The sequence below is a fragment of the Aeromonas sp. SE22 genome (assembly GCF_038739755.1).
Lineage (GTDB): Bacteria > Pseudomonadota > Gammaproteobacteria > Enterobacterales > Aeromonadaceae > Aeromonas > Aeromonas jandaei.
The window spans coordinates 1-55,623 of the sequence record NZ_JBCGFD010000014.1 but is presented as its reverse complement, the minus strand read 5'-3'; the positions used below and the strand labels follow the sequence as shown (position 1 = coordinate 55,623).

51 protein-coding genes, 4 tRNA genes and 1 riboswitch (1 of these 56 only partly in view) are annotated in these 55,623 nt (G+C 59.9%); of the genes, 22 read left to right on the top strand and 33 right to left on the bottom strand.

What is annotated here, in order from left to right:
- The 3 genes from AAHA39_RS17635 to AAHA39_RS17625 form a co-directional block, all read right to left on the bottom strand.
- Positions 1 to 474, bottom strand: the 5' portion of a protein-coding gene (locus AAHA39_RS17635; RefSeq protein WP_320656741.1) for a helix-turn-helix transcriptional regulator. 231 nt of this gene lie to the left of the window's left edge; the window shows 474 of its 705 coding nt (coding positions 1–474); it begins with the start codon at positions 472 to 474; its stop codon lies off the left edge, out of view.
- A gap of 65 nt (positions 475 to 539) precedes the next feature.
- On the bottom strand, positions 540 to 1,451 hold the full coding sequence (locus AAHA39_RS17630; RefSeq protein ID WP_320656742.1) for a helix-turn-helix domain-containing protein: 912 nt from the start codon (positions 1,449 to 1,451) through the stop codon (positions 540 to 542).
- A gap of 91 nt (positions 1,452 to 1,542) precedes the next feature.
- On the bottom strand, positions 1,543 to 2,313 hold the full coding sequence (locus AAHA39_RS17625) for an MBL fold metallo-hydrolase (RefSeq protein ID WP_320656743.1): 771 nt from the start codon (positions 2,311 to 2,313) through the stop codon (positions 1,543 to 1,545).
- Between the two features lie 280 nt (positions 2,314 to 2,593).
- On the opposite strand from AAHA39_RS17625, the gene AAHA39_RS17620 reads away from it, so the two are divergent.
- On the top strand, positions 2,594 to 3,007 hold the full coding sequence (locus AAHA39_RS17620) for an Hsp20 family protein (protein WP_320656744.1): 414 nt from the start codon (positions 2,594 to 2,596) through the stop codon (positions 3,005 to 3,007).
- Between the two features lie 92 nt (positions 3,008 to 3,099).
- The gene (locus tag AAHA39_RS17615; protein ID WP_005339297.1) at positions 3,100 to 3,540 is read left to right on the top strand and encodes an Hsp20 family protein; all 441 of its coding nucleotides are present in this window, start codon (positions 3,100 to 3,102) and stop codon (positions 3,538 to 3,540) included.
- 72 nt (positions 3,541 to 3,612) lie between these two features.
- Here the strand turns inward: AAHA39_RS17615 and AAHA39_RS17610 are convergent, their stop codons facing one another.
- Complete coding sequence (locus tag AAHA39_RS17610; protein WP_320656745.1) at positions 3,613 to 4,863, bottom strand: valine--pyruvate transaminase; 1,251 nt, start codon at positions 4,861 to 4,863, stop codon at positions 3,613 to 3,615.
- Between the two features lie 189 nt (positions 4,864 to 5,052).
- Positions 5,053 to 5,841 carry an AraC family transcriptional regulator gene (locus tag AAHA39_RS17605; protein ID WP_320656746.1) on the bottom strand — a complete coding sequence of 263 codons (789 nt, stop codon included), beginning with the start codon at positions 5,839 to 5,841 and terminating at the stop codon, positions 5,053 to 5,055.
- Between the two features lie 92 nt (positions 5,842 to 5,933).
- Between AAHA39_RS17605 and AAHA39_RS17600 the strand changes: the two genes are divergently transcribed.
- Entirely contained in the window at positions 5,934 to 7,061 is a 1,128-nt protein-coding gene (locus tag AAHA39_RS17600; RefSeq protein ID WP_320656747.1) for a multidrug effflux MFS transporter, read from the top strand.
- A 4-nt stretch (positions 7,062 to 7,065) separates the two neighbouring features.
- Here the strand turns inward: AAHA39_RS17600 and AAHA39_RS17595 are convergent, their stop codons facing one another.
- From AAHA39_RS17595 to AAHA39_RS17550, 10 genes are all read right to left on the bottom strand, one after another.
- A complete protein-coding gene (locus AAHA39_RS17595) occupies positions 7,066 to 7,749 on the bottom strand; it encodes a response regulator (protein WP_005355774.1) in 684 nt (227 codons plus the stop codon).
- The gene (locus tag AAHA39_RS17590; protein ID WP_033115266.1) at positions 7,749 to 10,337 is read right to left on the bottom strand and encodes a sensor histidine kinase; all 2,589 of its coding nucleotides are present in this window, start codon (positions 10,335 to 10,337) and stop codon (positions 7,749 to 7,751) included. The genes AAHA39_RS17595 and AAHA39_RS17590 overlap by 1 nt, the downstream gene beginning before the upstream one ends.
- Positions 10,338 to 10,406: 69 nt before the next feature.
- On the bottom strand, positions 10,407 to 10,934 hold the full coding sequence (locus AAHA39_RS17585) for a potassium-transporting ATPase subunit C (protein WP_108570986.1): 528 nt from the start codon (positions 10,932 to 10,934) through the stop codon (positions 10,407 to 10,409).
- A 60-nt stretch (positions 10,935 to 10,994) separates the two neighbouring features.
- A complete protein-coding gene (gene kdpB / locus AAHA39_RS17580) occupies positions 10,995 to 13,052 on the bottom strand; it encodes a potassium-transporting ATPase subunit KdpB (RefSeq protein ID WP_320656748.1) in 2,058 nt (685 codons plus the stop codon).
- On the bottom strand, positions 13,053 to 14,729 hold the full coding sequence (gene kdpA / locus AAHA39_RS17575) for a potassium-transporting ATPase subunit KdpA (protein ID WP_041210495.1): 1,677 nt from the start codon (positions 14,727 to 14,729) through the stop codon (positions 13,053 to 13,055).
- Positions 14,730 to 15,079: 350 nt separating this feature from the next.
- Positions 15,080 to 16,429 carry a glutathione-disulfide reductase gene (gene gorA, locus AAHA39_RS17570; protein ID WP_043851689.1) on the bottom strand — a complete coding sequence of 450 codons (1,350 nt, stop codon included), beginning with the start codon at positions 16,427 to 16,429 and terminating at the stop codon, positions 15,080 to 15,082.
- A gap of 76 nt (positions 16,430 to 16,505) precedes the next feature.
- A complete protein-coding gene (locus AAHA39_RS17565) occupies positions 16,506 to 18,473 on the bottom strand; it encodes an ATP-binding protein (RefSeq protein ID WP_320656749.1) in 1,968 nt (655 codons plus the stop codon).
- A gap of 119 nt (positions 18,474 to 18,592) precedes the next feature.
- Positions 18,593 to 21,673 carry a multidrug efflux RND transporter permease subunit gene (locus tag AAHA39_RS17560; RefSeq protein ID WP_198505553.1) on the bottom strand — a complete coding sequence of 1,027 codons (3,081 nt, stop codon included), beginning with the start codon at positions 21,671 to 21,673 and terminating at the stop codon, positions 18,593 to 18,595.
- 15 nt (positions 21,674 to 21,688) lie between these two features.
- Positions 21,689 to 22,822, bottom strand: a complete 1,134-nt coding sequence (locus tag AAHA39_RS17555) for an efflux RND transporter periplasmic adaptor subunit (RefSeq protein WP_320656750.1) — start codon at positions 22,820 to 22,822, stop codon at positions 21,689 to 21,691.
- The gene (locus AAHA39_RS17550) at positions 22,819 to 23,415 is read right to left on the bottom strand and encodes a TetR/AcrR family transcriptional regulator (protein WP_071914565.1); all 597 of its coding nucleotides are present in this window, start codon (positions 23,413 to 23,415) and stop codon (positions 22,819 to 22,821) included. The genes AAHA39_RS17555 and AAHA39_RS17550 overlap by 4 nt, the downstream gene beginning before the upstream one ends.
- Positions 23,416 to 23,667: 252 nt before the next feature.
- Here AAHA39_RS17550 and AAHA39_RS17545 point away from each other — a divergent pair.
- The 6 genes from AAHA39_RS17545 (at position 23,668) to AAHA39_RS17520 (ending at position 25,319) form a co-directional block, all read left to right on the top strand.
- Positions 23,668 to 23,744: transfer RNA gene (locus AAHA39_RS17545), tRNA-Arg, on the top strand.
- A 51-nt stretch (positions 23,745 to 23,795) separates the two neighbouring features.
- Positions 23,796 to 23,871, top strand: a tRNA-His gene (locus AAHA39_RS17540).
- Between the two features lie 20 nt (positions 23,872 to 23,891).
- Positions 23,892 to 23,977: transfer RNA gene (locus AAHA39_RS17535), tRNA-Leu, on the top strand.
- Between the two features lie 63 nt (positions 23,978 to 24,040).
- Positions 24,041 to 24,117 (top strand) — tRNA-Pro (locus AAHA39_RS17530).
- A 222-nt stretch (positions 24,118 to 24,339) separates the two neighbouring features.
- Positions 24,340 to 24,780, top strand: coding sequence for an RICIN domain-containing protein (locus tag AAHA39_RS17525; RefSeq protein ID WP_320656764.1), 441 nt, complete (start codon positions 24,340 to 24,342; stop codon positions 24,778 to 24,780).
- The gene (locus AAHA39_RS17520; protein ID WP_236764077.1) at positions 24,777 to 25,319 is read left to right on the top strand and encodes an RICIN domain-containing protein; all 543 of its coding nucleotides are present in this window, start codon (positions 24,777 to 24,779) and stop codon (positions 25,317 to 25,319) included. Before AAHA39_RS17525 ends, AAHA39_RS17520 begins: the two co-directional genes overlap by 4 nt.
- A 33-nt stretch (positions 25,320 to 25,352) precedes the next feature.
- On the opposite strand, the gene AAHA39_RS17515 is transcribed toward AAHA39_RS17520, so the two are convergent.
- The 8 genes from AAHA39_RS17515 to AAHA39_RS17480 all read right to left on the bottom strand — a co-directional run bounded on the left by AAHA39_RS17515 (position 25,353) and on the right by AAHA39_RS17480 (position 33,325).
- Positions 25,353 to 26,165, bottom strand: coding sequence for a Cof-type HAD-IIB family hydrolase (locus AAHA39_RS17515; protein WP_320656751.1), 813 nt, complete (start codon positions 26,163 to 26,165; stop codon positions 25,353 to 25,355).
- 89 nt (positions 26,166 to 26,254) lie between these two features.
- Complete coding sequence (locus tag AAHA39_RS17510; protein ID WP_320656752.1) at positions 26,255 to 27,295, bottom strand: alpha/beta fold hydrolase; 1,041 nt, start codon at positions 27,293 to 27,295, stop codon at positions 26,255 to 26,257.
- Positions 27,295 to 27,957, bottom strand: a complete 663-nt coding sequence (locus tag AAHA39_RS17505; protein ID WP_320656753.1) for a CatB-related O-acetyltransferase — start codon at positions 27,955 to 27,957, stop codon at positions 27,295 to 27,297. Before AAHA39_RS17505 ends, AAHA39_RS17510 begins: the two co-directional genes overlap by 1 nt.
- Entirely contained in the window at positions 27,957 to 28,688 is a 732-nt protein-coding gene (gene trmH / locus AAHA39_RS17500; RefSeq protein WP_320656754.1) for a tRNA (guanosine(18)-2'-O)-methyltransferase TrmH, read from the bottom strand. The genes AAHA39_RS17505 and trmH overlap by 1 nt, the downstream gene beginning before the upstream one ends.
- A 45-nt stretch (positions 28,689 to 28,733) precedes the next feature.
- Positions 28,734 to 30,851, bottom strand: coding sequence for a bifunctional GTP diphosphokinase/guanosine-3',5'-bis pyrophosphate 3'-pyrophosphohydrolase (gene spoT / locus AAHA39_RS17495; RefSeq protein ID WP_208737468.1), 2,118 nt, complete (start codon positions 30,849 to 30,851; stop codon positions 28,734 to 28,736).
- Positions 30,852 to 30,987: 136 nt separating this feature from the next.
- Positions 30,988 to 31,263 carry a DNA-directed RNA polymerase subunit omega gene (gene rpoZ, locus AAHA39_RS17490; RefSeq protein WP_026456240.1) on the bottom strand — a complete coding sequence of 92 codons (276 nt, stop codon included), beginning with the start codon at positions 31,261 to 31,263 and terminating at the stop codon, positions 30,988 to 30,990.
- Between the two features lie 80 nt (positions 31,264 to 31,343).
- A complete protein-coding gene (gmk, locus tag AAHA39_RS17485) occupies positions 31,344 to 31,970 on the bottom strand; it encodes a guanylate kinase (protein ID WP_033115281.1) in 627 nt (208 codons plus the stop codon).
- Between the two features lie 299 nt (positions 31,971 to 32,269).
- Positions 32,270 to 33,325 carry a glycosyltransferase family 9 protein gene (locus tag AAHA39_RS17480; RefSeq protein ID WP_320656755.1) on the bottom strand — a complete coding sequence of 352 codons (1,056 nt, stop codon included), beginning with the start codon at positions 33,323 to 33,325 and terminating at the stop codon, positions 32,270 to 32,272.
- Positions 33,326 to 33,525: 200 nt separating this feature from the next.
- On the opposite strand from AAHA39_RS17480, the gene AAHA39_RS17475 reads away from it, so the two are divergent.
- Complete coding sequence (locus tag AAHA39_RS17475) at positions 33,526 to 34,239, top strand: 3-deoxy-D-manno-octulosonic acid kinase (RefSeq protein WP_201931660.1); 714 nt, start codon at positions 33,526 to 33,528, stop codon at positions 34,237 to 34,239.
- 70 nt (positions 34,240 to 34,309) lie between these two features.
- Positions 34,310 to 35,173 carry a GGDEF domain-containing protein gene (locus tag AAHA39_RS17470; protein ID WP_043851699.1) on the top strand — a complete coding sequence of 288 codons (864 nt, stop codon included), beginning with the start codon at positions 34,310 to 34,312 and terminating at the stop codon, positions 35,171 to 35,173.
- 7 nt (positions 35,174 to 35,180) lie between these two features.
- Here AAHA39_RS17470 and AAHA39_RS17465 read toward each other — a convergent pair whose 3' ends face one another.
- Positions 35,181 to 36,035: a carboxylate/amino acid/amine transporter gene (locus AAHA39_RS17465; protein WP_043851700.1), complete on the bottom strand. Its 855-nt coding sequence runs from the start codon at positions 36,033 to 36,035 to the stop codon at positions 35,181 to 35,183.
- Positions 36,036 to 36,075: 40 nt separating this feature from the next.
- On the opposite strand from AAHA39_RS17465, the gene AAHA39_RS17460 reads away from it, so the two are divergent.
- The gene (locus tag AAHA39_RS17460) at positions 36,076 to 36,537 is read left to right on the top strand and encodes a DUF6314 family protein (RefSeq protein ID WP_320656756.1); all 462 of its coding nucleotides are present in this window, start codon (positions 36,076 to 36,078) and stop codon (positions 36,535 to 36,537) included.
- Positions 36,538 to 36,663: 126 nt separating this feature from the next.
- On the opposite strand, the gene AAHA39_RS17455 is transcribed toward AAHA39_RS17460, so the two are convergent.
- Entirely contained in the window at positions 36,664 to 36,825 is a 162-nt protein-coding gene (locus AAHA39_RS17455; protein ID WP_104016764.1) for a hypothetical protein, read from the bottom strand.
- Positions 36,810 to 37,709, bottom strand: a complete 900-nt coding sequence (locus AAHA39_RS17450) for a DMT family transporter (RefSeq protein WP_041210832.1) — start codon at positions 37,707 to 37,709, stop codon at positions 36,810 to 36,812. The genes AAHA39_RS17455 and AAHA39_RS17450 overlap by 16 nt, the downstream gene beginning before the upstream one ends.
- A gap of 91 nt (positions 37,710 to 37,800) precedes the next feature.
- Here AAHA39_RS17450 and AAHA39_RS17445 point away from each other — a divergent pair, with 91 nt between their 5' ends.
- A complete protein-coding gene (locus tag AAHA39_RS17445; RefSeq protein ID WP_033115285.1) occupies positions 37,801 to 38,760 on the top strand; it encodes a LysR family transcriptional regulator in 960 nt (319 codons plus the stop codon).
- Here AAHA39_RS17445 and trpS read toward each other — a convergent pair.
- Together trpS and AAHA39_RS17435 are read right to left on the bottom strand one after the other, a co-directional pair.
- Positions 38,739 to 39,752, bottom strand: coding sequence for a tryptophan--tRNA ligase (gene trpS / locus AAHA39_RS17440; protein ID WP_320656757.1), 1,014 nt, complete (start codon positions 39,750 to 39,752; stop codon positions 38,739 to 38,741). The two genes, AAHA39_RS17445 and trpS, sit on opposite strands and share 22 nt — an antisense overlap.
- Before the next feature lie 192 nt (positions 39,753 to 39,944).
- Positions 39,945 to 40,382 (bottom strand): universal stress protein, encoded by a 438-nt coding sequence (locus AAHA39_RS17435; RefSeq protein ID WP_005339229.1) that lies wholly within the window; start codon positions 40,380 to 40,382, stop codon positions 39,945 to 39,947.
- Between the two features lie 411 nt (positions 40,383 to 40,793).
- Between AAHA39_RS17435 and fabV the strand changes: the two genes are divergently transcribed.
- The 6 genes from fabV (at position 40,794) to AAHA39_RS17405 (ending at position 47,769) form a co-directional block, all read left to right on the top strand.
- Positions 40,794 to 41,981, top strand: coding sequence for an enoyl-ACP reductase FabV (gene fabV, locus AAHA39_RS17430; protein WP_320656758.1), 1,188 nt, complete (start codon positions 40,794 to 40,796; stop codon positions 41,979 to 41,981).
- A 92-nt stretch (positions 41,982 to 42,073) separates the two neighbouring features.
- Positions 42,074 to 42,598 (top strand): non-heme ferritin, encoded by a 525-nt coding sequence (gene ftnA / locus AAHA39_RS17425; protein ID WP_041210835.1) that lies wholly within the window; start codon positions 42,074 to 42,076, stop codon positions 42,596 to 42,598.
- Positions 42,599 to 42,748: 150 nt separating this feature from the next.
- Positions 42,749 to 43,933 (top strand): NAD(P)/FAD-dependent oxidoreductase, encoded by a 1,185-nt coding sequence (locus AAHA39_RS17420; RefSeq protein WP_198038038.1) that lies wholly within the window; start codon positions 42,749 to 42,751, stop codon positions 43,931 to 43,933.
- 78 nt (positions 43,934 to 44,011) lie between these two features.
- Entirely contained in the window at positions 44,012 to 45,685 is a 1,674-nt protein-coding gene (locus AAHA39_RS17415) for a sensor histidine kinase (RefSeq protein ID WP_033115291.1), read from the top strand.
- Between the two features lie 46 nt (positions 45,686 to 45,731).
- Positions 45,732 to 46,463 (top strand): LytR/AlgR family response regulator transcription factor, encoded by a 732-nt coding sequence (locus AAHA39_RS17410; RefSeq protein ID WP_033115292.1) that lies wholly within the window; start codon positions 45,732 to 45,734, stop codon positions 46,461 to 46,463.
- A 109-nt stretch (positions 46,464 to 46,572) separates the two neighbouring features.
- Positions 46,573 to 47,769 carry an L-lactate MFS transporter gene (locus AAHA39_RS17405; RefSeq protein ID WP_019446255.1) on the top strand — a complete coding sequence of 399 codons (1,197 nt, stop codon included), beginning with the start codon at positions 46,573 to 46,575 and terminating at the stop codon, positions 47,767 to 47,769.
- 73 nt (positions 47,770 to 47,842) lie between these two features.
- On the opposite strand, the gene AAHA39_RS17400 is transcribed toward AAHA39_RS17405, so the two are convergent.
- From AAHA39_RS17400 to AAHA39_RS17385, 4 genes are all read right to left on the bottom strand, one after another.
- Positions 47,843 to 48,967, bottom strand: a complete 1,125-nt coding sequence (locus tag AAHA39_RS17400) for a 5-(carboxyamino)imidazole ribonucleotide synthase (RefSeq protein WP_320656759.1) — start codon at positions 48,965 to 48,967, stop codon at positions 47,843 to 47,845.
- The gene (gene purE, locus AAHA39_RS17395; RefSeq protein ID WP_139394789.1) at positions 48,964 to 49,473 is read right to left on the bottom strand and encodes a 5-(carboxyamino)imidazole ribonucleotide mutase; all 510 of its coding nucleotides are present in this window, start codon (positions 49,471 to 49,473) and stop codon (positions 48,964 to 48,966) included. The genes AAHA39_RS17400 and purE overlap by 4 nt, the downstream gene beginning before the upstream one ends.
- Before the next feature lie 63 nt (positions 49,474 to 49,536).
- Positions 49,537 to 49,839, bottom strand: a complete 303-nt coding sequence (locus tag AAHA39_RS17390) for a P-II family nitrogen regulator (RefSeq protein WP_033138869.1) — start codon at positions 49,837 to 49,839, stop codon at positions 49,537 to 49,539.
- Between the two features lie 4 nt (positions 49,840 to 49,843).
- Positions 49,844 to 50,770, bottom strand: a complete 927-nt coding sequence (locus AAHA39_RS17385) for a sodium-dependent bicarbonate transport family permease (protein ID WP_005342109.1) — start codon at positions 50,768 to 50,770, stop codon at positions 49,844 to 49,846.
- A gap of 109 nt (positions 50,771 to 50,879) precedes the next feature.
- Here AAHA39_RS17385 and nhaR point away from each other — a divergent pair, with 109 nt between their 5' ends.
- From nhaR to murI, 3 genes are all read left to right on the top strand, one after another.
- A complete protein-coding gene (nhaR, locus tag AAHA39_RS17380) occupies positions 50,880 to 51,782 on the top strand; it encodes a transcriptional activator NhaR (protein ID WP_320656760.1) in 903 nt (300 codons plus the stop codon).
- 35 nt (positions 51,783 to 51,817) lie between these two features.
- A riboswitch (cobalamin riboswitch) is annotated at positions 51,818 to 51,995 on the top strand.
- Positions 51,996 to 52,047: 52 nt separating this feature from the next.
- Complete coding sequence (locus AAHA39_RS17375; protein WP_320656761.1) at positions 52,048 to 53,871, top strand: TonB-dependent receptor domain-containing protein; 1,824 nt, start codon at positions 52,048 to 52,050, stop codon at positions 53,869 to 53,871.
- A 111-nt stretch (positions 53,872 to 53,982) separates the two neighbouring features.
- Positions 53,983 to 54,786, top strand: coding sequence for a glutamate racemase (murI, locus tag AAHA39_RS17370; protein ID WP_320656762.1), 804 nt, complete (start codon positions 53,983 to 53,985; stop codon positions 54,784 to 54,786).
- A 7-nt stretch (positions 54,787 to 54,793) separates the two neighbouring features.
- Here the strand turns inward: murI and AAHA39_RS17365 are convergent, their stop codons facing one another.
- Positions 54,794 to 55,285, bottom strand: a complete 492-nt coding sequence (locus AAHA39_RS17365; protein WP_320656763.1) for an RNA recognition motif domain-containing protein — start codon at positions 55,283 to 55,285, stop codon at positions 54,794 to 54,796.
- Positions 55,286 to 55,623: the final 338 nt, after the last annotated feature.

Below are 55,623 nucleotides of genomic sequence, written 5' to 3'. Positions count from 1 at the left end.
ATCCTTGAGATCGCGATAGATCAGGGTCACCTTGCGTTGCTGGCGGATGGCACTGCGCAGTGGGGCTTCATCGGTGAGGCTCTCGCTGCGGGAGGTACCGATCAGCAGGGCATTGCTCTGGAGCTGCTGGCGATAGTCTGCGGGCAGCACGGCTTCTATCTTGGCCAGCGCACTGCTGGCCGATGCACTCAAGGATCCGTCACCGTGGGCGACGACCCAACGTGACCCCAGCACCAGCGCATCCAGCTCCTCTTCGCTGAACATCAATGGCGGCAGCATGAAGCCAGGACGCAACACATAGCCGATCCCCGGTTCACCCTCAATATGGGCACCTTGTGCCTGCAGGGTGGCGATATCCCGATAGAGGGTGCGCAGGCTGATGCCAAGCTGGCTGGCCAGCTCAGAGCCAGTGATGGCGTAGCGGTGGCCACGCAGCAGCTGGAGCAGGGCCAGCAGGCGTTCGGAACGGGACATGGAATGACTCCTCGGGATCTCTGGTTAGCCTGCCATAGCGAGGTGAGCTGGTACAGCGGGCATCATCAGGAGTTCTGGCCACGAAAAGATCGTCGCCACTCGCTGGGAGAGATGGCAAAGTGGGCGCGGAAGTGATTGCGCAGGGAGGTGGCACTCTTGAAGCCGACCAGCTCGGCAATGCGATCGATGGAATGGCCGCTTACCTCCAGCAGCTCCTGACTGCGCCTGAGCCGTTCCGCTAGCAGCCATTCACCCACCGAGAGGCCGGTTGCCTGATGAAAACGGCGGGTAAAGGTGCGCCGACTCATCAGGGTATGGGCCGCCAGAGAGTCCAAGGTGTGAGGCTCGGCCAGATGGGCACGCAGGTGGTCGAGCAACTGGTTCATCCGGACATCGCGGGTGGAGGCGGGTACTGGCTGCTCGATAAACTGGGCCTGCCCCCCTTCCCGGTGAGGCGGGATCACCAGCCGCCGCGCCACCTTGTTGGCGATGGCCGAGCCGTGGTACTGGCGTACCAGATAGAGGCAGCAGTCCAGCCCGGCGGCAGTGCCTGCCGAGGTGACCAGCCCCTCGTCATCCACATAGAGGGCGTTGGTATCGAGTTGCACGCAGGGAAAGCGGTGGCAGAAATCCTGTTCGTACTCCCAGTGGGTCGATGCCTTGCGACCATTGAGCAGCCCGGCGTAGGCGAGCACATAGGTGCCGAGACAGAGCCCGACCAGTCGGGCACCTCTGGCTCTGGCGGCAATCAGGGCATCGAGCAGCGCTGCGGGTGGCCGTGCTGCCGGGTCGTGCCAGAAGGGGATGACGATGATCTCCGCCTCGGCCAGCACCTCCAGCCCATGGGGAGCCTGAATGGTGAAGCCTTGCGCCGAGTGTGAATGAGGGTTGCCATCGCCGCAGATGAGACAGGGGACGGCGCAGTGAAAAGGGCTGAAGTTATCGAAGGTCACCACGGCAACGATCGGGGTGAGCATTATGTTGGCTCCTCTCTGCGCGCAGACCCCTCATCATAAACGTTAGGCTGTGAAAGCCGAAGGGCCATCTCTGACATGGCCCTCCTGCGGGTCACAGCGATATCGCCTCGCCATCTTGCGGCACCCGTACCCGATCCATCATGCCCCGCTTCGCCAGATAGTCGCGCAGCTCCTGGCGTGACAGCACGGCGTGGTTGACCGCCTCCATATGGCTGGCGATCAGCGTGGCTTGCGGTGCGGCCCGATAAACGGCGGCGACATCCTCCTTGCCCATGATGATGGAACCGAGCCCGGGCACCTGTGCATCCCCGCAGTTGAGGATGATGACCTCGGGTTGATGCTGTTGCAGGGCTTGCTCGACCCGGGGATGCCAGATGGTATCACCGGCCAGATAGAGGCACTGTTCATCGGGGTGGGAGAAGACCACGCCGCACACTTCTCCCATTCGCTCGCCCAGTACCGCCATCAACTGGTCGCTGCCGTGCTGGCCACCGGTCTGCTGCAGGCGAATGCCGGCAAACTCGGGCTGGTCGCTCAGCAGGCGCACATCCTCAAAGCCACTGGCACGAATGGCATCGGCATCTTTCTGATGTTGCACCAATAGCGGCAGATGCTTGGGGATCAGGGCTCTGGCGGCGTCATCCCAGTGGTCGGGATGGTCGTGGGTGACGATAACGGCGTCCACATCGACCAGCTCATCGATCGGCAGCGGCAGCTCGACCAGCGGATTGCGCAGCTGGCTGTTGGCGGTGCCCTCAAAGCCGGGGAAGGCACCTTTGGCGGAGAGCATGGGGTCGATCAGAAAGCGGGTGCCGGCATAGTCGAGCAGCAAGGTGGCGTTGCGAACCTGGGTAATCTTCATGGGATGGTTCCATGTTGGCTGGTGGATATGCAACCAATTATGGGAGACGGAGCGAGTTGCCATCAGTGGCCCACGGGTCGATTATCATCACTATCGGGCCAACAGGTTGATGTTCTACAGGTCGGCGCGGCCATTTAAAAAATTTGAAAAAATCCCCTTGAAAGGAAAAAGTGAGCCCCTATATAGGTAACAAGGCCGGAACGCTCGACAGAGGTTTCGACCAGGCGCCCGTCCATAAGGAGGGCAAACAATCCGTTATCGCTCACAAGAGGGTAATACTATGCGTTCTATCGACTTTTCTCCGCTCTATCGTTCTGCCATTGGTTTCGATCGTCTGGCCAATCTCATCGAATCTGCGGCCAGCAATGGCAATGCCGGTTATCCCCCCTATAACATCGAGCAGTTGGGTGACAACGACTACTGCATCAGCATGGCGGTGGCGGGCTTTACCCAGGAAGAGCTGGAGCTGAGCTTCCAGGAAAATCTGCTGACGGTGAAGGGCAACAAGCAGGCCGACACCGGGCGCAACTATCTCTATCAGGGGATCGCCGAGCGTGGTTTTGAGCGCCGCTTCCAGCTGGCCGACTATGTGCGGGTGAAAGGGGCCGATCTGAAAAACGGCTTGCTGCACATCGAGCTGGTGCGTGAAGTGCCCGAGGCGATGAAGCCGCGCAAGATCGAGATTAACGGCTGATAGCCTGAATTCACTGAAATTTTAAAATTTCCCGGGTGCCGATGACGGGCCTGTGGAGAGTTGAACCTGTTGCTTATTAGAAGGATAGGATTATGCGTAACCTCGATTTTTCTCATCTCTATTCCAACGCCGTCGGCTTCGAGCGGATGGCCCGTGAGCTGGAAGGTCTGTTCGAGCAGAAGACCGCCGCTTACCCCCCGTACAACATTGAAAAGCGCGATCAGGATGGCTATCGCATCACGGTCGCCGTGGCTGGCTTCGAGCGTGAAGAGCTGGAGCTGGAGACCGAAAACGGCACCCTCAAGGTGAAGGGGCGCAAAGGGGCTGCTGCCGGTGAGCGTCAGTTCCTCCATCAGGGGATTGCCGAGCGTGACTTCGAGCTCGCCTTCAAGCTGAGCCAGCACGTGGAAGTGCAGGGTGCCAAGCTGGAGCATGGTCTGCTGACCATCGATCTGGCTCGCGAGTTGCCGGAGGCGCTCAAGCCCCGCGCCATCCCCATCGGCAAACCCGAGCAGCTGGCGCTGCCCGGCTAAGTAAACCGGATCGCGATAGACAACAAAGGCCTGCATCTGCAGGCCTTTCTGTTTTTGGCTGGCCGGACTGACTTAGCCGGCGTAGAGGGCATTGATTTCATCGGCCAGAGTGGCGATGCCGCGGCGCACCAGCTCCTCGCTCTGGGAGTAGTTGAGGCGGATGCACTCCTGGCTGTGGCGCCACTCGGGGTCATCGATGCCGGGGAAGAAGTAGTGACCCGGCACGATCAGCAGGTTCTTCGCCTTCAGTCGCTCATAGAGCTCCTGACAGTGGATCGGCAAATCTTCAAACCAGAGCCAGAGGAAGAGGGCGCCTTCCGGCTTGTGAATGTGGAAGCGCGGGTCGGGGATCGCTTCGCGCAACAGCTGCACCGCCAGCTCCGCCTTCTGCTGATAGAAGGGCTTCACCACCTGTTCGCTGAGGGCGATGATCTCGCCGCTCTCGATCATCGGGATGGTGATAGCAGGCCCCAGACTGCCCGGCGCCAGATTGATGATGCCGCTCAGGTTGGTGATGGCCTGAATGATCTTCTCGTCAGCGATGACGATGCCGCAGCGGGTGCCCGGCAAGCCCAGCTTGGAGAGGCTCATGCAGAGGATGGTGTTGGCGTTCCAGAACGGCTTGGCTTCGCTGAAGATGATACCCGGGAAGGGGACGCCGTAGGCGTTGTCGATCAGCAGCGGAATTCCCTTGTCGCGGGCAATCTGGTCGAGGTGTTCGATCTCTTCGTCGGTCAACACGTTGCCGGTGGGGTTGGTGGGGCGAGAGACGCAGATCACCCCTATGTCGTCACCCACCTGTAGGCTCTCGAAATCCACGTGGTACTTGAACTGACCATCGGCCAGCTTCTCTATGGTGGGCTTGTAGGCCACGAAGTAGTCGTCCGCCAGCGCCGAGTCGGCATAGCCGATGTACTCGGGGGCGAGCGGGAACAGCACCTTCTTCTTGCGGCCATCAGCAAATTCGCCCGCCAGCAGGTTGAACAGATAGAAGAAGGCATTCTGGCTGCCGTTGGTCAGGGCGATATTGCGGGCCGAGATATCCCAGCCCAGCTCCTTGCTGAGCAGTCCGGCTAGCGCCCTGGTGAACCTGTCTTTGCCTTGCGGGCCATCGTAGTTGGCCATCGCTTTCACCAGTTCGCCGTTGTCGAGCAGGGTTTTGGCCTCGGCCTGAAAGCGCTCCAGCATGGCGGGGATCGGGGCCGGATTGCCGCCACCCAGCATGATGGCGTCCGGATTGGTCAGCCCCTGATTGAGGTCATCCATGAGTTGGGTAATGCCGGCGTGGCGAGTGAACTTCTCGCCGAACAAGGAAAATTCCATTCAGTGACAGATCCAGATTTGAGTTACGGGGATATAGCACCATAGCTCAGTTTAAAAGCGGGTGTCGATCAAAAAGATGGGACGTTCCACGTGGAACATGGCATAAAAATTAAGCGTGCAAGCACAGCAGTTTCGAAAGAAACATTAACCTGACAAGCGCACAGGGAAAATGGATTTATTTGAACCAAATCAGCTGGTTGTAGCGTCTCTCTTGTGGGGAGTGATGTAGCGTGCAGGAGTCTGCCCGGTGTGTTGCCTGAAGAAACTGATAAAGGCGCTGTCGCTGGAGAACTCCAGTGCCGAGGATATGCGACTGATGGATTGCCCCTCGGCCAACAGCTCCATTCCCCGCAACAGCCGCCACTGCTGACGCCATGCCTGATAGCTCATGCCGGTCTCCCGCATAAAGATGCGGCCAATGGTCTTGTCGCTGGCACCAATCTGTCCGGCCAGCCGGTTGAGCCGATCGGGCAGGGCATCCCCCCGCTTCAACTGCTGTAGCCAGTCGCCCAGTCTGGGATCGGTCGGTAGTGGCAGCTGCCATGACTCCCGCGGCGCCAGCCCTAACTCCTCCATAAACAGTGCCACCGTCCGTTGTTGCTGCTCTTGCGGTTTGTTCCACGGCCAGAGCGCCATCCGTTCGATCAGTTCGTGCAGCAGCGGATTGACCGCCAACACCTCCACCGTGCCGGGCAACTCGGGGTGCGGCTGGAAGTAGAGGGAGCGGTAGGCCACCACACCACGCATCAGTACCCGGTGGGCTGTGCCCGCCGGCAGCCAGGCGGCGCGGGTGGGCGGTAGCAGGCAGACCCGACCTTCCAGCTCCATGGTCATGCAGCCGGATTGGGCGAACAGCAGCTGATGGCGTTGATGTTGATGCTGGCCCGAGTCGTGCCAGCCGAGGGCGGAGGCAATGCCGATCACGCTGCCGGTCAGCTGGTCAGGGTCAAAAGGGTGATCGGGAAGAATAAAGGCCATATGTCCGATTTTTGATGTTTATAGTCCTGCTTATTGTAATCAGACAAATGGCATCTCTCTAGAATGGCGACCTCTTGTGAAGGAGGTTTGTCATGAACAACAAGTTGCCACCGCTCTGGCTGGTGGTGGGATTGATGATGTTTCCCCAAATTGTGGAGACCATCTACAGCCCGGTACTGACCCACATCGCCAGCCAGTTTCGGGTGAGCGAGGGGCAGGCATCCCAGACCCTGTCGGTCTATTTTCTGGCGTTTGCGGTGGGCGTGGTCTGCTGGGGGCGGCTATGCGATCTGATCGGGCGGCGTCCCGCCATGCTGGCGGGTCTGCTTACCTATGGCGTCGGCACCCTGCTGGCGCTGCTGGCCAACCAGTTTGAAACTCTACTGCTGGCCCGGGTCATCTCGGCCTTTGGCGCAGCCGTGGGCTCCGTGGTGACCCAGACCATGCTGCGCGACAGCTATCAGGGCAGCGATCTGGCGCGGGTCTTCTCGGTGATGGGCATTGCGCTCTCACTCAGTCCGGTGCTGGGGTTGCTCAGTGGTGGTCAGCTGGCGAGATGGTTTGGCTATCTCGGGGTGTTCAGCGGTCTGCTGGTACTGGCGGTAGGTTTGTTGCTGGTTGCCTGCTGGCAGCTGCCGGAAACCCGTCCGGCCACCAGCCAACGAGTCGCGCTCTGGCCGCTGGCGTGTCGGATGATGAAAGATGGCGGGCTCTGGCGCAGTGCCATGCTGGTCGCCCTGTTCAACACCATGCTGTTTGGTTACTACAGTCTGGCGCCGTTCCTGTTTGCCGGATTGGGATTGAGCGTCGGCGAGTTTGGTTACTCGGGGATCTTGCTGGCGCTGGCGACCCTGCTCGGCAGCCTGCTCAACAAGCATCTGCTGGGGAGAGGGTGGCAATCGTCCTCTCTGATCCGACTGGCTTGCGCTATGGCGCTGGTCGCCGGGCTGCTGGTCTGGGCGACTCAGGCCAGCCTCTGGTTCCTGCTGCCCATGATGGGAATCGTGGTGGCCTTCGGACTGGCGATCCCCAACGTGCTGAGTCAGGCACTGTTGGCCTATCGCGAGGTAGCAGGCAGCGCTGGCGCCCTGTTCGGGCTTGGTTACTACCTGCTGCTCAGTCTGGGATTGGCGGTGGCGGCCGGATTGCAGGATCTCGGCCTGTTGCTGAGTGGCTGTGGCTTGCTGGCGCTGCTTTGCAGCTGGCGTCGTTCCACGTGAAACGTCAGTTGCCGATAAAGCGGTAGCCGATACCGGATTCGGTCTCGATAAGCGTCGGTTGCTGGGGGTTATCCCCCAGCTTCTTGCGCAGGCTGGCGATAACGATGCGCAGGTAGTGGGTGTCCTCCTTGTGGCTCGGCCCCCAAATGTCGTTGAGCAGCTGGGTCTGCATCACCAGCTTGCCGGGGTGGCACACCAGCGCCTGCAGCAGGGCGAACTCCTTGCGGGAGAGGGGGATCTCCTCCTCTTTCATGGTCACCTTGTGGCTGCTGATATCGAGCGTCAGGCCACATTGGGGGAAGTGGCGCCGTTCGCCACTGCTGACGCCAGCACGTTGGCGCAAGAGCACACGGATGCGGGCCATCATCTCGCCGATACCAAACGGTTTGCTCATGTAGTCGTTGGCACCGGCATCCAGCAGTCGCACCTTCTCCTGCTCCGAATCGCGGGCCGACAGCACCAGCACCGGGTTGGGGTGATGCTCACGAATGGCCTGCAACACCTGAATACCATCGCCATCCGGCAGACCGAGATCGAGGATCACCAGATCGGGGTTGAGGTGGCGATACTGCTCCAGCCCTTCATTGACCCCTACCGCCTCACTCACCTGATGCCCCTCGGCAATCAGGCTGATCCGCAGAAAGCGACGGATCGCCGCTTCATCATCTATGACCAGAATGTGCGCCATCAAACCTCCGGTGAATTGAGCGCGAGCGGCAGGGAGATACGCATGCAGGTGCCGTTGCCATTGGGGCCGGAGAAGGCCCAAATCTTGCCGCCGTGGGCCTCTATCATAGCGCGGGAAATGGCCAGGCCAAGCCCGGTGCCACGGCTGCCGCAATCGCCCACCGGCTGGGTGTAGAAGAGATTGAAGATCTTCTCCCGATCCGACTCGGCGATACCGACCCCGATATCGATGATATCGATGATGAGGTCGGGTTCGGCCACCATCACCTTGAACTCGATGGGGGTGCCTGCCGGCGAGTAGCGGGAGGCGTTGTCGAGGATGTTGACCAGCACCTGCTCGATCAGGGCGCCATGGACATAGAGCTGGGGCACATGCTGATCGATGTGTACCAGCAGCTTGTGCTGGCGCCAGGAGGAGTCGAGCCGCTTGCGAGCGCTCTCCACCAGATCGGTCAGGTCGACCCAGTCCCTCTTCAACTGGAAGTCGGGGGAGCCGATACGGGTCATATCCAGCAGGTTCTGTACATAGCTGTGCAGGCGGCGCGCCTCGTCCTGTACCGAGTGGAGCAGTTCGTTGCGATCATCTGGCGGGATCCGGTCACCATATTCCAGCAGGGTGCTGCCGGCACCCATGATGGTGGCCAGCGGCGTCTTCAAGTCGTGGGAGACCGAGGAGAGCAGGGCGGCGCGCATCCGGTCGGTCTCTGCCTGCAGCTGGCTGTCGGCCAGCCGCTCGTTGAGGTCGATCCGCGCCAGCGCGGCGCGAATGTCGGTGAGCAGCGCCTGTAGCTGATGCTCGGCGGAGGAGGAGAGCGGATTGGCCAGCGTTATACCGATCACCAGATCATCGCTGAGGTGGTGATACTGCGCCTCGGCGGCATTGAGGGTGGCGGTGTGGGCTCCGGCACTCTGCTTCTGGGCCAGACACCAGTCGATGGCCGCCTTGTCGGTCTGGCCGGGTCTGTGCTTCTCGTTGCCGAGGCGGTCGTGAAAATCCTTGTCGATTACCACGGTCGGCTGGCCCAGTGCCAGCGAGATCGCTTGTGCCCCTTGTCTGAGCACCTCCTCCGGGCTGTTAGCGGTCGCCAGCCCCTGACTGAGGGAGAGCAGGGCATTGCCCAGCTGCTGGGTCTCGCGCAGGCCGATCAGCTGCTGGCGCTGGCGGGAGGCGAGGCGCCCCGCGGTCATGCCGACGATCAGCAGTACGAACAGGGTGAGCAGGTCGCTGTGGTTGGCGACGCTCAGGGAGAAGTAGGGGGCGGTGAAGAGCAGATTGTGGGCGATAAAGCCCAGCACAGCTGCCAGCGTGGCGGGCACCAGACTGGTTGTAAGGGCAGTCGCCAGCACCCCCAGCACGAAGATGAGTGGCAACGCTGCGGGGGGTAGCCAGTAGGAGAGCCCCCATGCAATGGCCGAGGTGATACCCATGATGGCCACCGCCAGCAGGCTGTGGTGAATATCCTTCGGCGTCGGGGAGCGCATCCCCACTCTGTGTTTCTGTTTCTCGGTATCGACCAGGGTGATCTCCAGCCCCTGTGCCTGCTTGAGCAGGTGCTGCACCAGCGAGCGACGCCACGGTGCCTTGTGGGGTTTGCCGAGCAGCAGCTGCGATACCTGCTGCTGCTCGGCAGTCTCCAGCAGCGTATTGGCGACAGCCGGACTGGAGAGGGTCAGCACCTTGGCGCCCAACTGGGAGGCGAGCGCCAGCGCTTGCTCCACGTCGGCCGAGCTGTGGCCATTGCTGTCCACGTGCACCACCAGCCAGGGCAGCTGGCGACGCTGGGCAAAGCGGTGACCATAGCGCACCAGCGCTGCCCCGTGCTGATTGCCGAGGCAGACCATCAGCTTGCCCCGCAGCGGCAATGTGGTCTTGCCCGCCGCCTGCCATTGCAGTTGCAGATCTCCCTCCACATGGCTGGCGGCGGTCTGCATCGCCAGCTCCCGCAATGCAGTGAGGTTGTTGAGGGAGAAGAAGGATTGCAGGGCGGCCTTGGCCTGATGAGGGACATAGACCTTCCCCTCTCGCAGGCGGCCGAGCAGCTCCTTGGGGGGGAGGTCGATAAGGATAATGCTGTCAGCATCGAGCAGAACCTGATCGGGCAGGGTCTCTTTGACCCTGACCCCGGTCAGCTGCCACACCAGATCGTTGAGGCTCTCCAGATGCTGGACGTTGAGGGTGCTGTAGACGTCGATACCGGCGTTGAGCAGCTCCTCCACATCCTGCCAGCGCTTCTCGTGGCGGCTGCCGGGAGCATTGCTGTGGGCCAGCTCGTCCACTACTGCGATGGCCGGTTTGCGTGCCAGCAGGCCGTCGAGGTCCATCTCCTCCAGCCGCTGCTGACGGTGCATGTGGATCTTGCGTGGCTGGATGGCGAGTTTGTCGAGCAGGGCCAGCGTCTCCTGCCGGCCGTGGGTCTCCACCACGCCGATCAGGATGTCGACCCCCTCCTTGGCCTGTTCCCGCACCGCCTGCAACATAGCGTAGGTCTTGCCCACGCCGGGGGCGGCCCCGAGAAAGACTTTCAGCTTGCCCTTGTGCTCTTGCTCCAGACTTGCCAGCAGGGCGTCAGCCCTTACCTCATCACGCATGCTTATCCCTATCGAGCCAACTGCCCGCGTCGAAAGTGGAGGTCAACGCCAGATCGGCAAGGAGCGCCCTCAGGCGCCCTTTTGATGATCCAGTTGCAGGTTCAGCTGGAGAATGTTGACCACCTGCGGGCCAAGGATACCAGCTTGTGTGGCCGACTTGACCTGCTCCGTCAGTTGGGCGGGATCCAGTCCACGTTCTCTGGCTACGCGATCCACCTGCGCCAGCACTGCATCGAGTGGTAGATGGGGATCTAGGCCAGAGGCGGAACGGGTCAGCATGGCAGGAGAGCTGGTTTCAGGCTGTGCCTTGGCGGCCTGTTCGGCGAACTCCGCCCGCAGCGGTGAGCTCATCCCCAGATTGCTGGCACTACCGCCAATGGTGTTGAAATCACTGGCTGAAGGGCGGGGGTGGAAGTAGTCAGCCCGCTCGAATTTCTGTGCCAGCAGGGCGCTACCGATAAGTTGCTGCTTGCTGTCGGTCAGCTGGCTGCCGTTGGCTTGCCAGGGGAAGATCAGCTGGGCCAGTCCGGTGACGGCCAGCGGATAACCCACGCCCAGCAGCAGGGTCAGGGTCAACAGGGTTCTGATTGCGATCATGATGGATATGCTCCGAATTCGTTGTGTGGATGCGGGCTGACCCGCATCCCGGTTATGCCGTTACACCAGACCCAGGCCGGTAATGACCAGGTCGATCAGCTTGATGCCGATAAAAGGCACCAGCAGGCCGCCGACACCGTAGATCAGCAGGTTGCGGCGCAGTAGGCTGGCAGCCGACCCCTTCAGGTCGACACCGCGCAGGGCCAGCGGCACCAGCGCTACGATGATCAGGGCGTTGAAGATGATGGCCGCCAGGATGGCGCTCTGCGGGCTGCCCAGCTGCATCAGGTTCAGTACCCCCAGTTGCGGGTAGGCGGCGATGAACAGGGCCGGCAGGATGGCAAAGTACTTGGCCACGTCGTTGGCGATGGAGAAGGTGGTCAGGGCGCCACGGGTCACCAGCAGCTGTTTGCCGACCAGCACCACGTCCAGCAGCTTGGTGGGGTTGGAGTCGAGATCCACCAGATTGCCCGCCTCCTTGGCGGCCTGAGTACCCTCGTTCATGGCCAGACCCACATCAGCCTGTGCCAGCGCCGGTGCGTCGTTGGCACCGTCACCGCACATGGCGACCAGACGGCCATCGGCCTGCTCCTGCCGGATATAGGCGAGCTTCTTCTCCGGCGTTGCTTCGGCGATGAAGTCGTCCACCCCGGCTTCAGCGGCGATGGCGGCGGCCGTTTTCGGGTTGTCACCGGTGATCATTACGGTGCGGATCCCCATGTGGCGCAGGATCTGGAAGCGGGCCTTGATGCCGGGCTTGATGATGTCCTTGAGGTAGACCACCCCCAGCAGCTGTTCATGGGTACAGACCAGCAGCGGTGTACCCCCCTGACGAGCGATGTTGTCGACTGACTTGAGCACCAGCTCCGGTACCGCTTTGCGGTCGAGGGAGAGGTAGTTTAGTACCGCATCGACAGCACCCTTGCGATATTGGTGACCGTTGCGATCCAGTCCGCTCAGACGGGTCTCGGCGCTGAAGGGGATTACCTTGTCATCGTCCAGCTGGCTCGGTTTGGTGTGGCTCTTGCCCGCCAGGGTCAGGATAGATTTACCCTCGGGAGTGTTGTCACCCAGCGAAGCCAACATGGCCGCTTGTGCCAGCAGGGCCGGGTCAATGCCGGGTGCCGGGATCAGTTCGTCAGCCATCCGGTTGCCGAAGGTGATGGTGCCGGTCTTGTCCAGCAGCAGGGTGCGCACGTCACCGGCCGCTTCGACGGCCCGGCCAGACTTGGCAATCACGTTCAGTTTCACCAGTCGATCCATACCGGCAATGCCGATGGCGGAGAGCAGGCCGCCGATGGTGGTCGGGATCAGGGTGATAAAGAGCGCGATCAGGTAGAGGCGCGGTACCTGAGTGCCGTTGTAGTCGAGGAACCAGGGCAGGGTGGCGACCACCAGCAGGAAGATGAGGGTCAGCCCGACCAGCAGGGCATCCAGCGCCATCTCGTTGGGCGTTTTCTGGCGCTTGGCCCCTTCCACCAGTGCAATCATGCGATCCAGCGTGCTTTCGCCCGGATTGTTGCTGACGCGCACCCAGATCTCGTCTGAAACGACGGTGGTATTGCCGGTTACACCGCTGCGATCGGTACCCGATTCGCGGATGACGGGGGCGGATTCACCAGTGATGGCGGCCTCGTTGACCGAGGCGATACCGGCGATCACCTCGCCGTCGGCCGGGATCATCTCGCCGCTGCGTACCAGTACCAGATCACCCTTCATCAGGCTGGTGGCGGGTACCCATTCGCCTTGACCATCTTTTGCATTAGCCACCCGACGGGCCTTGAGTTGGCTCATGCCAGCCTTGAGGCTGTCGGCCCGCGCCTTGCCGCGACCTTCGGCCAGCGTCTCGGCGAAGTTGGCAAACCAGAGGGTGAGCCAGAGCCAGGCTGTCAGCTGCCAGGCCAGCGAGGGGGCTACCCCGGAGAACGGCTGCCCCAGCAGTGACTCCACCGTCGCCATGACTGCTGCCAGCCAGAGGGTGAACAGAATGGGGCTGCCAAACAGCGCCTTGGGATTGAAGCGATAGATGGCTTCAACCATGGCCTGCAGGATCTGCGATTGCTGTTTTTTGCCCTTCACCAGCATGGTGTCGGGACTCATTGAAGTGGACTTGCTCATTTAGAAAGCTCCCAGCATCAGATGTTCTGCCACGGGGCCCAGTGCCAGCACCGGCAGGAAGGAGAGGCCGCCAATCAGCAATACGGTGATGATCAGCAGGGTAATGAAGAGCGGGCCGCGGATCGGGAAATCCCCCTCGCTTATCTCCTGACGCGGAGCGCGGGCAAGCTGGCCGGCAATGGCCATGATGGGGATGATGTAGCCGAAGCGACCGAGCAGCATGGCCAGACCGATGGCAACGCACTGCCAGTTGTCACCGGCAGCAAAGCCGGCGAAGGCTGAGCCGTTGTTACCGGCAGCCGAGGCGTAGGCATAGATGAGGCGTGACAGGCCGTGGGGGCCATCATGGCCGATGATAGTGGCCGCATCCGGCATCAGCAGAGTGACACCGCCGATCACCAAAACCCCCACCGGCATCACCAGCATGCTGGCGACGACCCACTTCATCTCGGTGATACCGAGGCGCTTGCCCAGATAGGTCGGGGTACGACCCACCATCAGACCGCACAGGAAGACGGTGAGCAGCACGAACAGCATCATGCCGTAGATGCCGGCACCCACGCCGCCGAACACCACCTCACCCAACAGCATGTTGATCATGGCGACCATGCCGGAGAGAGGAGCGAAGCTGTCGTGCATTGAGTTAACCGAGCCGTTGGAGGCGGCGGTAGTCGCCACTTCCCAGATACTGGAGAGCACCGGGCCGAAGCGGCTCTCCTTACCCTCCCAGTTGCCTGCTTCGCTGGCAAGATGAGTCAGGGCCGGATCCAGTTTCATCTCCTGAGTGATGGAAACGAAGAGTCCTAATGCCAGCATGATGGTCATGGCAATGACGATAGCGCGGCTGTGGGCCATGTCCTTCACATAGCGACCCAGGGTAAAGACCATGGCGGCGGCCAGGGTCAGCAGGGCGACCATCTCCAGCCAGTTGGAGAGGGCGGTCGGGTTCTCGAACGGGTGGGCGGAGTTGATGCCGAAGAAGCCACCGCCGTTGGAGCCGAGCTGCTTGATGGCAATTTGCGAAGCTGCCGGGCCGAGCGGCAGCAGCTGTTCCTGACCTTCCAGAGTGTGGAACGGCAGATAGGCTGACAGGCTCTGCGGAACCCCCTGCCATACCAGCAGCAGCGCCAGGATCAGCGACATCGGCAGCAGCACGTAGAGGCAAAAACGCACCAGATCCAGCCAGAAGTTGCCAAGGTGGGTTGTCTGCTGGCGGGCGATACCGCGGAACATCGCAACCGCTACGGCAGCACCTGTGGCGGCAGAGACGAAGTTCTGGGTGGTCAGGCCCACCATCTGGCTGAAGTAGGAGAGGCTGGCCTCACCGGAATAGGCTTGCCAGTTGGTGTTGGTCATAAAGCTGACCGCAGTGTTGAAGGCGAGTTGCCAGTTCAGGCCCGGCAACTGCTGCGGGTTGAGGGGCAGCAGACCCTGCGCCATCAGGATCAGGAACAGCAGGCCGAAGCCGGCGCCATTGAAGGCCAGCAGGCTGAGGGTATAGGACTTCCAGTCCTGTTCCCGTCCGTCCGTGCCGCAACATAACAGGGTGGCACGCTCCACGGGGGCCAGCCAGCGGCACTGGCCTTCAAATACCCGGTAGAGATAATTGCCAAGCAGCGGTGCTGGCAGCAGAACCAGCAGCACAAATGCGACGGGGTAGATCATTTCTTGCCACATAGCGGATACCTCACTCGTGACTGCGCGTGAGTGCACGCAGCAGATAGACCATCAAGGCGAGGACCAGCAGCAGATATAGCCAATTCATATCGACTCCATTGAGATAATTAGCTGCGAGAGCCGATGCAAAACCATATCGACTCTGTTGGTGTCATTGACGCTGAAATGGTAAGAAGAACCGGCGTAAAGGCGCCATAAAGCGCCATGTGGCAGGCGTAAAATCGGCGTAAAGAACGAGGTTTTTGCGAGAGTTCTGGTGGCGAGGCGGGATCAAAAAACCCGGCCTGAGCCGGGTTTGAACGCTGGTCAATGAAGATGACCAGATATTGGCGGGTCAGCCTGCAATGTGCTTATCGCATTGTCACAAACTCTTCCGCACTGGTGGGGTGGATTGCGACGCAGTTGTCGAAGTCCGCCTTGGTGGCCCCCATCTTCATGGCGACGCCAAAACCTTGCAGGATCTCGTCCATGGCAAAGCCGATACCGTGCAGACCGACCACCTTCTCTTCAGGGCCGACGCAAACCAGTTTCATCCGGGTGGGCTGGCGATGCTGGGTCAGCGCCGAGTACATGGCGGTGAACTGGCTGCGGTAGACCTTCACCTGACCCTCGCCATATTCGGCGATGGCTTCCGGCTCGGTCAGGCCAATGGTGCCGATGGGCGGGTGGCTGAAGACCACGGTCGGCACCAGATCGTAGTTGAGGTGCTCGTTCGGCTTGTTGTTGAACAGCCGTTCGGAGAGGCGACGACCCGCTGCGACGGCTACCGGCGTGAGCTGGATGCGACCTGTGTTGTCACCGACGGCATAGATGTTGGCAACGGCAGTATTCTGGAACTTGTCGGTCGGGATAAAGCCCTTCTCGTCCAGTTCGATACCGGCAGCGGCCAGATTCAGGTTGTCGGTGGCCGGGACGCGACCGATGGCCCAGATCAGGCAGTCGACGGTGAGGTGGCGACCATCTTCCAGCTGCAGGGTCAGGCTGTTGTCAGCGTTCTTGAGCACAGCCTTGGGAATGGCGTGGGTATGCAGCTTGGGTCCTTCCTGCGCCATGATCTCCACCAGTGTCTCGTGGATCATGGGATCGAAATTGCGCAGCGGGGCGTGCTTGCGCACCACCAGATGGGTCTCGGAGCCCAGTGCCTGCATCACCCCGGCGATCTCGACGGCGATATAGCCGGCACCCACTACGGCAACCCGCTTGGGTTGGCTCTGCAGCTCGAAGAAGCCGTCGGAGTCGATACCCAGCTCGGCACCCGGGATGGCCGGAATTTCCGGACGGCCACCGGTAGCGATCAGGATGTGATCTGCGGTGTACTGCTCGCCATTGACCTCAATCGTGTTGCTATTGACGAAGCGGGCGAATCCCTTGATAACGGTGATCTGGTTCTTGCCCAGCACATTCTGATAGGAGGTGTGAATGCGGCCGATGTAGGCTTGGCGGGACTCGACCAGCTTGGCCCAGTCGAAGTGGTTGAGAGTGGTGTCGAAGCCGTAATCGGCGCCATATTTCAGGGCATCGGCAATCTGGCCTGCATACCACATGGCTTTCTTCGGGACGCAGCCTACGTTGACGCAGGTTCCACCCAACTCTTTGGCTTCAATCAGGGCAACTTTCTTACCGTACATGGCAGCCCGGTTGGCAGAGGCGATACCGCCGCTGCCGCCGCCGATGGCGATATAGTCAAAATGCTGTGCCATTGCGAGGTTCTCCGCTCATTAAGAATGCAATCACAGCATGATGGGGATAAAGCAGCTGGCTCACAAGAGCCAGCGCTCAGTTATGTTGGATCGGCAGGCGAATATGGAACTCGGCGCCGTTGCCCGGTTCGCTGGCACAGTGGATGCGGCCGCGCAGCAGTTGCACCACCAGGTTGTAGATGATGTGGGTACCGAGGCCGCTACCGCCCTGACCCCGCTTGGAGGTGACAAACGGATCGAAGATGCGCGGCAATATCTCCGGCGGAATGCCGCGACCGTTGTCGTTGTAGTCGATCAGCAACTCTTCTCCCTGCTGCTCCACCTTGATGGTGATCTTCTTGGGTTTGTCCCAGTTGTCGAAACCATGGTTGATGGAGTTGAGGATCAGGTTTGAGTAGATCTGGGTAAAGCTGCCGGGGAAGGAGAAGATCGACAGCTTGGGATCGCATTGGATATCGACCTCGCACTGGGCCTTTTTCAGCTTGTGGCCGAGGGAGACGACCACCTGATGGAGGTTGTCGGCGAGGCTGAAGTTGTAGCGCGCTTCCGATGACTGATCGACAGCAACCTGCTTGAAGCTGGCGATCAGTTCGGATGCGCGGCGCAGGTTGCCTTGCAGCAGCTGCATCGACTCGTCGAGGTTGACGGTGAACTCGTTGAGATAGGAGCGTGACAGCTGTTTTGACTCAATGTGCGATTTGAAGTCGGCAACCCGCTCCTGCAGATAGGAGGAAGCCGTCACACTGATACCGATCGGGGTGTTGATCTCGTGGGCCACACCGGCCACCAGTGAACCGAGGGACGCCATTTTTTCCGATTCGACCAGTGTCTGCTGAGCCTGCTTCAGATCGTCGTAAGCCTTGCCCAGCTGGGTGTTGGCTTCGCTCAGGCTGCGCGTCCGCTCGGCAACCTTGCCTTCCAACTGCTCGTTGAGCTGGATAATCTCCCGCTCGACCTTCTTCAGTTGGGTGATGTCGTAGCCAAACCCGATCTGGTATTTGAGGTTGGGCCCTTCATAGAAGGGGACAAAGGTCCACTGCAGCACCAGTTCATGGGCTTGCTGGTCATGCATGATGACCACCTTGTCGGCGAGTGAACCCTCTGCCGAGAGGATGTTGCTCAGCTCCTGACGTTGGGCGTTGCTGACAAAGAGATCGAGCCAGTTGTGTTGCAGCAGTTCCTGCTGGTGGTAGCCGGTCAGCAGAATGGCTGCCGGGTTGATGCTGGCGATGGTGAGATCAGGCTCCATGCAGCAGATGACCATGTTGGCCGAATTGATCAGGGTGGCAGAGAAGTCGCGCTCCTGTTGCAACTGCTCCACGGCCTGATGGCGAGCCAGCAGCTCATCGCGCAGACGGGTGCGCATTTGGTTGAGGGTGGCGACCAGGGTATCCAGCTCATCGGGCTTTTTGCGGGGCAGGGGGCGCCCCTCCAGCTCAAGCTCCATGTCGAGCCGATCCAGATTGAACTTCTGGGCATAGCTGGCGATGCGGTTGATGTGACGAACCACCAGATAGTAAATGATGATCAGGATGCAAAACGAGACTACCAGCGTCTTGATAGTCTGGCTGACCATGATCAGCACCGATTTCTCGATCAGGCGCTGGTAGATCTGCTCCAGCGAGGCTGCTACGAACAGCTTGCCCACCACTTCGCCTTGATAGGTGAGGTTGAATTCGCGGGAGATGTCGTAGCTTTCCCGCTCCACCCCCTGGGTCAGTAGCGGGACTTCGGAGTTGCCGAGCATCTCCTTGACCATCACGAACTGCATGTTGGGCAGGTTCATGATGCCCTCAATCTGTACCTTCACCTGCTCTTCATCCAGGTTCCACAAGCTGGCAGCGATAGGTTGCAGAAAAGAGGCCTCGATCTGGCCGATGCTGTCTTCGATAACGGCAACGTCCTTGCGGTAATCCCAGGCAAGTTGCAGTGCAGTGATGATCATCGCCAGTACGGTACTGCAGACCAGAATATAGGAGAGCAGACGGTATGAGAGTCCGTTACTGCCGACGGCCCTAGCGGTCTTGAAGAAATGTCCTGACATGGCGTCCTTGCGGTCTGGATGTGATGTTTTTTAGTTTAACTGCTTCATGGACTTATGTCGTCTTTCCTGCAAAGCATAAAAAAGGCCCCGTTACGGGGCCTTTTGCTTGGGATGAACGCTTAGTTTCCGCTGTTTGCCTTGGGCGGAATGGTCTCGTCAAAGACCGGCAGCGGTTTGTGCTCGGACGCCAGGAAGGTGTAGATCACCGGCAGTACGAACAGGGTGAACAGGGTACCGATGGCTAGACCGGCCACGATGACGATACCGATACTGAAGCGCTGGGCGGCCCCTGCGCCAGCTGCATAGAGCAGCGGGATCAGACCGGCAATCATGGCGGCTGTGGTCATCAGGATTGGACGCAGACGCACTTTGGCGGCCTGCATCACGGCTTCCATCCGGTTCATGCCGTGCAACAGCTGCTCCTCCTTGGCTACCTCGCAGATCAGAATACCGTGCTTGGTAATCAGACCCACCAGGGTGATGAGGCCTACCTGGGAGTAGATGTTCATGGTCGCCAGACCCCATGCGAGCGCGATCAGGGCACCACTGATGGCCAGCGGAACCGAGACCATGATCACCAGCGGGTCGCGTACCGATTCGAACTGGATAGCCAGCACCAGGAAGATGATGGCCAGTGCCAGCGCGAAGGTGGCGTAGAGCGCATTGCCTTCGGTAACGAACTGGCGAGCTTCACCCATGAAGTCGTAGCGATAGCCTTGCGGCAGCTTCTCGTCGGCAGTGGTCTTGAACCAGTTGATGGCATCACCCATGGCAACCCCAGGCGCCGGAACCGCACCTATGGTGGCGGAGTTCAGCTGGTTGAAGTGGGGCAGGGCGCGCGGCTCACCGACAACTTCAATGCTGATCAGGCTGCCAAGCGGGATCGACTTGCCGTCAGCGGCGCGGACGTAGTACCCCTTCATGGATTCCGGGTTGAGGCGGTATTTGCGCTCGACCTGCGGGATCACTTCATAAGAGCGGCCATCCAGGTCGATACGGTTGACGTAACCGTCAGCCATCATGGTACCCATGGTGATACCTATGTCCTGCATGGTGATGCCGTAGGCACCTGCCTTGTCCTTGTCGATCTTGATCTTCATGGTGGCAGAGTCGTAGTTCAGATCGAGATCCGAATAGACGAACTGACCATTGCTCTCGGCAGCGCTCAGCATCTCGCCAGCTACCAGGAACAGGCTTTCGAAGCTGTTTGGGGTAGTGATGACGAACTGGATCGGCAGACCGCTGGAAGCACCCGGCAGTTCAGGGAACTGGAAGGTGGTGATGGCCATACCCGGGATGTCTTTCACCAGTTTGGCAACGCGATCCAGCACCTCTTTCTGGCTCGCTTCACGCTGGCTCCAGGGCACCATGGAGGCGATACCGAACGCCTGGTTGGAGTTGAATACACCGGAGAAGACCTGGGAGTAGGCGATTTCCGGCTGCTCATCCAGGATCTTGTTCACATCGGCCATGGTGTTTTCGATGTAGTCCAGGTTGGCGTTGGAGGGGGCTGTCCCCAGTACGGCCATTACCCCTTTATCTTCCGATGGTGCCAGCTCACTCGGGATGAACTTGAACAGCAGCGGCAGGCTGGCGAAGACGATGATGGCAAAGACTACTACCACGATGCGTTTTTGCATCACGGCATGTAGCATGCGGTCATAGCGCTCGGTCATCCGTTCCAGCAGGTGGTGGACTGTGCTCTCGAACTTGCTTGGCGTTTCGTTGGCCCGGAGCATCTTGGAGCACATCATCGGTGACAGGGTCAGGGCGATGATACCCGAGACAAACACGGCGCCCGCCAGGGTCAGGGCAAACTCCTTGAACAGCGAGCCGGTGATACCGCCCATCAGAGCGATCGGCGCGTATACCGCCGCCAGCGTGACGGTCATGGCGATAACCGGCACGGCGATTTCGCGAGTACCGATAATGGCTGCCCGGAAGGGTTCTTCACCCTCCTTGATGTGACGGTCCACGTTCTCCAGCACCACGATGGCGTCATCCACCACCAGACCGATGGCCAGTACCATCGCCAGCAGGGTCATCAGGTTTATCGAGAAACCGAACATATCCATCATCATCACCACGCCGATAAGACTGAGCGGGATGGTGATGATCGGGATGATGACCGCACGGAAGGAGCCCAGGAACAGGGTAATTACCACCAGTACGATGGCCGCCGCTTCCAGAATGGTCTTGATAACCTCGCTGATCGATTCGTTGATGGCGATGGTTGAGTCATACAGCACGTTCACCTGCATGGTGCTCGGCATGTTGCGCTTCAGACTCGGCAGCAGCTCCAGTACATCGTGGGCGATGTTGATGGGGTTGGCAGTCGGTGCGGCGTTGACCGCCATAACCACGGCTTCACGGCCGTTGGCGCTGGCGCGATAGACGTCGTGGCTCTTCTCCATCGTGACCTTGGCGATGTCGGAGAGACGGATCACCTTGCTGTCACGGCTGGCTACCACCAGACGCTTCAGCTCTTCGATATCACCGACCTGCGTTTCGGCATTGCCGTTGAAGAGGGTGAAGTAACCGGTCGCCTGACCCGTGGCAGACTGATAGTTGTTGCTGTTGAGCACAGTCATCACGTCGCTGGCGGTCAGATTGAACGCCGCCATCTTGGCCGGGTCCAGCCATACCCGCAGCGCAAACTTCACACCACCGTAGAGGTCAACCTTGGAGACCCCGCCGACGGTAAAGAGCTGCGGTTTGATAACCCGCTCCAGATAGTCGGTGATCTGGCTGGAGTTGAGCTCCGGGCTGGTGAAACCGAGGTAGAGCACCGCTGTCGTTGAACCGGTTGAGGAGGTGACCGAGGGGTCTTCCGCCTCTTTGGGCAACTGGGAACGCACCGAGTTGACCTTGGCCAGGATGTCAGACAGCGCGGCATTCGGGTCGGTGTTGAGCTTCATGTACGCGGTGACGGTGGAGCTGCCCAGCTGGCTGGAGGAGGTCATGAAGTCGATGTTGTCGGCTTGCGCGACCGCCTGTTCGAGCGGCTGGGTGATGAACCCCTGGATCAGGTCGGCACTGGCACCGTAATAGCTGGTGCTGACCGTGATCACCGTGTTGGTCACCTCGGGGTATTCCCGTACCTGCATCTTGAAGACTGCCTGAAAGCCCAGCAGGGCGATCAGGAAGCTGAGCGAGATTGCCAGCACGGGTCGTTTTATGAATATGTCAGTAAATCGCATCGCAGATCTCCGCGCTTACAGCATCGGGGTTTGTGCCGGAACGGCCAGAGCATCGTTCTCGACCACATGCACCTTGGTGTCATTACTCAGACGAACCTGGCCTGACAGTACGATCTCGTCGCCAGCCTGGATGCCGGAGAGCACGTGCACGTCATTGCCACGGCGCTCACCCGCCTTGACGACTACCTGCTTGGCGCGTTTGACTATCACCTTCTTGCCCTCTTTGTCGGTCTCTTCGCTCTCTTTGAGCACGTAGACGTTCTGACCATAGAGAGTGAAGGAGATGGCAGACTGCGGCACCACGATCTGGTTCTGTACGGTTGGCAGGATGATGCTGGCGCGGGCAAACATGCCGGAGCGAAGCTGGCCATCGTTGTTCGGGATGTCTGCCTGCACCTGGATCAGGCCGCTCTGGTAGTTGACGGCAGGCTCGATGGCGGTGATATGACCATCAAACTGGGTCTGGGGATAAGCATCCACGTTGATTTTGATGATCTGGCCCAGCTTGATTTTGGAGATATCGGTCTGGGGCACGGTGAAACGCAGACGCATCACGCTGGTGTCTTCCAGACGCACGATATCGGTACCCGGTTGCAGGTACTGACCCAAGAAGACATTGCGCAGACCGACCACGCCGCTGAAGGGGGCGCGGACTTCACGACGGGCAATGGTCGCCTTCAGACTCTCGATATCCGCTTCCAGCGAACGATAGGCTGCTTCCGCCTCATCCAGCTGCTCTTTGGAGATGGAGCTGGTCTTGTAGAGGTTCTGGAAGCGGTCAAATTTGGCTTTTGCCGCCGGCAGCTTGGCCTGGGAGGCGCGCAGATTGGCCTTCTCCACGCTGGAGTCTAGGCTCAGCAGCAGCTGGTCAGCCTTGACCGGCTTGCCTGATTCGAAAGTGATGGTATCAATGGTGCCTGACAGTTCGGTCGAGAGGGTAACCCCCTGATTAGGCTCGATAAAGCCGATCGCCTCGATGGTCGGGATCCAGTCCTGCGCCTTGGTTACCATGGCCGTTACCGGGAATTCAGGCTCCGGCCGGTTGGCCATGTATTTGGCAATCATTTTCTGTTTAAACAAATTGAAGCCGATGACGCTGCCAAACAAGGCGATCGCTATCAGCAACATAATGGCCATCCACTTTTTCATGAACAGGCTCCTGAGGTGGAAGTATTGGGAGATAAAATTGCATTCCAGCTGGCACGAATAACAGTTTCCAACTGCTGTTCGGTCAGCATGATCTTGTGAACCCCGCACTGCAGGGCCAGGTGTACCACACTGTCCAGGCTCAATACCTGGAGTGCTCGTATCGGTAAATCAATAAACAATTCTTGCTCAACACCTCGCTCAAAAAATCTGTCCAGTGGCTCCCATGCCGACAGCAGAACAGGATTGGTGGCCAGCTCGGCCCCGAGGGGTGAGCTCTCATACTGTAATTTGCATTTCAGAGCGTTGGGTTCGTTCACAAAAATGGCATGAATATTGAGCCATAATTGTCGAAATTGTTGAAATGAAACTTCATTAAAATTCACTTCTCTTATGACCAGCGGCACGCACTGCAATATCGTGTGCTGATGCAACTGTCGAATCAGATCATCCTTGTCATTGAAGTAGCGATAGATGGTGCCGGCGGCGACGCCGGCTTTCTTGGCGACTTCGGCGATCGACAGGCCATGAAAACCCCGTTCACCCAGCACCTCGTGGGCTGCATTGAAGATGATCTCTTTCTTGTCGTGACTCATCAGAATGAACTCGTGAATGAACGTTCATTCATTCTAGGTGGGGAAGAGATCAAGTCAAGGCGGCAACATGGTTAATACGGAAAATAGCGCCGGAAGCGATCATCCAGGCGAAGCAGCGGGTGTGTTGTTGGGGGAAAAATGAGCCAAAAACGCTCTGTTTGTTTGAAAAAACAACGCTTGGCGCAAAGGGACAAAAAAAGTGTAGACAAACATGCCCCCCATCATTAATATTGCGCCCCGTTCGACAGCGTAGCGCCCGTAGCTCAGCTGGATAGAGCGCTGCCCTCCGGAGGCAGAGGTCACAGGTTCGAATCCTGTCGGGCGCACCATCCAAAGTGCGCCGGTTAAACGGGCGTTGTTGTAGAACGAAAACAGCTGTGGTGGCTGTAGCTCAGTTGGTAGAGTCCCGGATTGTGATTCCGGTTGTCGTGGGTTCGAGCCCCATCAGCCACCCCATTTTACAGCTTGTCAGGTACGCGAAGGTGGCGGAATTGGTAGACGCGCTAGCTTCAGGTGTTAGTGCCCCCCGGGTGTGAGGGTTCGAGTCCCTCTCTTCGCACCATACTTGCTGTATAACGAGGATGACCATCAGGTCGTCTTTGTTTTTTGTAAGACAAAATATTCTCGGTGATTAGCGCAGCCCGGTAGCGCATCTGGTTTGGGACCAGAGGGTCAAAGGTTCGAATCCTTTATCACCGACCACATTCTGAAAAACCTCGCTTCGGCGAGGTTTTTTGCTTTCTGCCGCGCCATCCTCGTTTTTCTGCGTTGCTGTAACGTCTGTTTACACTCTATCCGGACAGTCTTGCCCTCTCTTCAGTTATCCTGCCAGCTGGAGTCCTTGGTGACCGGATGTCACAGACCTCTTTCAGGCTTGTTTTTATGCATAACAGAATTTCGATTTTCTCCCGCTACCCCACACTTATGGCGGCCATGGTACTGGGCGGGTGTACCCTTAAACCGCCATCGACAGATGAGATGCTGAGCACTATCGTGGTTGCCCATCCGCAGAGCGAGTCACCCCCCTCGCTTTTGCTGACCAGCAACGGTTTTTGTGTCGGCATTGCCCGCCAGCAGGCGGTGACACAGGTTTGCACTGATAAAGATGCACAGCCATTGGAGTGGGATCTTGGCGAGTTGAAGTTGCAACAGACCTGCCTGCAGGCCAAGAACAGCAATGAGCTGATGCTGGTTCCCTGTGATGGCCATGCGCAGTGGGTGTGGCAGGAGGATAAACTCTTTAACAGCAAGGTCTCCCGTTGTCTGGATGTCGCTGGCCGACGTCACTTTGCGAATACGCCTCTGCGTCTGGCTGACTGTTACGGTGGGGCCAACCAGAGCTTTCTGGTCGGGGGGATTGAATGATTCGCCCGTCACCTCTGATTGCTGCATGTCTGTCGCTCTCTTTGGGAGGGTGCCAGAATCTCGACTCTTCTGATCTGCTGTTGGGCACTGTGGTGATTGGCGCCATCGGTGCCGCTGCGTATTACGGCCACAAGCAGGAAAAGAAAGAAGCTCGCGCCCGGGAAGAGCATGGCGGGCAAATCGTGGCAGCCAATGGCAAATGTCTCGATATTGCCGGTGGTGTACGTAATGGCAACCGCTTGCAGCTATGGGATTGTCACGGCGGGGACAACCAGCGTTTTCGTCTTGATGGCAATGCCATAAGGGTTGGCGACAAGTGTCTGGATGTTGCCGGTGGCGGCCGCGATGCCGGTGCCAGGGTGATTGCCTGGGATTGCCATGGTGGCGACAACCAGCAGTGGCGCTGGGAGCGAGATCGGCTCATCAGCCGCAGCAGCAAGCTCTGTCTGGATGTTGCCCAGGGGGGGAGCGCCAATGGCACTCCCCTGATCCTCTGGCAGTGCCACGGCGGTGACAACCAGCGCTTTCGGCGGAAGTAATAAAAACGGGAACCCGATGGTTCCCGTTTTTATTTAGCTGGCGACCGGTTCCAGTTCGAAACAGCGCTCCAGATAGACGGCAACGCCATCTTCATCGGAGGTGAGTGTTTGCTCATGCTCCGGCAGCGCCATTTTCAGGCGGTCGTGGGCGTTACCCATGACGATGCCGCGACCCACCATGCTCAGCATTTCGAAGTCGTTCATACCGTCACCGAAGGCGATGGCCTGGGACATCTCCAGCCCGTGTTGCTCCAGTACGGCGCGCACGGCATTGCCCTTGTGGACGCCGGCGTGCATCACTTCGAGGCAATCCGGCAGGGAGAAGGTGACGTTGAGCTGGTCGCCGTAGCGCTGGTTGAGGTGCTCCTCGATCTTCAGCAGCTTCTCGTGGTCACCGATGTAGAAGACCTTGTTGATCTGCTCCATCGACTCCTGTTTCAGGTCATCGACCAGACGATAGGTGAAGCCGGATTCGTCGTGGAATTGCAGCAACCAGGGCAGCTCCTCCTCGACCACCCAGTCATCGCCCTGATAGACGTTGAGATGGATGGATGGGTCACGTTCGAGCGCAACCAGCTCGGCGGCGATGTCGGTCGGCAGCGGCTGGTTGAACACCAGTTTGCCCTGCTTGTCATGCACCACGGCGCCGTTGGAGGTGATGAGGTAGATATCCAGAGCGAGCGCATCGCGGAAGCTGCGTACATCGACGTGGTGACGGCCGGTGGCGACCACGAATTTCACGCCCTGCTCAACCAGACGGCGGACGGTCTCCCGGGTACGGGAGGAGATCTGGTGCTGCTTGTTGAGCAGAGTTCCATCGAGATCGGATACAACTACCTTGAACATCTTTACCTCGGCATCAATTGAAAGCGGGGGCAGTTTACCCCAGCCTGCATGGTCACCCCATTTATTTAGGGTTACAAAAAATAGCCAGCCTAGTAGCGGGCGAAGAAATCGAGCATGGCGGTCAGCGCGGGCTGGCGCTTGTCGTCGGATTCGATGAAGAGCTCGTGCCAGGCCCCTTCAATTCGCAGCGGCTTGCCCCCTTCGCAGCGGGCTTTGGAGCAAAACTCATCCTGCGCAGAGTTGTCCACCACGCTGTCGTTGCCAGCCTGCAGTAGCAGCAGCGGCGTCTTGATGGCGCCCGCATCGGCGATGGCGGCATCGGCACCGGTGATCCCCTGATAGATCCAGTGGGCAGTCGCCCCTCCCAGCTTGATCTGCGGGTGCTGCTCATAAATCTGGCGGAAAGCCTGATAACGGGAGTGGCTGTGAGTCAGCTCGTTATCGGCAAAGCCATGATCCTGATAGGGGCCCTGACCCGGCCCATAGGGTGGTTCGCCAAACCAGCCGCCGACCGTACCTATAGTGGTGGCCAGTCCCTTGGCCAGCCATTTGGGCAAGCCGCCCAGATTGATGCCCAGCATGGGGGAGGAGAGCACGGCGGCGCGGATATCATCGGGCCAGCGCTCCAGATAGCGGGCCGAGATGGCCCCCCCCATGGAGTGAGCCAGCAGGAACAGCTTGGCGGGCTTGTCCGCCATGATTATCTGGTCGTGAAACTGCTTCATATCGACGACATAATCGTCGAACTGGTCGACATATCCCTTGTTGTGGTCGCTCAGCATGCGGCCGGACATCCCCTGACCACGATGGTCGATAAGGTAGAGGCTGTAGCCCTGACGCCAGAGATCCCATGCCAGCTCCTGATACTTGAGGTAGCTTTCTACCCGGCCGTTGACGATCAGGATGGCGCGATCAACCTTCTCCTGCCGCAGCGCGGCATAGCGGATGGCGACGCCATCCTTGCCCTTGAACTCTCCTTCTATGGCATGCTGGCGCCAGAAGTCGGGCAGGGTTTGTTGGTAGAGGGTGGGCACATCGGCTTCGCTGGTCAGCGCATAGGGATTGGTCACGGCAAGGGCTCCGGCAGAAAACAGGGTCAGGGCCAACAGGGGAATCGAGAGGGATTTCATCAGGCACACTCCGTTTGCCAGTATTGATAAAGTATTGCGATGTCACCGGAGCAGAGCAGCGACATGGCGCTTCGCAGTGTGGGCAGAGGCCAGTCCCACCACTGCATCTCTTGCAGCATGGCGATCTGCTCATCGTTGAAACGGCGGCGGATCGGTTGGGCCGGATTGCCGCCGACTATGGTGTAAGGGGCCACATCCTTGGTCACCACGGCACGAGTGGCGATAACGGCGCCATCACCTATGGTGATGCCGGGCATGATCATCGCTTCCGAGCCGATCCAGACATCGTTGCCGATCCGGGTATCTCCTTTGCGCAGAAAACCACTACGAGCCCCTTCGCCAAAGGTATCGGGGTTGAACGGAAAGGTGGAGACCCAATCCAGCCGGTGGCCCTGATTGCCTGCCAGCATGAAGGTGGCGCCCGAGGCGATGGAGCAGAACTTACCGATGATCAGGCGGTCTACTTCTGTACCCCACTCGCCGCTGTCCCAGCTTGCTCTGGTCGAGCCATCCCCGAGTAAATAACGGACACAGTGATCCTCGAACGGCTTGCCGTGGTAGTAGCCGGAGTAGTAGCTGTAGTCGCCGGCCTCTATGTTCGGGTTGGTCAGGTGATCCCGGATGATTTGCGATTCCAGCCAGCTGCCAAAAGGGTTCTCCATCACTCCTCCTGTATGTCGTCCTGCTCGATCTGCTGGGCCCAGCCTTTACGGGTCAGCTGCATCCGTTGCCACCACTCTTCGTCTGCCAGGATTTCACCGGCAGGGCCGAGCTGGGGGTAGGGCATCTCTTTCTCTTTGCAGAGCTGGGCATAGATGGGATATCCACCCTCGAACAGGATGCTGTTTTGCTCCTCCGGAGTGAGCGGACAGCCGCGCTGATAGCAACCGGCCTGCTCGCGCTGGCGCTGCGCCTCGTAGAGGATAGCGGCTGCGGCCACCGAGACGTTGAGGGACTGCACCATGCCCACCATGGGAATGACGATATGGTGATCGGCCAGGGCCAGCGCCTCTTCACCGATGCCGTGTTTCTCCTGTCCCACCAGAATGGCGGTCGGTTTGGTGTAGTCGATGGCGCGAAAATCGACCGAGCTGTCGGAGAGATGGGTTGCCAGGATCTGCATGCCGGAGGCTTTCAGCTCGGCGACCGCGCTGCCGATATCCGGGTGCAGTTTCACATCCACCCAGTTCTGGCTGCCGCGGGCGGTGCCCTTGCGCTTGTGGATCCAGGTCTTGGGCCAGACTGCATGTACCCGGTGGATACCGATGGCATCGGCGGTACGCACGATGGCAGCCAGGTTGTGAGGTTTGTGTACCTCTTCCATACAGACAGTCAAATCGAGCTGACGCTGGGCCAGCATATCGGTGATGCGCTTGAAGCGTTCGGGGGTCATGGTTGTCTCTTAAAAAGCAGCAGGCGGCTTGCGCCGCCTGTGTGATCAGTTCTTTTGCCGGCTCACCTTGAGCACGTTGGGCATGACGCGGATCTTGCGCATGATGTTGGCCAGATGGATACGGCTCTTGGTGGTGATGAGCAGGCTCACCTGATAGACCCGACCATCCTTCTCCTCGGTACTGATGGCGTGAATGTTGGCACCGGTGGCGGCAATCACGTTGGCCAGCTCGGCCAGCGCACCCTGATGATTGATGATCTCGATACTGATGCCGGTGCGGAACTCCTGTTCCTGCTCCTTGTCCACTTCCCACTGCACCGGCAGGTACTTGTCCGGCTCTTTGCTGTAGCCCTTGATGTTGCGACAGGCTTCCTGGTGGATCACCAGACCCTTGCCCGGGCTGATGTGGGCGATGATGGCATCCCCCGGGATCGGACGGCAGCAGTTGGCGAAGGTGACCAGCATGCCGTCGGCACCCTTGATCGGCATCTTCTTGCTGCTGGACTTGGGTTGCTCTTCCGGCGGCAGTTCATCCCCCAGCATGCGACGCGCCACCATCACGCTCATGGCGTTGCCGAGGCCCACATCGGCCAGCAGCCCCTGCAGGTTCTCGTGCTTGGTGTCGGCCAGCACCTGCTTGATGCGTGGCTCGGGGATGTCTTCGATATTCTTGGCGCCCAGCGCATGGTTGAGCAGGCGGCGACCCAGCACCACCGACTCTTCGGTGCGCAGGTTCTTGAGGAACTGGCGGATCTTGGAGCGCGCCTTGGTAGTCACCACGAAGTTGAGCCAGGCCGCGTTGGGACGGGCGCCCGGTGCCGTGATGATCTCCACCGTCTGGCCCGAGTGCAGCGGACTGCTGAGCGGGTAGGGGTGGCGGTCGACCCGCGAACCAACGCAGGCGTGGCCGATATCGGTGTGCACCGTGTAGGCAAAGTCCACCGGCGTGGCGCCGGCGGGCAGCTCCATGATGCGCCCTTCGGGGGTAAAGACGTAGATTTCGTCGGGGAAGAGGTCGGTTTTGACCCCTTCGATAAATTCAAACGAGCTGCCGGCGCTCTGCTGCAATTCCAGCAGGCTCTGCATCCAGCGCTGGGCGCGGATCTGGGCGGTAGTGCCCGAGCTGTCGCCATCCTGCTTGTAGGCCCAGTGGGCAGCAACCCCTTTATCAGCCATCTGATCCATGAATTCGGTGCGGATTTGCACCTCGACCGGTACCCCGTGCGGCCCCACCAGCGAGGTGTGCAGCGACTGGTAGCCGTTGGTCTTGGGGATGGCGATGTAATCTTTGAAGCGGCCGGGGCGCGGCTTGTAGAGGCTGTGCATCTGCCCCAGCACCCGGTAACAGGTATCTATGTCCTTCACTTTGACCCGAAAGGCGTAGATATCCATTACCTCATGAAATTGCAGCTCTTTTTTTTCCATCTTGTTGTAGATGGAGAACAGGTTCTTCTCGCGGCCACTGACCTGATGTTCGATCCCCGCCTCTTTCAGACGACCGCTGATTTCGCTCTGGATGGAGTCGATAATCTCGCGGCGATTGCCGCGGGCGCGACGCACCGATTCGCGCAACACGCGGGATCGCATGGGGTAGAGCGCCTCGAAGCCCAGCTCTTCCAGCTCGTTCTTCATGGTGTGAATACCGAGGCGGTTGGCGATGGGGGCGAAGATTTCGAGGGTTTCCCGGGCGATGCGGCGGCGCTTGTCCGGCCGCAGCGAGCCCAGCGTGCGCATATTGTGGGTGCGGTCGGCCAACTTGATCAGAATGACCCGGATATCCTGGGTCATCGCCATCACCATTTTGCGGAAGTTCTCGGCCTGAGCCTCTTTGCGATCGCGAAACTTCAGCTTGTCGAGCTTGGAGACCCCAGCTACCAGCTCGGCGACCGCATCGCCAAACTGTTCGGCCAGATCGGCCTTGGTGATAGGGGTATCCTCAATGACGTCGTGCAGCACGGCGGCCATCAGGGTTTCATGATCGAGGCGCATATCGCCCAGAATTCGGGCAACGGCGACGGGGTGGGTGATATAGGGCTCGCCACTGGAACGCATCTGTCCCTGGTGGGCATCACGGGCCACCACATAGGCTTGCCTGAGCTTCTCGACCTGCTCGGGCGGCAGGTAGGAACTGGCTATTTCTTTAAGATTTTCAAATAAATACAAGACAGTCCCCGCAGCGGTGAAACGGCAATTCGTGGAGTTGAGCGTGTAGACCTGAGTTTGCGAGGTTTTCGAGCGGTTGTAAATGGGGATGAACAGTCGGCACCCGGGCGGGTGCCGACTATGGGGAAAGAGTGACTTAACCGCGGCCTTCGGCGATGGCAGCAACGGCAGCCAGCTCGGCGGCTTCCTGTTCTTGCTGCTCGTAGCGATCCTGGGTGTCCATTACCTGGTTGTTTACCAGACCCAGCTCGATCTCACGCAGGGCGATCACGGTCGGCTTGTCGTTCTCTTCTTCAACCAGCGGATCTTTGCCTTGAACCGCGATTTGACGGGCGCGGCGTGCGGCGACCAGCACCAGGTCAAAACGGTTACCAACCTGTTTTACAGCATCTTCTACAGTAACGCGTGCCATGCAGGACTCCAGTTATGTGGGCTTTCTGTGTTTAGAAAAGCGGTGTTTAAAAATGACGCAAAAGTTTACTCGTTTTTGGCTTATTCTGCCAGTAACTGTTGCAGCAAGTTTTGTTGTGCCTGCTGTTGATGACGCATCTCCAGCCGTTGGCACTCAATAATGGCTCTGAGCTGGAACAGTGCCTGCTCGAACTCTTCATTGATAATCACGTAGTCATATTCGTCGTAGTGCACCATTTCGGCAATGGCTTTTGCCATCCGGCCGGCGATCACTTCTGCGCTGTCCTGACCGCGGCCAATCAGGCGGCGTTCCAGCTCTTCACGGCTGGGAGGCAGGATGAAGATGGACTTGGTCGGCATCAGTTCGCGGATCTGGCGGGCGCCCTGCCAGTCGATGTCGAGGAATACGTCGATACCCTGCGCCAGACAGGCTTCGATGGCGGCGCGGGAGGTACCGTAGTAGTTGCCGAATACCTCGGCCCACTCCAGAAAATCACCGCGCTCGATCAGCTCCTTGAACTCTTCCACCTTGACGAAGTGGTAGTGCACACCGTGCTCTTCGCCGGGGCGGGTGGCGCGCGTGGTGTGGGAGACCGACAGCTGCATCTTGCCAGCTTGATTGTGGTTGGTCAGCAAGGCGTTGAGCAGACTGGATTTACCTGCACCGCTCGGGGAGGAGATGATATAGAGAGTGCCTTGTTGCGCCATGTTATTACCTTTAATCGGAACCCGCATTTTGGTTGTAGCAGAGGCCGCCGTCTTGTGCCCGAAAGGGAGACAGCCAAACGCATGATGCGGATAAATTCTTGGATCAGGGGGATGTAAAGGCGGCGAATTTTAACAGAAGGTGGCGAATAAAAAAACGGCCGGAATCATATTCCGGCCGATCAAAGTGTTCGTAGCTTGTTGCGGGAGCGTAACCCACATCGGTCGTTATTCTGCCTGTCGCTCCGGCATGGGGCCATCAGGTTATCCCTGCCTCACTGCTCGGGATTTCCGAGCTGCTTTCAGTCAGGCAGATGGCGATCGGCGCAGAGGCGATCGAAGGCGGCGATGACCTGCTCGCTGGTGATTTTGCTCATGGCATCGGGATCCTTGAGGCGGGTGCGCCAGCCGAGCTCGGCCAGCGGCTTGCCGGTCTCCTGCTCAATCAGGGTCTGATAGACGCTGACGACATAATCCCGGCAGAGATAGGGGCCGGTGCGGGCCGGATTGTGGTGAGCATAGAGGCCGATGACCGGCGTGCCGACAATGGTGGCCATATGGGTTGGACCGGTGTCGGGGGCCAGCACCAGACTCGCCTCACCAATCAGTGCCAATAGCTGCTTGAGATTGGTTTGCCCCACCAGATCGACCGGTTTGCTCTGGCTGAGTTGCCGGATCTCGGCAGCCAGATCCCGCTCCAGTTTGGCTGGCCCGCCACAGAGGTAGACCTGAAGACCCTTGCTGGCTGCGTGATCCGCCAGTGCGGCATAGCCCGCGGCCGTCCAGTTTTTGAACGCCTTGCTGGCGGCGGCGCAGATCAGCAGGGTCGGTTTGCCACCAATCTTCTCTTTCGCCCAGGCTTGGTGTTCGGCGCTGATGGGCAGCTGCCAATCCGGGGTCAGATCCTTGATGCCGAGCTCTTTGGCAAAGGCGAGGAAACCGTCCAGCACGTGGGGAGAGGCGGGCGAGGGCACCTTGTGGTTGGTGAACAGCCACTGGCCGTCGTTGGCCCGCTCCCGATCAAACCCGAGTTTGACCCTGGCCTTGATGCCGAGGGTGGCGATGCTGGCGCGCATGGCCGCCTGCAGATGCAGCAGGGCATCAAACTGACGTCCCCTGAGGGTCTGCCACAGGTCGCGATAGCCGCGCCACCCCTTGCTCTTGTCGAAGGCGATCACCTCGACACCGGGCAGATCGGCAAACAGGGTTGCCTCGATTTTCCCGGTGATCCAGGTGATGCGGGTTTGCGGCCACTCCCGCTGGATGACCCGTACCAGTGCCAGTGCGTGGCAGCAGTCGCCGATGGCGGAGAGCCGCAGAATGCAGATGGAGGAGGGAGGCGTTTGAAATAGCGGCATGATGTGGCGCACGGCTGGCAAAAAGGGTGGATGGCATTATGCAAACTCCCCTGTGGATTGTAAAATTGCGCGCAATCGTCAGCCGGGCTTTGCCACCGGAATAGCCGCCATGGCTGGCACATGTTGCGGGCATGCCACAGTCGCAGCCTCATCGCCCATAAACAGGGGCGATCAACGACCCACCGAGCGGGATCTTCATGATGCTGATACAGACCGAACACAACCAGGTTTGCTGGTTCGCCGAAGGGGCCTTTCGCGACCCCACTTCCCAGTTATTCGAACCGGCCTGGTGGCAGAACAACCGTCAGGTGGTGGGAACCTCCATCGGTCGCGGCGTGACCTGGTTCGTCAAGGATGAGTCCCGCCATCTGGTACTGCGCCACTACTATCGTGGCGGCATGGTGGGCAAGGTGGTGCGGGATCGCTTCTGGTTCGAAGGGGTCGAATCGAGCCGCGCCATGGCGGAATACACCCTGCTGGCCAAGTTGTGCGAACTGGGGTTGCCGGTGCCGCGTCCGTTCGGTGCGCGGATGGCCAAACAGGGCCCATTTTATCGCGCCGATATCCTGATCGAGCGTATTCGCGGTGCCAAGGACATGGTCGCCCTGCTCAAGCAGGGGCCGGTGGCCAGCGAGGTGTGGCACAAGATTGGCCAGACGGTGCGCCAGCTGCACGATGCCGGGGTTTACCACGCCGATCTCAACAGCCACAACCTGCTGCTCGATAAGGATGAGAAGGTGTGGGTGATCGACTTCGACAAGGGGGCGATCCGCTCCCCCGGTGATTGGCAGAAGGGCAATCTGGAGCGGCTGTTGCGCTCCTTCAACAAGGAGTCTCAACTGCACACCAGTTTTCACTTCGTACCGGACAACTGGCAGACCCTGATGGAGGGTTATCACGGAAAAGCGAGCTGACCCTGTTGCTCGCCGCCATGGCCAATGTTACTTATGAATCAGCTCTTCAGATTCGGTTTCGAGGTGCCCCATGGAAATGCTCAAGACACCTTTGGTGGATGTCACCGCCCGGCTTGATCCGGGTCTGCTGTTCGATGCCATGGCGCTGCTGGAGGCGGGGATCTGGACCTGGTCTCCGCAACAGGGACTGCGCCGCGACCCCTCCTGCCTGCGCCTGCTGGGGCTTGGCGATAGCTGGCCGGATGATCTCGGCTGGTTGGAGCGGGTGCATCCCGATGACGTTGCCCGGCTGGCTGATGCCCTGAGCGCTTGCCAGAGCGGCCGCAGCAGCGGTCTGCGCCTCGAATATCGCATTCTTCACCACCACGGCCACTACATCCGGCTGGAAGAGCGGATCCGCCGTGACGAGCGGGGCCATCTGCTTGGCGTGGTGCGCCATCTCGATCCCGCCGTCGTGCTGGTGGAAGAGCGGCACGGTACCGATCCACTGACCGGGCTGGAGAGTCGCAGCCGCTTCGAGCAACTGCTGGAGGAGAGGCTGTTGGCCGAGGGGGGAAGCTTTAGTCTGCTGCAGTTTTCCGTCGATCACATGGCCAAGATCCGCCAGCTCTTTGGCGAGGCCGCCTGTGACGCCATGCTGGCCAAGTTGGCGCGCATCGTGCGCCACGAGCTGCGTCGCGAAGATCCCTTCGCCCGCTGGGATGAGGATGGCTTTATTCTGATGCTCTCTCGCACCGAGCGGATGAAGGGGCTGGAGATTGCCGAACGGCTGCGCCTCGAGATTGCCGACGCCAGCCTGCTGCCACAGCGGCCGGTGACCGTCAGTATCGGGCTGGTACAGAGCCAGCCCGGCGAGCAGCTTGACCATCTGCTGGCCCGTCTGGCCACCTGCCACGGTCAGGCCAGACGGGAGCGCAACGCCGTCGTCGGCTAGTTGCCACTCAGGATGAAGTGACCTTGCGATGCTGGCACACCTTGAGGGATGCCAGCATCAGCACGCCGCCGATGGCCAGCCGGGTCAGATCGGTATCCTTGCCCCAGATCAGCAGATTGACCAGCAGACCGGCCGGAATGAGCGCATTGTTCATGATGGCCAGCACCCCGCTGCTGACCAGCGTCGCCCCCTTGTTCCACAGGAAGTAGCCCAACCCCGAAGCGCCCACCCCGAGCCAGAGCAGAATGCCCCACTGCAGCCCGCTGGTCGGGTATTGGGGTTTGCCCAGCAACCACCATGCGGGCAGGGCGATCACCAGTGCTCCCAGATAGAAGCAGCCGAAAATCGCCAGCTGTGGCGGTTGCTCCGCCTCCCTCGCCAGCAGTACCTTGTAGCCCACCTGACCCATGGCAAAGCAGAGGTTGGCTCCCTGCACCACCAGAAAGCCCAGCGCATAGCTCTCGGTCAGCCCGTCAAAGCGGATCACGGCTGCGCCGGCGACGGCCAGCAGGGCTCCCCACAGATAGGCGAGGTTGAAGCGCCGCTCAAGCAGGTCGTGGAGCAGGGTGACGTAGATGGGGGTGAAGATGGTAAAGACCAGTACTTCCGGTACCGTCAGCAGCAGAAAGGAGTGGTAGTAGAAGAGATACATGATGCCGAGCTGGATGGCGCCCAGCGCCATGAGTTTGGCCACCAGAGCGGGTCGCAGCCAGCGGCGGCGCAGGAAGGGCAGAAACACCAGACTGGCGAGAGCGATGCGGGTCAGCACCGAAAAGTAGGCATCCACCTGACCGGCGAGGTAGACCCCGATCAGGCTGAAGGAGAATGACCAGAGCAGGGTGACCCCTATCAAGTAGTTCATGTGGTTGATTTGTCATCAGTTGTCAATTTTTGAGGGGGCTATGATGGCCGAGATGGAAGCGGCAATCCAGCGTTTATGGGCACGATTGCCACAGGTCGGAGCATTTGGCTTCACCGCCAGCAATGGCGAGGGGTCGGCGACCGACTGGAATGGTCGCGGCGAGGGGGTTGTGGCGGTGACCGATCATCAGGGTGGCTGGCTCTTCAGCGAGCAGGGGCGCTACACCACTCCCCATGGTCGGGTGCTCACCATGCACAACCGTTTCTGGTGGCAGCGTAGCGAGCGGGGGATCCGCCTTTCTCACCTGCGTTATGAAGCGCCGGTCGAGTTGTTCGAGCTGCTGCCGAAAGGGGATGGCCGCTGGCTGACCGCCGAGCCCCATCTGTGCGGGGCGGATCACTATCGCGCCGAGCTGACCGAAATAGACGGCGGTTTTCTGCTGAGCTGGCAGATCACCGGGCCGCGCAAGAACGAGCGGATCGACTACCGCTACCGGATGTGAGTGGCGGCAAGCGGGCATAAAAAAACCGGCGCAGAGCGCCGGTAGCGGGGGACAAATCGGAGGTTTTTTAAAACAGTCCCAAAAAACAGGAGAGATGAACTCTCTTCACACACTCAGAAAAGCGATTCAGGCACTCAGGGCATAGCTCAGCATGGCTTGCAGCTTGCTATCGAAGAACCAGGGCAGCAGTACCATCAACAGCCCCAGCATGCCCGCCAGTCGCTGGCGATACTGCCAGCCGGCAATCAGGACCAGACCGCCGCACAGGGTGGTCAAGATGCCTGACATAGGGTTGCCTCACGTTGTACACGACGCTGCTGGGCCCACTGGTTCATGGCGACCGAGCCGAGGATCAGGGCCAGTGCCACGCCGGTGGTGGGGTGGATCTGCTCGCCGAGGAACAGGGCGCCCAGCATCACGCCGAACAGCGGCACCAGATAGTTGCTGAAGGAGGCGAACGTCGGGCCGGCCTTCTGGATCAGCGCCATGTAGAGGAAGTAGACCAGACCGGTACAGAGGGTACCCAGCACGGTAATGGCGCTCAGGGCCTGGCTGCTCGGCAGGGTCAGGCTGCTCAGGTCAACCATGAAGGGGGCGACCAGCAGCAACTGGGTTGCCGAGGAGATCAGGATATTGCGGGCGACCACGACGGGATGGTCCTTGGCGAAGCGCTTGATCATCAGCAGACCGATGGCGAAGCAGCTGGCGCCCAGCAGGATGGCCATGGCACCGAGCAGACCGGCGTTCATGCCCTGGGAGAGTTTCGGCCAGAACAGGGTGAGCACACCGGCAAAGCCGATGATCACGGAAAGCAGGCCGGTTTTGGTGATTCTTTCACCAGAAATAAACAGCGGTGCAGCCAGAATGGTCACAAACGGGATACAACCCATGACCACGGCAGCGATGGCGCTATCCACATATTGTTGGCCCCAGGCGACCATGATGAAGGGGATGGTGGCATCCAGCAGGGCGATCAGCATGTAGGTACGCCACGGGGTGTTTTCACTCTTGAGACGCATGAACAGGCAGAGCAGACCCAGGGTCAGGCTGCCGCACAGGGCACGACCCGCAGCCACCAGAATGGGGGGCAGCTCGGCAACGGCCTGGTGCATGAAAATGAACTGGGAACCCCACAGCAGGCCGATGGCCAGCAATAACAGATAGCTACGCATTTTAATCTCCGATGTATTAAGCCTGCGCATTCTAGGTAATCTGTTACTATGGTAAAAATGAATTGTCGGCATTCAACTATGGCTAATATCGATGGATAGCTCTCTCTCTCGCCTCGACCTCAACCTGCTGGCGGTATTCGACATGCTGATGCAGGAGCGCAACGTCACCCGCGCCGCCGAACGGCTGCATTTATCCCAATCCACCGTCAGCCATGCGCTGGGTCGGTTGCGGATCGCGCTGGATGACCCTCTCTTCGTGATGAGCCGACGGGAGATGATGCCGACCGAGCGGGCCAAGGCGTTGGCCGGGCCGGTGCGGCAGGCGCTGGCGATGCTGGAGCAGGGGTTGCGGCAGGCCAAGGGATTCGAACCCGCCAGTGCGCGGCGGATCTTCCGCATCGCCACCCCGGGTTCGGTAGAGCACGGGCTGGTGCCACTGCTGGTGGATCGCTTGTTCCGCGCAGCGCCCCACTGCCGGCTGGAGGTGTGCGAGCTGGCCGACAGCGACTACGAGCGGGAGCTGGAGAAGGGTGAGCTGGATCTGGTGATCGGTTTTGCCGGTGCCAACCACCTCTCGCCCCGTCTCTGGCGCGAGGAGTGGTTCAGCAATCCGCTGGTCTGCCTGTCGCCCCTTGGCAGCGAGCTGCCCGATCTGTTGACTCCGGTCGAGCTGGTCAGCCGCCCCCATATCCACACCTCCAGCTGGGGCCACAGCCAGGCGATGGTGGAGCTCTGGCTGGCCCGCTTCGGGGTGGAGCGGGAGTTGGGGGTCAGGTTACCGAGCTTTATGGCGGTGCCGCCGCTGATGGCGACCGGCCGCTATCTGGTGGTGGTGCCCGAGATGATCGGGCGCCACTTCTGCCGCTACTACCCGCTGCGGATGCATCAGCTGGATCCGGAGATCCCCATCGTCTATTTGATGGCGGGCCACCCGCTGACCGCCCATGACGAGGCGATCAGCTGGTTCAAGAGCCTGCTGCACCAGCTGGTGTACGACCTCTACGGCGCCGATGCCCTCGGTACGCCGACTCAGCGGATGCTGGCGAAGTAGTCGAGTCCCATGGCGCTTTTCACCTCAGCCAAGACCTCATCGGTGATGATGCGGGCCTGCTCGGTGCCCTGATAGAGCAGTTCCAGCAGCATCTTCTTGTCGGCAATGGCCGCGGCCCGGCGCTCCCGCATCGGGGCGAGCAGGGTCTGCAGGCAGTCGTTCAGTACCTGTTTGCAGCGCATATCGCCCAGTCCACCGCGCCGGTAGTGCGCCTTCATCTCGGCAACCAGCTCCTTGTCCGGATGGAAGGCATCGAGATAGGCGAACACAGTATTCCCCTCCACCTGACCCGGATCGCTCACCTTGAGGTGGTTGGGGTCGGTATACATGGCGAACACCGCCTGTTTGACCTCTTCCGCCGACATGCCGAGCTCTATGGTGTTGCCGAGGGATTTGGACATCTTGGCCTTGCCGTCGATGCCGGGCAGGCGGCCGGTGTCGCTCAGGATCGGTTGGCATTCGGTCAGCACCTCTTTGCCTACCAGAGAGTTGAAGCGGCGGACGATCTCGTTGGTCTGCTCCAGCATCGGCAGCTGATCTTCCCCAACCGACACGTGGCTGGCGCGAAAGGCGGTGATGTCGGCGGCCTGACTCACCGGATAGACCAGAAAACCGGCCGGCAGCGTGCGTTCGAACCCTTTTTGCTGGATCTCCGCCTTGACGGTGGGGTTGCGTTCCAGCCGGGCGACGCTGACCAGATTGAGGTAGTAGCAGGTGAGCTCGGCGAGGGCGGGCAGGGCGCTCTGCAGACAGAAGGTGGTCTTGGCCGGGTCGAGGCCGACTGCCAGATAGTCGGCCATTACCTCCAGTACGTTGTCGGTCACCTTGGTCGGGTTGTGGCCGTTGTCGGTCAGCGCCTGCAGATCGGCGATCATCACGAATTGACGGTAGTGGTGCTGGGCTTCGACGCGCTGGCGCAGGGAGCCGACATAGTGGCCGATGTGCAGTTTGCCGGTGGGACGATCGCCAGTCAGGATAACGGGGTTGTGCATGTCACTCTCTCCAGTTGGGTGAGCCGGGAGGCGACAAAGGGATAAAAACAGTTGACCGCCTCTCGGCGGTCACGGTGTTTTCTTTGGAAAATTTACAATAGAAACGCGGTGCCGCCTGTTTAAGAGCAGCACCACCAGTAGTTGTGATTGAATGAGGTCATATTCATGGCAAATCACACTACGCCTGTTTGATCACTTCTGCAAGGGAACGACCAGCAGATCGCAGGGCACGGTATTCATCAGCTGACGGGCGCTCGAGGTGAGCAGGCTCCAGAAGCTCTGGCGATGGCCGCACACCAGCAGATCGATCTCGTACTCCTTGACCGCCTGATTGACTCGTTCGCTCAGATCGCCGCAGATTACCAGCTTCTTCTCGATGGGGTAGTCCACCGAGGCGAGGAAGGCCTCCAGCTTCTCTTTCGCTTCGGCGATCACCTGATCCTGCACGTTGTCGATGTCGATATCGATCATCTCGGTGTAGAGATCCTTGAGGTCCACATCGACATGGATAACCGACAGCTTGGCGCCGTTGGAACGGGCTCTGTCCACCGCCTTGTCGATCACCTTGCGGTTATCTTCCGACAGGTCGATCGCGGCCAGAATATGCTTGTAATAGGTTGTACCACTCATGGGATGTCTCCTTACCGATCCTTCACTCACTATACCAATCTCTGCTGAAACTAAAATGGTGCCTTGGGCACAGTTTAGGGATTTGAACGAGTTTAATTTCCAGCAGGTGGTTGCAATTGACTCAATTAATAATCACTTTTTGCTCGTAAATTAAACAGGAGTTTGAGCCAGGTCACACCCACTCTATTGCCCGCAGCCGGTGAGAGGCATAGGATGTGCCCGTGCTTCGCAATGAACACAAAACAACAAAAAGCATCTGAATACCGCTTTGGGGAGCCACGTGCTCCCTTTTGTTTTTCTGCCTCATTTCCTGCTGCTTTTCTTGCCGTTTTCTTGCTGATAGAGATCCGGCATCAAGTTAATCTCCCGCGACTTGGTTATGCTGTAGCCAGTTTCTTTGGAGGCCTTCTCATGATCATTCATCCGCAGATCCAGGGCTGTGTAGCTCGCAACTGTCACCCCATCGGCTGCCGCGCCGCCGTGCAGCAGCAGATCGAACGCATCAAGGCCGCCGGCCCGTTCAACGGGCCCAAGCGGGTGCTGGTGCTGGGGGCCTCCTCCGGTTTCGGGCTGGCGTCGCGCATTGCGCTCGCCTTCGGTGCCGGTGCCGACACCATTGGCATCTCGTTCGAGCGTGGCCCCTCCGACAAGGGGCTGGGCAGTGCCGGCTGGTACAACAACATCTGGTTTCGCAAGGAGGCAGAGCAGGAGGGGCGTATCGCCATCAACCTGATCGGTGATGCCTTCTCTGACGGCATGCGCCAGCAGGCCATCGACACCATCCGCCAGCAGCTGGGGCAGGTGGATCTGGTGATCTATTCGCTCGCGAGCGGCATCCGGGTGCTGCCCGATGGCACGCAGGTGCGCTCTGTGCTCAAGACTACAGGCCAGCCGTTCAGCGGCTGGGGGCTGGATCTGGAGCGCGATACGCTGGTGCAGCAGTCACTGGCGCCCGCCACCCCGGAGGAGATCCGCGATACCGTCACCGTGATGGGCGGCGAGGATTGGCAGCTCTGGATGCAGGCGTTGCAGCAGGCCGATTGTCTGGCTCCCGGCGCGCAGACCGTCGCCTACTCCTACATCGGCCCCGAATCCACCTATCCCCTCTATCGGGATGGCACCATCGGTTATGCCAAGGAGCATCTGCACGCTACCGCCGAGACCATCAACCTGCAGCTGGCCGAGATTGGCGGTCACGCCTGGGTATCGGTTTGCAAGGCGCTGGTGACCAAGGCGAGCGCCTATATTCCGGTGCTTCCGGTTTATCTCGGCCTGCTGATGGGGGTGATGAAGGAGCGCGGTGTACACGAAGGTTGTATCGAGCAGATGCAGCGGTTGTTCGCCACCAAGATGTACGGGCTCAATGGGGTGGTGGCTGATGGCAACCGGCTGATCCGGATGGATGACCATGAGCTCGATCCGGCCATTCAGGCTGCCGTTTCGGCGCTCTGGCCCAAGGTGACGCCGGACAACTTCCACGGGCTGGGGGATTTTGCCGGGCTGCGGCAGGATTTCATGCAGCTCAACGGCTTCGAGTTGCCGGGCGTCGATTACGGTGCACCGGTGGATGTCGCCTCCCTTGGCGAGCTGACACCCTGAGTTGGCAGGAACGGGATCCCCCTCTCTCTGGCGGGTTGATTCATGGCCGGAGTGTGGCGACAATCGATACCAAATCACTGAGGAGAAACAAGATGTTGGCCAAAGCCATGATCGAGAAGTTGAACGAGCAGATTAACCTGGAGTTCTACTCCTCCAATCTCTATCTGCAGATGAGCGCCTGGTGTGAAGACAAGGGTTTCGAGGGGGCTGCCACCTTCCTGCGCCAGCACGCCGTCGAGGAGCGCCAGCATATGGAGCGTCTGTTCACCTATGTGAGCGAGACCGGTGCCATGCCCAAGCTGGGTGCCATCGATGCCCCTCCCCACGAGTTCAAGTCGCTGGGCGACGTGTTCCGTACCACCCTGGAGCACGAGTACCACATCACCAAGTGCATCAATGGTCTGGCCCACGTAGCCTTCACTACTCAGGACTACTCCACCTTCAACTTCCTGCAGTGGTATGTGGCCGAGCAGCATGAAGAGGAGAAGCTGTTCAAGAGCATCGTCGACCGTCTCGGTCTGGTGGGTGAAGATGGCAAAGGCCTCTACTTCATCGACAAGGAGCTGGCCGAACTGGCCAAAGGCGCCCCGGCCAGCATCATGGACAGCAACGCCTGATAGTCGTGGACACTTAGTGTTCAGCCAGTACAATAACGGCCCTTTTAAGGGCCGTTGTTTATTCTGGTGGGCAGCCACTATGGTTGTGTTCCGCCAGAGGCAATCTCGGTTCTGGCCAGGTGCCGTTTCTATTTGGATAAGTGAGTGATGATGAAGCAGGTCGATGTGGTGGTGATCGGGGCCGGTGCGGCCGGATTGATGTGTGCGGCGCAGGCGGGCTATCGGGGTCGCTCGGTGCTGGTGCTCGACAATGCCAAGAAACCGGGCCGCAAGATCCTCATCAGTGGCGGTGGTCGCTGCAACTTCACCAACCATCAGGCTGGCGCTCACGCCTACCTGTCGGAGAATCCCCACTTCAGCAAGTCGGCACTGGCTCGCTACACCCAGCAGGATTTCATCGATCTGGTGGATCGCCACGGGGTCAACTATCACGAGCGCACCCTGGGGCAGCTGTTCTGTCTCGAGAGCGCCAAGGAGATCGTCGATGCGCTGCTTACCGAGTGCGACTGGGCCGGGGTGACCCTGCAGTTCCAGACCGAGATCCTCACCGTCAGCAAGCAGGATGAGGGCTTCGTGCTGACGACCAGCAAAGGTGAGATCGGTTGTCACTCGCTGGTCATCGCCACCGGCGGCCTCTCCATGCCCAAGCTGGGGGCGACCCCTTATGGCTTCAAGCTGGCGGAGCAGTTTGGCCTCAAGGTCATTCCGACCCGCGCCGGTCTGGTGCCCTTTACCCTCCATCAGGCAGAGAAAGAGGCCTTCGCCGATCTGGCGGGCATCAGCCTGCCGGTCGCGGTGACCGCCGAGGATGGCACCCGCTTCAAGGAGGCGATGCTGTTCACCCATCGCGGCCTCTCCGGCCCCGTCATCCTGCAGATCTCCTCCTACTGGCACGCCGGCGAGAAGATCCACATCAACCTGCTGCCTGAGCTGGATATTCCGGCTGCCCTGCGCGAATGGGCGCTGGCGCATCCGGCGCAGGAGCTGAAAACCGTGCTGGGGCGCGAGCTGCCCAAGCGCTTCGTCGACAAGCTGGTAGAGTTGGGTCAGCTGGTCAGCAAGCCGATGCGCCAGTACAACGAACGGGAACTTGAGGCGATCGCCAACCTGCTGGGTGACTGGCAGATCCTGCCCAACGGCACCGAGGGGTATCGCACCGCCGAAGTGACCCTGGGCGGCGTCGATACCAACGAGCTCTCCTCCAAGACCATGGAGGCGCGCAAGGTGCCCGGCCTCTACTTCATCGGCGAAGTGGTGGATGTGACCGGCTGGCTAGGTGGCTACAACTTCCAGTGGGCCTGGTCCTCCGGCTGGGTGGCCGGCCAATATTGTTGATGTCGCTGGGGCTGGTTTATCCGGCCCCGGTTTTTGGTGATGATTGCGGGTTGAACGAGTGACAACGAGGGGGTCTGGATGCTTGAAAATCAGATGATGCTGCTGGCGGTGTTCGAACGGGCGGCGCTGATGCTGATGACCCTCTTCTTCCTGACCCGCACCCGGCCGTTCCAGCGACTGTTCCAGAAACAGGATCACACCCCGGCAGAGCGGGTGCTGGTTGCCACCATCTTCTGTCTGTTTGCGGTGTTCAGTACCTACACCGGCATTCCGGTGGAGGGGGCGCTGGTCAACGTGCGGATCATCGCCATCATCTCTGGCGGCATTCTGTTCGGCCCCTGGGTCGGCATTCCGGCCGGGGTTATCTCCGGTCTGCACCGCTATCTCATCGACATGGATGGCCACACCTCGATCCCGTGCCTGATTGCCAGCATCATCGCCGGCCTGCTCGCCACCTGGCTGCACCTGCGCTGCCGCAAGTCACGGCTCTGGCTCTACGGCATTCTGGCGGGAATGCTCTGTGAAGGGCTCACCATGTTGCTGATCTGGCTGCTGACCGAGCCGCACGAGGTGGGCGTCGAGATCGTCAGCCATATTGCCTATCCGATGATCGCCGGGGCGCTCTGCATCGGTCTCATCATCAAGCTGGTGCAGGATCTGGATGACGAGAAGGAGCTGATTGCCGCCAAGCAGGCCAAGCTGGCGCTGGATATCGCCAACAAGACGCTGCCCTTCTTCCAGAACATCGACCGCCACTCTCTGAGCCAGGTCTGCGCCATCATTCGCAGCGAGATCAGTGCCGACGCGGTGGCCATCACCGACACCCGTGACGTGCTGGCCTATGTCGGGGTGGGCAAGGATTACTACGAGCTGGAGGAGCACCACGCCATCAGCGGCATGACCCAGCAGGCGGTGCTGCTCGACCAGATCATCATCAACAACGATCTGCGCCAGTACCATCTGGCCGACTTCCACTCGGTCATCATTATTCCGCTGCGGGAGAACGGCGCCGTCAGCGGCACCCTCAAGATCTACTACCGCCGCACCCACAGCATCACCAGTTCGCTGCGGGAGATGGCGGTCGGCCTCTCCCAGCTCATCTCCACCCAGATGGAGGTGTCGCGCATCGAGCAGTTGAAAGAGATGACCCGCAAGGCGGAGTTCACCGCGCTGCAGAGCAAGATCAACCCGCACTTCCTGTTCAATGCCCTCAACGCCATCTCGTCGCTGATCCGCATCCGGCCCCAGCAGGCACGCCAGCTGATCGCCAATCTGGCTGATTACCTGCGCTACAACCTCAACAAGGGTGACACCCTCATCGACATCAAGGAGGAGTTGCAGCAGGTACGCGACTACGTGGCCATCGAGCAGGCCCGCTTTGGCGACAAGCTGGAGGTGGTGTTCGATGTGGATGACGTGCATATCGAGGTGCCGAGCCTGTTGTTGCAGCCGCTGGTGGAAAACGCCATCCTGCACGGCATCCAGCCCCGCAGTGCGCCGGGTCGGGTCACCATCGAGGTGAAGCAGCTGGCGGGCGGCATCCGGGTAGCGGTGCGGGACACCGGCTACGGCATCAGTCAGGAGGTGATCGACGGGGTGGCTGCCGGGCGGGTGGAGAGCCGCAGCATCGGCCTGATGAACGTGCATCAGCGGGTCAAGCTGCTCTATGGCGACGGCCTGCACCTCAAACGGCTGGAACCGGGTACCGAAGTGAGTTTCTATCTGCCGGATCAGGAGTCGATGCCATGCTGAGAGCCATCATGGTTGAGGATAAGTGTGTGCCGCGAGAGGTGTTGTCATGCTGAAAGCGATCATTGTGGAAGACGAGTATCTGGCTCGCGAGGAGCTCATCTATCTGGTGAATCAGCACAGCCAGATCGAGATAGTGGCGAGCTTTGAGGATGGGCTGGAGGCATTCAAATACCTGCAGGATCACGAGGTGGACGTGGTGTTTCTGGATATCCAGATCCCCTCCATCGACGGCCTGCTGCTGGCCAAGAACCTGCACAAGTCGAGTCACCCGCCCCACATCGTTTTCGTCACCGCCTACAAGGAGTTTGCGGTGGAGGCGTTCGAGCTGGAGGCGTTCGATTACATCCTCAAACCCTACAACGAGCCGCGCCTCATCAGCCTGCTGCAAAAGCTGGAGCAGGCAGGCAAGTCGCAGGCGGGGCAGGGGAGCGAGCCGGGGGCAGCGCAGAATCGCACCGTCAATCTGGTGAAGGGGGAGCGCATCATCGTCACCCCCTGCGAGCAGATCTATTACGCGGAAGCCGACGAGAAGCTCACCTATGTCTACACCCGCGATGACCGCTACGTGATGACCATGACCATCAGCGAGTTTGTCAGCCGGCTGCCTGCCGAGGGGTTCTTCCGTTGCCACCGCTCCTACTGCGTCAACATCAACAAGATCCGTGAAATCGTCCCCTGGTTTAACAGCACCTATCTCATCCGGCTCCATGATCTGCCGTTCGAGGTGCCGGTCAGTCGCAGCAACATCAAGGCGTTCCGTCAGCTGATGCGGCTCTGATTGTCATTCATTCCCGCCGATCTGCATTTCATGCCTTAATCGATCGGCGCGAGCTGCGTCTTGCCTATAGTGGCCTCAATTTCCTTAAGGCCATCGACCGAGACGCATCATGACCAAAGAGATGAATCGCACCCGGTACCTGACACTGATCGGTACCATCATCACCCAGTTCGCACTGGGTTCCGTTTATACCTGGAGCCTGTTCAACGCCCAGCTCTCCGACAAGCTGGACGAGCCGGTGAGTCAGGTCGCTTTCGCCTTCGGCCTGCTCAGCCTCTCGCTGGCGGTCGCCTCCTCCATGGCGGGCAAGCTGCAGGAGCGATTCGGGGTGCGCAACGTGACCCTGGGCGCCGGCGTGCTGCTCGGCATCGGCTTCTTCCTCACCGCTCACGCCAGCAATCTGGCGATGCTCTACCTCTGCGCCGGCATTCTGGTCGGTTTTGCCGATGGCACCGGCTACCTGATGACCCTCTCCAACTGCGTGAAGTGGTTCCCAGAGCGCAAGGGGCTGATCTCCGCCTGTTCCATCGGTGCCTATGGCCTCGGCAGTCTCGGTTTCAAATACATCAACCTGCTGCTGCTCTCCAGCTCCGGCCTTGAGACCACCTTCCAGCTGTGGGGCTTGATTGCGATGTCCATGGTGCTGGTGGGCGGCATGCTGATGAAGGATGCGCCCAAGCAGGCCGCCTCCGTGCAGCAGAGCGAGAGCCGTGACTTCACTCTGGCCGAGGCGATGCGCAAGCCGCAATACTGGATGCTGGCGCTGATGTTCCTCACCGCCTGCATGAGCGGCCTCTACGTTATCGGCGTGGCCAAGGATATCGGCGAGAAGATGGTGGGCCTGCCTGCCGTAGTCGCCGCCAATGCCGTCGCCATCATTGCCATGGCCAACCTGGGTGGCCGTCTGGTGTTGGGTATCCTCTCCGACAAGATGTCCCGCATCCGGGTCATCACCATCGCCCAGCTGATTACCCTGGCTGGCATGGCGCTGCTGCTGTTCGTGCCGCTCAACGCCAACCTCTTCTTCGTGGCGGTTGCCTGCGTGGCGTTCAGCTTCGGCGGCACCATCACCGTCTACCCCTCGCTGGTGAGCGATTTCTTCGGTCTCAACAACCTGACCAAGAACTACGGCGTCATCTATCTGGGCTTTGGTCTGGGCAGCATCATCGGCTCCATCGTGGCCTCCCTGTTTGGCGGCTTTATGGCGACCTTTCACCTGATCCTGGTGTTGCTGGTGGTGGCGCTGGTGCTCTCCCTCACCATCCGTCTGCCGGCTCCCGTGGCGCTGACTACCGAACGGGCCTGACAAGGCTCCCTGCCACAGCAAGCAAAAACAGAGACCCGGGCCATGCCCGGGTCTTTGCATTTCCGATGCTCGATCAGCGTGGCGCTAGCCCCAGCAGCTGGCGGGCCTGACAGCAGGTCTTCTCCACCATTGGCCAGTCGTCACCGGTCACCGTGATATGGCCCATCTTGCGGCCGGGGCGGGGTTCGCCCTTGCCGTAGAGGTGCAGATGCAGGCCGGGCAGCGCCAGCAGAGCTGCCCAGTCGGGGGGGCCGTTTTGCCAGAGATCCCCCAGCAGGTTGATTAACAGGGCGGGACGCACGGCGATCTGCTCTGGCAGCGGCAGATCGCACAGGGCCCGCACCTGCAACTCGAACTGGCTGCATGCAGCGTTGTCGAGGCTGGGGTGGCCCGAGTTGTGGGGACGGGGCGCCAGCTCGTTGACCAGCAGTCGGCCTTCCACCAGAAAGAACTCCACCGTCAGCACCCCGACGTAATCGAGGGCGGCGATGATGTGCTCGGCGATCCCTTTGGCCTCGCGCTCCAGCGCCGGCATATTGGCCGGGGAGCGGGTCTGATCGAGAATGCCGCCGCTGTGCCAGTTCTGCGCCAGCGGCAGGGCGCTGATGGCGCCGCTCGGGCTGCGGGCCAGGGTCAGGGCAAACTCCCCCTCCAGCGTCAGCCGTTTTTCCAGCACGCAGGGCACGCCACTGGCTGTCAGTGCCGTCGCCAGCTCATCCAGATTACTGACCTGCCACTGCCCCTTGCCGTCGTACCCCTCGCGGGCCGTCTTGAGAATGGCGGGCAAGAGTTCGCTGGCCTGTGCGGGGATAGGCTCTTCCGGCAGTAGCGCCAGATAGGGGGCGACCGGGATGTTGGCTCTGCGCAGAAAGGCTTTCTCCTCGCGGCGATCCTGACAGATACGCACCGCGCTGGCGGCCGGGCGTACCGGCTTTTGTTTTTCGAGCAGCGCGAGGGTGGCGGCGGGCACGTTCTCGAACTCGCAGCTGATGGCCTCGCAGTGGCTGGCCAGCTCGTGCAGGGCGGTCTGGTCGTCATAGGGGGCGACAATATGGTGATCGGCTGCGGCACCGGCGATGCTGGCCGGGTCGGGATCCAGCACCACCACCTTGTAGCCGAGGCGGTGGGCGGCCATCACGAAGTAGCGGCCGAGCTGGCCGCCCCCCAGCATGCCGAGGGTGGCGGGTGGCAGGATCATGTCGGCTCCTCCAGTTGCAGTGCCAGCACCCGATCTCGCTCGTGGGTGCGGAAGTCGTCGAGTTGTTGCCGGTAGCGGGGGGCGTCGCCGTCTTGTGCAACGGAGAGCAGAGAGACCGCAAACAGTGCGGCGTTGGCAGCCCCCGCCTCGCCGATGGCGAAGGTGGCGACCGGTACCCCTTTGGGCATCTGCACGATGGAGAGCAGAGAGTCCATCCCCTTGAGATGGCGGGAGGGAATGGGCACCCCCAGCACCGGCAGCGTGGTCTTGGCGGCGACCATACCCGGCAGGTGAGCGGCGCCACCGGCTCCGGCGATGATGGCGCGCAGGCCGCGCTCGCGGGCAGTGGCAGCATACTCGAACAGCAGATCCGGGGTGCGATGGGCCGAGACCACCTGCGCCTCGTAGGGCACGCCGTGCTCCTTGAGGATGCGGGCGGCAGCCTGCAGCACTGGCCAGTCGGAGTCGGAGCCCATTACCAGGCCGATCAGGGGAGGGGTGTTCATTTTCTCTGAATCCTTGCTGTTAAACGTTTGCTTTTGGTGAGCAAAAAGAGCCGGCAAGCCGGCTCAGAATTTCTCGGGTCGCACGATTTCGACCGGTTGCAGAAAGGCGATCATGGCGTAATCGGGGTAGTAGCGACTCTGCAGGTGGGCCAGCAGCCGCTCCGCCTGCTCCCGGCTGCAGATCGCCTCCAGCCGGATGTTGCCGCTCTCGCTCCAGCTGGCGTTGCGCTCGCCATGATCCCCCCGGCCGCGGGCATCTGTGATGGTGTAGCCGCGCAGCCCCTCGCGGGTGAGGGTGCGCAGCAGGGTCGGTTCCAGATTGGCTTCCGTGATGATGGTCAGCAGGGTGCGGGTCTCGGTCTGCATGTGGCTACTCCGTGAAGTGGCGGGCCCAGCTGTGGTAGAGCGGGATCCCCAGCATGATGTTGAACGGGAAGGTGACCCCCAGCACGGCGCTGAGAGACAGCCCCGGGTTGGCCTGAGGCACGGCGATGCGCATGGTGGCCGGCACGGCAATATAGGAGGCGCTCGCCGCCAGGGTGGCCAGCAGGGTCAGGCCGCCGAGGGAGAGCCCCATCAGCTGGCCAGCAGCCAATCCCAGTCCCGCTGAGGCGAGCGGCATCAACAGGGCGAAGCCGAGCAGGAACAGGCCATGGCGGCGCAGATCCTGACACTGGCGAGCGACGATGAGGCCCATCTCCAGCAGGAACAGCGCCAGCGCCCCTTTGAACAGGTCGACAAACAGCGGTTTGAGTGGGGCAATCCCGTCCGGCCCGGCCAGATAGCCGATGGCCATGCCGCCCAGCAGCAGGGTTACCCCTTTGCCGAGGAAGGTCTCGTGCGCCAGCATGCGCCAGCGGGTCTCGCGACTGATGCCGCGGGCGAGCACTATGCCCACCAGAATGGCCGGGATCTCCATCACCGCGAGGAAGATGGAGAGCTGGGATTCAAAGCTGATGCCCCGCTCGGTGAGCCAGTTCACCCCGACCGCAAAGGTGGCGACGCTGACCGAGCCGTAGTGGGCGGCAGTGGCGGCGGCATCCACCCGGTTCATCTTGAGGCGCAGCACGGCAAAGCCGAGCAGGGTCTGCACCACGCCGAGCAGGATCACCAGCGCCAGTTGCGGCAGCAGAGGCTGCAGGGATTGCTGGGCCAGACCGACGCCGCCCTTGAGGCCGATGGCCAGCAGCAAAAAGAGGGAGAGAGTGTCGTAGAGGGCGGGCGGCAGCTTGAGCTCGGAGCGTACCAGACCGGCCAGCAGACCAAACAGAAAGAAGAGAACAACGACGTCCAGCATGATGGCTCGCAGGGCAGTTCAGATAATGGTTGCATGCTAGAGCCCGCAATGTTTCGATAAAATCAGATTCTCGCTGATGGTTGTTCGGTAAAAACTGATAAGGAACGGCATGCTCAACTACAAACAGCTCTACTACTTCTGGCATGTGGCGCGCTGCGGCAGCGTGACGCAGGCCGCCGAACAGCTGCATCTCACGCCGCAGACCATCAGCGGTCAGGTCGCCGAGCTGGAGCAGTCCCTCGGGGTAGCGCTGTTCAACCGGGTGGGGCGACGTCTGGTGCTGACTGCTGCGGGACGGCAGGCGCAGGAGCAGGCGGGGGCGATTTTCTCGCTCGGCGCCGAGCTGGAGCACACCCTGCGCCACGCCAGTCAGGAGCTGACCATGCAGGTGGGGATCGCCGATTCGGTACCCCGTACCCTGGCGTTCGAGCTGCTGGCTCCCGCCATGGCGCTGGCGACGCCGCTGCGGCTGGTGTGTCACGAGGAGCGGGCCGAGCAGTTGTTCAGCGAGCTGGCCCGTCACAAGCTGGATATGGTGCTGATTGATCGCCCGCTCCCTCCCGACAGCGGCGTGCGTGGCTATAACCACGAGCTGGGGCGTAGCCCGCTGGCGCTGTTTGCCAGCCCGGAGCTGGCGGCGCGGGCGCGGGACGGCTTTCCCGCCTCGCTGGAGGGGCTGCCGTTGCTGATCCCCGGAGAGAAGTCGGCCACCCACGATCGGCTGCTGGAGTGGTATCGCCAGCAGGGCATTCATCCCCATCTGGTGGGGCAGTTTGATGACTCCACCCTGATGAAGTCGTTCGGCAAGGCGGGGATGGGGATTTTCCCGGCGCCGCTGGCGATGGCCGACGAGATTGCCCGTCTCTACGGAGTGGAGCGGATTGCGACCCTCACCGACGTCACCCTCTCTTACTATCTGGTGTCGGCAGGGCGCCATCTCTCTCATCCCGGGGTACAGGCGGTGATGGAGGGGGCTCAGCAGCGGCTGGCGGCGCTGGCTGGCAATAAATAGAAATCTGGATGGCTATACATCCAGCTTGGCTCTGCCTATAATCCTCCCGCTTTGGCGCATCATGCTTAATAGGGAATCCGGTGAGAATCCGGAGCTGGCGCGCAGCGGTAAGGGGGAACGAAGCGACATCAGGGCACTGCCGTCAGGCGGGAAGCCGTCGCCGTAGGCTATCAGCCCCCGAGCCCGAAGACCTGCCAGAGTTCGTATTTCGGGCCGAGAGAAACCGGCCACGAAGTAGATACTTACGCGAACTTAAGGATCTCTCATGTCGAAGAAATTTCTGGCGGCTGCCCTGTTGCCGACGGCGGCGTTTGCCCAAACCACCATCCCCATCAATCCAACTCTGGTCATTACGGCCAACCGCGTGGAACAACCGGTCAGCTCGGTGCTGGCGCCCGTTGTGGTGATCGATCGTGCCGAGATCGAATCTCGTCAGGTTCAGAGTTTGCCCGAACTGCTGAAAACCCTGCCCGGTGTGCAGATAGCGACACTGGGAGGCCGGGGTCACATCAGCAGCCTGTTTATCCGTGGAACCAACTCCAACCACTCGCTGGTTTTGATGAATGGTCGTCCGATTGCCGCCATGGTGGCAGGTACGCCTGATCTCAGCCAAATCCCGCTCGGCAATATCGAGCGCATCGAGTATATCCGTGGCCCACGCGCGGCTGTGTATGGTTCCGATGCCATTGGCGGCGTTATCAACCTCATCACCAAAACATCCGCCAAGAATGGCAGCGAGACACACCTGAAGGGCGGTGCTGGCAGCAATGGTTATGGCCAAGGCGAGCTCAGAACGGTTCAGTCATTGGGTCAAAAAACCGATATGAACATGCTGATCGGCTACGAGCGTACCGATGGTTTTGATGTCGTAGCCAATACCAAACAGCCGGATCGGGATGGTTTTGCCAGCCGTAATGGCCAAATTGGTTTGAACCACGCTTTTAATGATGCTTGGAGTGCGGACTTCAATGCTCAGGGCTATGACAATCTCACCGACACAGATGGCAGCACGGACCAGAGTCGGGTACAGGCTTTCCAATATGATGGTGGTCTCAAGTTCCAGGGTAAGGATCTGAGCAGTCGACTTGAAGCCAGTTACGGTGAGAACAAGCTGAAGACTTGGCAGGAGGCTAAAGGAGAGGCTAGCGGTGAGCCTATTCATACAGGTTTAACCCGCTTCTCCTGGATTAACAGTTGGAGCGGCATCGAAGGGATGAATCTGACCGGTGGCGCAGATTGGCAGCGTGAGGAGATGAAATCAGACTCCCGCAGCTATGGCAAAACCTTCAGCGCACCTGATCGCGACAATACCGGTCTGTTTGCCGTGGGGAGCTACCGTTGGCAGGCGCTGCTGTGGGAGTTGTCAGGTCGTACCGATGACAACCAGCAATATGGCCGTCACAACACTTGGTCTGCGGCCAGCGGGCTGGATATCGATGAAAGCCATAATGTCCGGCTGAGCTACGGTACTGGCTTCAAAGCGCCCACCTTCAACCAGCTCTATTATCCAGGGTCTGAGAATCCGACACTCAAGCCGGAAGAGAGCAAAAACCTGGAGCTGGGTCTGTCAGGTCGCTATTCGGCCTGGGACTGGTCTGTAAATCTGTATCGCAACCGCATCGATAATCTGATTTATTGCCTGACCAGCATGAGCTACACATGCAATCCCAAAAATACCACGGCGGATATCAAAGGGGTGGAAACGGAAATCGGTATCGATACCGGGCCCGTGCATCATCGTTTGAGTTACGACTACACCAGAGCCAAAGACAAGGGTAATCAGGATTTGCAGTTGCTGCGCAGAGCCGAGCATAAGGGTAGCTGGATCGCAGATACCCGATTCGATGCCACGACACTGACGACTGAGCTGCTCTATGTCGGCAAGCGCTATGACAATAACTGGGCGACAAACCAACGGGTAGAGCTCGGTGCGTATACGTTGTTAAACCTGGCCGCCAGTTACGAGGTGACTCAGCAATTTACCTTAGGGGGGCGTATAGATAACTTGTTTGATCGTGATTACGCCCCTGCCTATGGTTATGCCTCACCGGGTACCGAGTTCAAAGTGACTGCCGATTATCGCTTCTGATGCTTTATTCGGTTCATCTTTGAAAAACCGAGGCCCTGCCATTGGCAGGGCCTTTTCTATTGGCGGCAGGCGGGAGTATGATCGCCGCCTTGCACCAAAGGGGGAGGTCAAGTGGCCAATATTCTCGTGTTTGACTCCGGTATGGGTGGCCTGACCATCTACCGCGAGATCCGTCGCGTTCTGCCGGCACACAACTATTTCTACTGCTTCGACAATGCCAACTTCCCCTATGGTGAATTGAGCGAGCCCGCTCTTATTGCAGCCTGTTCCCGCTTGGTTACTACCATGGTGGCCCGTCATCAGATCGATCTGGTGGTGATTGCCTGCAACACGGCCAGCACCATAGCGCTGCCGGCTCTGCGTGAGGCACTTGATATTCCCGTGGTGGGGGTGGTACCTGCCATCAAGCCCGCCGCCGCGCAGACTCGCAACGGTTGTATCGGTCTGCTGGCCACGCCGGGTACCGTCAGCCGCGACTATACCCACGAACTGATCGCCCAGTTTGCCCCCGGCAAGCGGGTGCTGCTCAAGGGCACCACCGAGCTGGTAATAGAAGCGGAGCACAAGCTTGCGGGCCTGCCGGTCAACATGGCGCTGCTGCGTGAAGTGCTGGCTGACTGGCTGGAGGGGGAAGAGAAGCCGGATACGCTGGTGCTCGGTTGCACCCACTTCCCGCTACTCAATGAAGAGATTGGGCAACTGATGCCGCAATGCCAGCTGATCGACTCCGGCAGTGCAGTTGCCAAACGGGTGGCCTGGTTGCTGAGCAATGGCGGGCATGCCACCGTGCCGCATGTACATATAGAAGAGGTGATTGCCAGGGCTTACTGCACCCGGCTGGATGGGGAGGCCCAAAAACTGACAGCCCCCTTGCAAGCATGGGGGCTGTCATCACTGGAAGAGGTGGGGTTTTGACGGGGGATCAAGCCTCGACTTCACCACCCTCCTTCTCCTCTTTGTCTCGCTTGTCGTTCGCTTCGCGTACCTTGAGGGTGCGCTGCTGATACTCTTTGTCATTCAATGCGGCAATCGCTTTGGCGGCATCGGCAGCAGGCATCTCGACGAAACCAAATCCTCTGCGCTTGCCGGTTGCCTTGTCCTTCATCAGACGTACGGAAATTACCTGGCCCTGTTCGGCAAACAATTCGCGCACGGCAATCTCGTTGGCGCGATATGGCAGGTTGCCTACATATAAGGTGCAAGTCTCCTGATTGGCGATCGCTTCGGCTGCATTAGCCGGGGTTCTTTTCAGGAGCAGCGGTACCACAAAACCGCCAATCGCCAGACCTGCTGCAAAAATGACTTCCGCTTTCAAAGAGAATTGCAGGGCCTGGGCAACCAGGTAGCCAATCACTGCCAATACCAGAGCAAGGATTGCGGCCTGCATATAGACGGGAAACTTGGATAAATTCATCTTAAAAGACCTTTTGTAAATGAAAGCAAAAAAGGTGCAACACTGTATTCACCTCCATGGTAACCAGCTTTCCTGATTGGCGCTACCATGGTCCACTCGGAAGAGGTTATCGGCTCCAGTATGGCACTCCCAAAGGCTCTGGCGGCGATATAAATGACGCTAAAAGGGGAGTGAAACAGCTGGATTGTGGATAACCTTGTATATATACACTGAATAAGCTGTTTCTAATTGAATAATTTGAAATTTTCGTGATTTTCTTCAAAAAACTATTGTCATCGCGGCTCGGCTCCCTATAATGCGCCCCTACCAGCACGGCGGAACACGCCAACCTGATGAGC

What these genes read in the sequence shown, in the direction of transcription:
- AAHA39_RS17630 (WP_320656742.1), bottom strand. Translation starts at nt 1,451, where the DNA reads ATGCTCACCCCGATCGTTGCCGTGGTGACCTTCGATAACTTCAGCCCT.
- AAHA39_RS17625 (WP_320656743.1), bottom strand. Translation starts at nt 2,313, where the DNA reads ATGAAGATTACCCAGGTTCGCAACGCCACCTTGCTGCTCGACTATGCC.
- AAHA39_RS17620 (WP_320656744.1), top strand. Translation starts at nt 2,594, where the DNA reads ATGCGTTCTATCGACTTTTCTCCGCTCTATCGTTCTGCCATTGGTTTC.
- AAHA39_RS17615 (WP_005339297.1), top strand. Translation starts at nt 3,100, where the DNA reads ATGCGTAACCTCGATTTTTCTCATCTCTATTCCAACGCCGTCGGCTTC.
- AAHA39_RS17610 (WP_320656745.1), bottom strand. Translation starts at nt 4,863, where the DNA reads ATGGAATTTTCCTTGTTCGGCGAGAAGTTCACTCGCCACGCCGGCATT.
- AAHA39_RS17605 (WP_320656746.1), bottom strand. Translation starts at nt 5,841, where the DNA reads ATGGCCTTTATTCTTCCCGATCACCCTTTTGACCCTGACCAGCTGACC.
- AAHA39_RS17600 (WP_320656747.1), top strand. Translation starts at nt 5,934, where the DNA reads ATGAACAACAAGTTGCCACCGCTCTGGCTGGTGGTGGGATTGATGATG.
- AAHA39_RS17595 (WP_005355774.1), bottom strand. Translation starts at nt 7,749, where the DNA reads ATGGCGCACATTCTGGTCATAGATGATGAAGCGGCGATCCGTCGCTTT.
- AAHA39_RS17590 (WP_033115266.1), bottom strand. Translation starts at nt 10,337, where the DNA reads ATGCGTGATGAGGTAAGGGCTGACGCCCTGCTGGCAAGTCTGGAGCAA.
- AAHA39_RS17585 (WP_108570986.1), bottom strand. Translation starts at nt 10,934, where the DNA reads ATGATCGCAATCAGAACCCTGTTGACCCTGACCCTGCTGCTGGGCGTG.
- kdpB (WP_320656748.1), bottom strand. Translation starts at nt 13,052, where the DNA reads ATGAGCAAGTCCACTTCAATGAGTCCCGACACCATGCTGGTGAAGGGC.
- kdpA (WP_041210495.1), bottom strand. Translation starts at nt 14,729, where the DNA reads ATGTGGCAAGAAATGATCTACCCCGTCGCATTTGTGCTGCTGGTTCTG.
- gorA (WP_043851689.1), bottom strand. Translation starts at nt 16,429, where the DNA reads ATGGCACAGCATTTTGACTATATCGCCATCGGCGGCGGCAGCGGCGGT.
- AAHA39_RS17565 (WP_320656749.1), bottom strand. Translation starts at nt 18,473, where the DNA reads ATGTCAGGACATTTCTTCAAGACCGCTAGGGCCGTCGGCAGTAACGGA.
- AAHA39_RS17560 (WP_198505553.1), bottom strand. Translation starts at nt 21,673, where the DNA reads ATGCGATTTACTGACATATTCATAAAACGACCCGTGCTGGCAATCTCG.
- AAHA39_RS17555 (WP_320656750.1), bottom strand. Translation starts at nt 22,822, where the DNA reads ATGAAAAAGTGGATGGCCATTATGTTGCTGATAGCGATCGCCTTGTTT.
- AAHA39_RS17550 (WP_071914565.1), bottom strand. Translation starts at nt 23,415, where the DNA reads ATGAGTCACGACAAGAAAGAGATCATCTTCAATGCAGCCCACGAGGTG.
- AAHA39_RS17525 (WP_320656764.1), top strand. Translation starts at nt 24,340, where the DNA reads ATGGCGGCCATGGTACTGGGCGGGTGTACCCTTAAACCGCCATCGACA.
- AAHA39_RS17520 (WP_236764077.1), top strand. Translation starts at nt 24,777, where the DNA reads ATGATTCGCCCGTCACCTCTGATTGCTGCATGTCTGTCGCTCTCTTTG.
- AAHA39_RS17515 (WP_320656751.1), bottom strand. Translation starts at nt 26,165, where the DNA reads ATGTTCAAGGTAGTTGTATCCGATCTCGATGGAACTCTGCTCAACAAG.
- AAHA39_RS17510 (WP_320656752.1), bottom strand. Translation starts at nt 27,295, where the DNA reads ATGAAATCCCTCTCGATTCCCCTGTTGGCCCTGACCCTGTTTTCTGCC.
- AAHA39_RS17505 (WP_320656753.1), bottom strand. Translation starts at nt 27,957, where the DNA reads ATGGAGAACCCTTTTGGCAGCTGGCTGGAATCGCAAATCATCCGGGAT.
- trmH (WP_320656754.1), bottom strand. Translation starts at nt 28,688, where the DNA reads ATGACCCCCGAACGCTTCAAGCGCATCACCGATATGCTGGCCCAGCGT.
- rpoZ (WP_026456240.1), bottom strand. Translation starts at nt 31,263, where the DNA reads ATGGCACGCGTTACTGTAGAAGATGCTGTAAAACAGGTTGGTAACCGT.
- gmk (WP_033115281.1), bottom strand. Translation starts at nt 31,970, where the DNA reads ATGGCGCAACAAGGCACTCTCTATATCATCTCCTCCCCGAGCGGTGCA.
- AAHA39_RS17480 (WP_320656755.1), bottom strand. Translation starts at nt 33,325, where the DNA reads ATGCCGCTATTTCAAACGCCTCCCTCCTCCATCTGCATTCTGCGGCTC.
- AAHA39_RS17475 (WP_201931660.1), top strand. Translation starts at nt 33,526, where the DNA reads ATGCTGATACAGACCGAACACAACCAGGTTTGCTGGTTCGCCGAAGGG.
- AAHA39_RS17470 (WP_043851699.1), top strand. Translation starts at nt 34,310, where the DNA reads ATGGAAATGCTCAAGACACCTTTGGTGGATGTCACCGCCCGGCTTGAT.
- AAHA39_RS17465 (WP_043851700.1), bottom strand. Translation starts at nt 36,035, where the DNA reads ATGAACTACTTGATAGGGGTCACCCTGCTCTGGTCATTCTCCTTCAGC.
- AAHA39_RS17460 (WP_320656756.1), top strand. Translation starts at nt 36,076, where the DNA reads ATGATGGCCGAGATGGAAGCGGCAATCCAGCGTTTATGGGCACGATTG.
- AAHA39_RS17455 (WP_104016764.1), bottom strand. Translation starts at nt 36,825, where the DNA reads ATGTCAGGCATCTTGACCACCCTGTGCGGCGGTCTGGTCCTGATTGCC.
- AAHA39_RS17450 (WP_041210832.1), bottom strand. Translation starts at nt 37,709, where the DNA reads ATGCGTAGCTATCTGTTATTGCTGGCCATCGGCCTGCTGTGGGGTTCC.
- AAHA39_RS17445 (WP_033115285.1), top strand. Translation starts at nt 37,801, where the DNA reads ATGGATAGCTCTCTCTCTCGCCTCGACCTCAACCTGCTGGCGGTATTC.
- trpS (WP_320656757.1), bottom strand. Translation starts at nt 39,752, where the DNA reads ATGCACAACCCCGTTATCCTGACTGGCGATCGTCCCACCGGCAAACTG.
- AAHA39_RS17435 (WP_005339229.1), bottom strand. Translation starts at nt 40,382, where the DNA reads ATGAGTGGTACAACCTATTACAAGCATATTCTGGCCGCGATCGACCTG.
- fabV (WP_320656758.1), top strand. Translation starts at nt 40,794, where the DNA reads ATGATCATTCATCCGCAGATCCAGGGCTGTGTAGCTCGCAACTGTCAC.
- ftnA (WP_041210835.1), top strand. Translation starts at nt 42,074, where the DNA reads ATGTTGGCCAAAGCCATGATCGAGAAGTTGAACGAGCAGATTAACCTG.
- AAHA39_RS17420 (WP_198038038.1), top strand. Translation starts at nt 42,749, where the DNA reads ATGAAGCAGGTCGATGTGGTGGTGATCGGGGCCGGTGCGGCCGGATTG.
- AAHA39_RS17415 (WP_033115291.1), top strand. Translation starts at nt 44,012, where the DNA reads ATGCTTGAAAATCAGATGATGCTGCTGGCGGTGTTCGAACGGGCGGCG.
- AAHA39_RS17410 (WP_033115292.1), top strand. Translation starts at nt 45,732, where the DNA reads ATGCTGAAAGCGATCATTGTGGAAGACGAGTATCTGGCTCGCGAGGAG.
- AAHA39_RS17405 (WP_019446255.1), top strand. Translation starts at nt 46,573, where the DNA reads ATGACCAAAGAGATGAATCGCACCCGGTACCTGACACTGATCGGTACC.
- AAHA39_RS17400 (WP_320656759.1), bottom strand. Translation starts at nt 48,967, where the DNA reads ATGATCCTGCCACCCGCCACCCTCGGCATGCTGGGGGGCGGCCAGCTC.
- purE (WP_139394789.1), bottom strand. Translation starts at nt 49,473, where the DNA reads ATGAACACCCCTCCCCTGATCGGCCTGGTAATGGGCTCCGACTCCGAC.
- AAHA39_RS17390 (WP_033138869.1), bottom strand. Translation starts at nt 49,839, where the DNA reads ATGCAGACCGAGACCCGCACCCTGCTGACCATCATCACGGAAGCCAAT.
- AAHA39_RS17385 (WP_005342109.1), bottom strand. Translation starts at nt 50,770, where the DNA reads ATGCTGGACGTCGTTGTTCTCTTCTTTCTGTTTGGTCTGCTGGCCGGT.
- nhaR (WP_320656760.1), top strand. Translation starts at nt 50,880, where the DNA reads ATGCTCAACTACAAACAGCTCTACTACTTCTGGCATGTGGCGCGCTGC.
- AAHA39_RS17375 (WP_320656761.1), top strand. Translation starts at nt 52,048, where the DNA reads ATGTCGAAGAAATTTCTGGCGGCTGCCCTGTTGCCGACGGCGGCGTTT.
- AAHA39_RS17365 (WP_320656763.1), bottom strand. Translation starts at nt 55,285, where the DNA reads ATGAATTTATCCAAGTTTCCCGTCTATATGCAGGCCGCAATCCTTGCT.